51 protein-coding genes (1 of these 51 running past the window's edge) are annotated in these 57,671 nt (G+C 57.2%); 38 read left to right on the plus strand and 13 right to left on the minus strand.

What is annotated here, in order from left to right; genetic code table 11:
• Positions 1-219: 219 nt before the first annotated feature.
• From HNQ59_RS07795 to HNQ59_RS07825, 6 genes are read left to right on the plus strand one after another with little or no spacing between them, the layout of a single operon-like run.
• Positions 220-465, plus strand: a complete 246-nt coding sequence (locus HNQ59_RS07795) for an acyl carrier protein (protein WP_184037417.1) — start codon at positions 220-222, stop codon at positions 463-465.
• A 14-nt stretch (positions 466-479) separates the two neighbouring features.
• Positions 480-2,231 carry a hydrolase 1, exosortase A system-associated gene (locus tag HNQ59_RS19605; RefSeq protein ID WP_343074217.1) on the plus strand — a complete coding sequence of 584 codons (1,752 nt, stop codon included), beginning with the start codon at positions 480-482 and terminating at the stop codon, positions 2,229-2,231.
• Positions 2,228-3,478, plus strand: a complete 1,251-nt coding sequence (locus HNQ59_RS07810; protein WP_184037420.1) for a glycosyltransferase family protein — start codon at positions 2,228-2,230, stop codon at positions 3,476-3,478. Before HNQ59_RS19605 ends, HNQ59_RS07810 begins: the two co-directional genes overlap by 4 nt.
• A 16-nt stretch (positions 3,479-3,494) precedes the next feature.
• A complete protein-coding gene (locus HNQ59_RS07815) occupies positions 3,495-4,289 on the plus strand; it encodes a tetratricopeptide repeat protein (RefSeq protein ID WP_184037423.1) in 795 nt (264 codons plus the stop codon).
• Entirely contained in the window at positions 4,286-5,614 is a 1,329-nt protein-coding gene (locus HNQ59_RS07820; RefSeq protein ID WP_184037425.1) for a right-handed parallel beta-helix repeat-containing protein, read from the plus strand. The genes HNQ59_RS07815 and HNQ59_RS07820 overlap by 4 nt, the downstream gene beginning before the upstream one ends.
• A complete protein-coding gene (locus HNQ59_RS07825) occupies positions 5,611-7,989 on the plus strand; it encodes a hypothetical protein (protein WP_184037428.1) in 2,379 nt (792 codons plus the stop codon). Before HNQ59_RS07820 ends, HNQ59_RS07825 begins: the two co-directional genes overlap by 4 nt.
• On the opposite strand, the gene HNQ59_RS07830 is transcribed toward HNQ59_RS07825, so the two are convergent.
• On the minus strand, positions 7,949-8,734 hold the full coding sequence (locus tag HNQ59_RS07830) for a S1C family serine protease (protein WP_184037431.1): 786 nt from the start codon (positions 8,732-8,734) through the stop codon (positions 7,949-7,951). The genes HNQ59_RS07825 and HNQ59_RS07830 overlap by 41 nt on opposite strands.
• Before the next feature lie 357 nt (positions 8,735-9,091).
• Here HNQ59_RS07830 and HNQ59_RS07835 point away from each other — a divergent pair, with 357 nt between their 5' ends.
• Positions 9,092-9,844 carry a GNAT family N-acetyltransferase gene (locus HNQ59_RS07835; RefSeq protein ID WP_184037434.1) on the plus strand — a complete coding sequence of 251 codons (753 nt, stop codon included), beginning with the start codon at positions 9,092-9,094 and terminating at the stop codon, positions 9,842-9,844.
• A gap of 75 nt (positions 9,845-9,919) precedes the next feature.
• Positions 9,920-10,723, plus strand: a complete 804-nt coding sequence (locus HNQ59_RS07840) for a 1-acyl-sn-glycerol-3-phosphate acyltransferase (RefSeq protein ID WP_184037437.1) — start codon at positions 9,920-9,922, stop codon at positions 10,721-10,723.
• Here HNQ59_RS07840 and HNQ59_RS07845 read toward each other — a convergent pair.
• Complete coding sequence (locus HNQ59_RS07845; RefSeq protein WP_184037439.1) at positions 10,644-11,471, minus strand: symmetrical bis(5'-nucleosyl)-tetraphosphatase; 828 nt, start codon at positions 11,469-11,471, stop codon at positions 10,644-10,646. The genes HNQ59_RS07840 and HNQ59_RS07845 overlap by 80 nt on opposite strands.
• Before the next feature lie 141 nt (positions 11,472-11,612).
• Between HNQ59_RS07845 and HNQ59_RS07850 the strand changes: the two genes are divergently transcribed.
• The 6 genes from HNQ59_RS07850 (at position 11,613) to HNQ59_RS07875 (ending at position 17,709) form a co-directional block, all read left to right on the plus strand.
• Entirely contained in the window at positions 11,613-13,628 is a 2,016-nt protein-coding gene (locus HNQ59_RS07850) for a UvrD-helicase domain-containing protein (protein ID WP_184037441.1), read from the plus strand.
• Positions 13,629-13,763: 135 nt separating this feature from the next.
• Complete coding sequence (locus HNQ59_RS07855) at positions 13,764-15,482, plus strand: proline--tRNA ligase (protein ID WP_184037443.1); 1,719 nt, start codon at positions 13,764-13,766, stop codon at positions 15,480-15,482.
• A gap of 3 nt (positions 15,483-15,485) precedes the next feature.
• A complete protein-coding gene (locus tag HNQ59_RS07860; protein ID WP_184037445.1) occupies positions 15,486-16,001 on the plus strand; it encodes a GNAT family N-acetyltransferase in 516 nt (171 codons plus the stop codon).
• Complete coding sequence (locus tag HNQ59_RS07865; protein ID WP_184037447.1) at positions 15,994-16,485, plus strand: GNAT family N-acetyltransferase; 492 nt, start codon at positions 15,994-15,996, stop codon at positions 16,483-16,485. Before HNQ59_RS07860 ends, HNQ59_RS07865 begins: the two co-directional genes overlap by 8 nt.
• A 6-nt stretch (positions 16,486-16,491) precedes the next feature.
• Positions 16,492-17,130 carry a lytic transglycosylase domain-containing protein gene (locus HNQ59_RS07870; protein WP_184037449.1) on the plus strand — a complete coding sequence of 213 codons (639 nt, stop codon included), beginning with the start codon at positions 16,492-16,494 and terminating at the stop codon, positions 17,128-17,130.
• Between the two features lie 63 nt (positions 17,131-17,193).
• The gene (locus HNQ59_RS07875) at positions 17,194-17,709 is read left to right on the plus strand and encodes a tetratricopeptide repeat protein (protein WP_184037452.1); all 516 of its coding nucleotides are present in this window, start codon (positions 17,194-17,196) and stop codon (positions 17,707-17,709) included.
• A gap of 243 nt (positions 17,710-17,952) precedes the next feature.
• Here the strand turns inward: HNQ59_RS07875 and lptM are convergent, their stop codons facing one another.
• Positions 17,953-18,102: an LPS translocon maturation chaperone LptM gene (gene lptM / locus HNQ59_RS07880; RefSeq protein ID WP_184037454.1), complete on the minus strand. Its 150-nt coding sequence runs from the start codon at positions 18,100-18,102 to the stop codon at positions 17,953-17,955.
• 70 nt (positions 18,103-18,172) lie between these two features.
• Between lptM and cyaY the strand changes: the two genes are divergently transcribed.
• The 4 genes from cyaY (at position 18,173) to rrtA (ending at position 23,580) form a co-directional block, all read left to right on the plus strand.
• Positions 18,173-18,484, plus strand: a complete 312-nt coding sequence (gene cyaY / locus HNQ59_RS07885) for an iron donor protein CyaY (protein ID WP_184037457.1) — start codon at positions 18,173-18,175, stop codon at positions 18,482-18,484.
• 32 nt (positions 18,485-18,516) lie between these two features.
• Positions 18,517-18,909: a YqaA family protein gene (locus HNQ59_RS07890; RefSeq protein WP_184037688.1), complete on the plus strand. Its 393-nt coding sequence runs from the start codon at positions 18,517-18,519 to the stop codon at positions 18,907-18,909.
• A 110-nt stretch (positions 18,910-19,019) separates the two neighbouring features.
• Positions 19,020-22,850 carry a DUF3683 domain-containing protein gene (locus HNQ59_RS07895; RefSeq protein ID WP_184037460.1) on the plus strand — a complete coding sequence of 1,277 codons (3,831 nt, stop codon included), beginning with the start codon at positions 19,020-19,022 and terminating at the stop codon, positions 22,848-22,850.
• 124 nt (positions 22,851-22,974) lie between these two features.
• Positions 22,975-23,580 (plus strand): rhombosortase, encoded by a 606-nt coding sequence (rrtA, locus tag HNQ59_RS07900; RefSeq protein ID WP_184037463.1) that lies wholly within the window; start codon positions 22,975-22,977, stop codon positions 23,578-23,580.
• Here rrtA and HNQ59_RS07905 read toward each other — a convergent pair.
• Positions 23,562-25,397 carry a S8 family peptidase gene (locus HNQ59_RS07905; RefSeq protein WP_184037466.1) on the minus strand — a complete coding sequence of 612 codons (1,836 nt, stop codon included), beginning with the start codon at positions 25,395-25,397 and terminating at the stop codon, positions 23,562-23,564. The genes rrtA and HNQ59_RS07905 overlap by 19 nt on opposite strands.
• Before the next feature lie 284 nt (positions 25,398-25,681).
• Here HNQ59_RS07905 and HNQ59_RS07910 point away from each other — a divergent pair, with 284 nt between their 5' ends.
• From HNQ59_RS07910 to HNQ59_RS07935, 6 genes are all read left to right on the plus strand, one after another.
• Entirely contained in the window at positions 25,682-26,167 is a 486-nt protein-coding gene (locus HNQ59_RS07910; protein WP_184037469.1) for an asparaginase domain-containing protein, read from the plus strand.
• A 3-nt stretch (positions 26,168-26,170) separates the two neighbouring features.
• Positions 26,171-26,554 carry a VOC family protein gene (locus tag HNQ59_RS07915; protein WP_184037472.1) on the plus strand — a complete coding sequence of 128 codons (384 nt, stop codon included), beginning with the start codon at positions 26,171-26,173 and terminating at the stop codon, positions 26,552-26,554.
• Positions 26,551-26,961 carry an HIT family protein gene (locus tag HNQ59_RS07920; RefSeq protein ID WP_425491373.1) on the plus strand — a complete coding sequence of 137 codons (411 nt, stop codon included), beginning with the start codon at positions 26,551-26,553 and terminating at the stop codon, positions 26,959-26,961. The genes HNQ59_RS07915 and HNQ59_RS07920 overlap by 4 nt, the downstream gene beginning before the upstream one ends.
• A gap of 29 nt (positions 26,962-26,990) precedes the next feature.
• On the plus strand, positions 26,991-28,616 hold the full coding sequence (locus tag HNQ59_RS07925; RefSeq protein ID WP_184037473.1) for a hypothetical protein: 1,626 nt from the start codon (positions 26,991-26,993) through the stop codon (positions 28,614-28,616).
• A gap of 166 nt (positions 28,617-28,782) precedes the next feature.
• Positions 28,783-29,760 (plus strand): quinone oxidoreductase family protein, encoded by a 978-nt coding sequence (locus tag HNQ59_RS07930; RefSeq protein ID WP_184037476.1) that lies wholly within the window; start codon positions 28,783-28,785, stop codon positions 29,758-29,760.
• Between the two features lie 241 nt (positions 29,761-30,001).
• The gene (locus HNQ59_RS07935; RefSeq protein WP_184037479.1) at positions 30,002-31,672 is read left to right on the plus strand and encodes a thiamine pyrophosphate-binding protein; all 1,671 of its coding nucleotides are present in this window, start codon (positions 30,002-30,004) and stop codon (positions 31,670-31,672) included.
• Between the two features lie 27 nt (positions 31,673-31,699).
• On the opposite strand, the gene HNQ59_RS07940 is transcribed toward HNQ59_RS07935, so the two are convergent.
• A complete protein-coding gene (locus HNQ59_RS07940; protein WP_184037482.1) occupies positions 31,700-33,235 on the minus strand; it encodes a hypothetical protein in 1,536 nt (511 codons plus the stop codon).
• 171 nt (positions 33,236-33,406) lie between these two features.
• Here HNQ59_RS07940 and blaOXA point away from each other — a divergent pair, with 171 nt between their 5' ends.
• The 4 genes from blaOXA (at position 33,407) to HNQ59_RS07960 (ending at position 36,909) form a co-directional block, all read left to right on the plus strand.
• The gene (blaOXA, locus tag HNQ59_RS07945; RefSeq protein ID WP_184037693.1) at positions 33,407-34,210 is read left to right on the plus strand and encodes a class D beta-lactamase; all 804 of its coding nucleotides are present in this window, start codon (positions 33,407-33,409) and stop codon (positions 34,208-34,210) included.
• Between the two features lie 70 nt (positions 34,211-34,280).
• Positions 34,281-35,429, plus strand: coding sequence for an acyltransferase family protein (locus HNQ59_RS07950; protein WP_184037484.1), 1,149 nt, complete (start codon positions 34,281-34,283; stop codon positions 35,427-35,429).
• Positions 35,430-35,648: 219 nt separating this feature from the next.
• Positions 35,649-36,212 (plus strand): DUF2087 domain-containing protein, encoded by a 564-nt coding sequence (locus tag HNQ59_RS07955; protein WP_184037487.1) that lies wholly within the window; start codon positions 35,649-35,651, stop codon positions 36,210-36,212.
• Positions 36,213-36,390: 178 nt separating this feature from the next.
• The gene (locus tag HNQ59_RS07960) at positions 36,391-36,909 is read left to right on the plus strand and encodes a DinB family protein (protein WP_184037490.1); all 519 of its coding nucleotides are present in this window, start codon (positions 36,391-36,393) and stop codon (positions 36,907-36,909) included.
• On the opposite strand, the gene HNQ59_RS07965 is transcribed toward HNQ59_RS07960, so the two are convergent.
• From HNQ59_RS07965 to hda, 4 genes are all read right to left on the minus strand, one after another.
• Positions 36,904-37,842, minus strand: coding sequence for a DUF2167 domain-containing protein (locus tag HNQ59_RS07965; protein WP_184037493.1), 939 nt, complete (start codon positions 37,840-37,842; stop codon positions 36,904-36,906). The two genes, HNQ59_RS07960 and HNQ59_RS07965, sit on opposite strands and share 6 nt — an antisense overlap.
• An 83-nt stretch (positions 37,843-37,925) precedes the next feature.
• Positions 37,926-38,564, minus strand: a complete 639-nt coding sequence (locus HNQ59_RS07970; protein ID WP_184037496.1) for a hypothetical protein — start codon at positions 38,562-38,564, stop codon at positions 37,926-37,928.
• Complete coding sequence (locus HNQ59_RS07975; RefSeq protein WP_184037499.1) at positions 38,548-39,213, minus strand: histidinol-phosphatase; 666 nt, start codon at positions 39,211-39,213, stop codon at positions 38,548-38,550. The genes HNQ59_RS07970 and HNQ59_RS07975 overlap by 17 nt, the downstream gene beginning before the upstream one ends.
• Before the next feature lie 13 nt (positions 39,214-39,226).
• Complete coding sequence (hda, locus tag HNQ59_RS07980) at positions 39,227-39,934, minus strand: DnaA regulatory inactivator Hda (RefSeq protein WP_184037502.1); 708 nt, start codon at positions 39,932-39,934, stop codon at positions 39,227-39,229.
• A gap of 272 nt (positions 39,935-40,206) precedes the next feature.
• On the opposite strand from hda, the gene purM reads away from it, so the two are divergent.
• From purM to HNQ59_RS08000, 4 genes are all read left to right on the plus strand, one after another.
• On the plus strand, positions 40,207-41,250 hold the full coding sequence (gene purM, locus HNQ59_RS07985) for a phosphoribosylformylglycinamidine cyclo-ligase (RefSeq protein ID WP_184037505.1): 1,044 nt from the start codon (positions 40,207-40,209) through the stop codon (positions 41,248-41,250).
• Positions 41,251-41,324: 74 nt separating this feature from the next.
• Entirely contained in the window at positions 41,325-41,957 is a 633-nt protein-coding gene (gene purN / locus HNQ59_RS07990; protein ID WP_184037508.1) for a phosphoribosylglycinamide formyltransferase, read from the plus strand.
• A gap of 101 nt (positions 41,958-42,058) precedes the next feature.
• Positions 42,059-43,279, plus strand: a complete 1,221-nt coding sequence (locus HNQ59_RS07995) for a DUF3108 domain-containing protein (RefSeq protein ID WP_184037511.1) — start codon at positions 42,059-42,061, stop codon at positions 43,277-43,279.
• 71 nt (positions 43,280-43,350) lie between these two features.
• Positions 43,351-44,643 carry an RsmB/NOP family class I SAM-dependent RNA methyltransferase gene (locus tag HNQ59_RS08000; RefSeq protein WP_184037514.1) on the plus strand — a complete coding sequence of 431 codons (1,293 nt, stop codon included), beginning with the start codon at positions 43,351-43,353 and terminating at the stop codon, positions 44,641-44,643.
• Here HNQ59_RS08000 and fliD read toward each other — a convergent pair whose 3' ends face one another.
• Both fliD and HNQ59_RS08010 read right to left on the minus strand, forming a co-directional pair.
• On the minus strand, positions 44,644-46,071 hold the full coding sequence (gene fliD, locus HNQ59_RS08005; RefSeq protein ID WP_184037517.1) for a flagellar filament capping protein FliD: 1,428 nt from the start codon (positions 46,069-46,071) through the stop codon (positions 44,644-44,646).
• 208 nt (positions 46,072-46,279) lie between these two features.
• Complete coding sequence (locus tag HNQ59_RS08010) at positions 46,280-47,767, minus strand: YdgA family protein (protein WP_184037520.1); 1,488 nt, start codon at positions 47,765-47,767, stop codon at positions 46,280-46,282.
• A gap of 270 nt (positions 47,768-48,037) precedes the next feature.
• Here HNQ59_RS08010 and HNQ59_RS08015 point away from each other — a divergent pair, with 270 nt between their 5' ends.
• The 5 genes from HNQ59_RS08015 (at position 48,038) to HNQ59_RS08035 (ending at position 53,382) form a co-directional block, all read left to right on the plus strand.
• Complete coding sequence (locus HNQ59_RS08015; protein WP_246490902.1) at positions 48,038-49,327, plus strand: mechanosensitive ion channel family protein; 1,290 nt, start codon at positions 48,038-48,040, stop codon at positions 49,325-49,327.
• Between the two features lie 223 nt (positions 49,328-49,550).
• Positions 49,551-50,744 carry a DesA family fatty acid desaturase gene (locus HNQ59_RS08020; protein ID WP_184037523.1) on the plus strand — a complete coding sequence of 398 codons (1,194 nt, stop codon included), beginning with the start codon at positions 49,551-49,553 and terminating at the stop codon, positions 50,742-50,744.
• Between the two features lie 222 nt (positions 50,745-50,966).
• Positions 50,967-51,314, plus strand: coding sequence for a RidA family protein (locus HNQ59_RS08025; RefSeq protein ID WP_184037525.1), 348 nt, complete (start codon positions 50,967-50,969; stop codon positions 51,312-51,314).
• A 112-nt stretch (positions 51,315-51,426) separates the two neighbouring features.
• Positions 51,427-52,035 carry a YceI family protein gene (locus HNQ59_RS08030; RefSeq protein WP_184037528.1) on the plus strand — a complete coding sequence of 203 codons (609 nt, stop codon included), beginning with the start codon at positions 51,427-51,429 and terminating at the stop codon, positions 52,033-52,035.
• A gap of 60 nt (positions 52,036-52,095) precedes the next feature.
• Positions 52,096-53,382, plus strand: coding sequence for a S41 family peptidase (locus HNQ59_RS08035; protein WP_184037531.1), 1,287 nt, complete (start codon positions 52,096-52,098; stop codon positions 53,380-53,382).
• On the opposite strand, the gene HNQ59_RS08040 is transcribed toward HNQ59_RS08035, so the two are convergent.
• The gene (locus HNQ59_RS08040; protein WP_246490903.1) at positions 53,350-54,402 is read right to left on the minus strand and encodes a saccharopine dehydrogenase family protein; all 1,053 of its coding nucleotides are present in this window, start codon (positions 54,400-54,402) and stop codon (positions 53,350-53,352) included. The genes HNQ59_RS08035 and HNQ59_RS08040 overlap by 33 nt on opposite strands.
• Before the next feature lie 411 nt (positions 54,403-54,813).
• On the opposite strand from HNQ59_RS08040, the gene HNQ59_RS08045 reads away from it, so the two are divergent.
• Positions 54,814-57,336, plus strand: a complete 2,523-nt coding sequence (locus tag HNQ59_RS08045) for a penicillin acylase family protein (RefSeq protein WP_184037533.1) — start codon at positions 54,814-54,816, stop codon at positions 57,334-57,336.
• A 159-nt stretch (positions 57,337-57,495) separates the two neighbouring features.
• On the opposite strand, the gene HNQ59_RS08050 is transcribed toward HNQ59_RS08045, so the two are convergent.
• Positions 57,496-57,671, minus strand: the 3' portion of a protein-coding gene (locus tag HNQ59_RS08050; RefSeq protein WP_184037535.1) for a hypothetical protein. The gene runs 370 nt beyond the window's last position; only the last 176 of its 546 coding nucleotides appear in the window; its start codon lies off the right edge, out of view; its stop codon occupies positions 57,496-57,498.

The raw sequence follows: 57,671 nt of genomic DNA on the forward strand, positions 1-57,671 counted from the left end.
ATATGGTATATGCTGGCGGATTTCCATGCTTTCTGGCATCATAAGCATATACGATTACAAGTATGTTGTTGTCATTTTATTGTGTCAATAGGGCGATCTGCTGGTAATGCTAGTGAAGATCTCTCGATGCTGCTGTTACAATCCCCGTTTATTCGTTTTGTAGTTGCACCCACGGCTTGATGCAATTTCAGGCTGTGTCGAAATCGGAGATTACTGAACATGTCGTCGCTTGCTGCCATTAAGGCAATTTTGGCTGATACCCTGCAATTGGGCGGGCGTATCGATGCATTTGATCTTGATACCCCTCTGTTGGGTAGCATCCCGGAGTTGGATTCGATTGCCGTCATCAATTTGATCACCGCCATGGAAGAACAATTCGGTTTCACGGTATCCGATGACGAAATCAGCGCGGACACCTTTTCCTCGGTGGGCAGCTTGGTTGCTTTCGTGGACGCCAAGACCTGAGCCTGATTCCTGTCGTGACACATCCGTTCCAACCCTTCTTCCTTGAGACGCCCTCAGGGCCTCGGTTCTGTGTGCATTATCCGCCACTTGGCACGATAAGGGGCGCCATTTTGTATGTGCACCCTTTTGCTGAGGAGATGCACAAGGCCCGCCGCATGGCAGCCGAGATGGCGCGCCGTTTTGCCAGCAATGGCTGGGCGGTGCTCTGTGTCGATCTTGGGGGGTGTGGCGATAGTGCAGGGGATTTTGGTGATGCCAGTTGGGCCGGGTGGCAGGCGGATATGCAAGCTGCCGCTCAATGGCTGAAGGCGCGCCATGGCGTGCCACTGACGGTATGGGGGCTACGGCTGGGGGCGTTGCTGGCGGCTGATCTCGCCATGCGGGATGAAGCTTGCCAGCGCCTGTTGTTGTGGTCGCCGGCCACCAATGGCGAGCAGTTCCTGATCCAGTTTCTGCGCTTGAAGGTGGCCAACCAGATGCTTGCTGGTAATGGCGATGGTGCAATGAGCACCACCCAACTCCGGCAGCAGCTGGATGCTGGTCAGGCGCTGGAGGTGGCGGGTTATGGGTTGTCACCGCAGCTGGCTTTGCCATTGGCGAGTACCAAGCTGGCTGATGTGCAGCGTGCCGGTCTGGTGGTGGATTGGTTTGAGATGCAGTCCGCACCTGATCGACCAGCCCCGCCTGTGGCCGAAAAGCTGGCCCAGTCCTGGCGAGACAAAGGAGCGGTTGTCCGCCTGCATGGTGTGGTGGGTGAGAGTTTCTGGAATACCCAAGAGATTACCGATGTGCCTGCGCTCTGGGATCAGACACTGCATGCCCTGGAGCAAAGCAAAAATGAGGCCGTTGCGCCAGTGGTCATGAATGACGCTGGGCGTGGCGGTAGTGAGTCCGCCCGGTTGTCCTCACGAGTGGTTGAGCAGGCGCTGACGCTCTCTTGTCAGGGGGAATCATTGCCCGCGCTGCTGGCTGCCTCGGATCAGGCCGGTGAGGTAGGGGTGTTGATCGTCGTGGGCGGGCCGCAGTATCGTGCAGGGAGTCATCGGCAATTTACGCTGCTAGGCCGTGCCCTGGCTGAGTCTGGCATCCCGTCATTGCGTTTTGACTACCGTGGAATGGGTGATGCTACCGGCCCATTGCATATGTTCGAGCAAGTGACTGATGATCTGAGAACAGCCGTGGATGCCCTGTTCGAGCGGCAGCCAGGCTTGCGTAAGGTGGTGATCTGGGGCTTGTGTGATGCGGCAGCGGCAGCCCTGTTCTATGCTTGGCGTGATCGGCGTGTCAGTGGCTTGGTGCTGTTGAACCCTTGGGTGCGGACAGAGGCGGGGTTGGCGCAGGCGATGGTGAAGCATTACTACCGCCAACGCTTGCTGAGCAAGGATTTCTGGCTGAAATTGTTCAAAGGCGGGGTCAATGTGGGTGGCTCGATTCGCGAGCTGCTGCAAAAGATCAGCGCTGCCCGGCAGGTGACAGCCGCAGCACCCACCACTCACCAGCCCGATATCGATGCATCATTACCCCTGCCTGCTCGCATGGCAGAGGGGTTGGCGCGGTTCAAAGGGCGGGTGCTGTTCATTCTATCGGGTGATGATCTGACTGCTGCTGAATTTCGCGAGGCGGTCAATGCTTCGCCTCACTGGCAATCCCTGCTGCGGGCGGCCAATGTGCAGACGAAAGCGTTCGACGAAGCCAACCATACCTTCTCCCGTCGGGCGTGGCGTGAGACGGTCGAGCAATGGACAATAGACTGGATACGTGAATGAGTCGCCGTGTACTGCTGATTGCCTACCATTACCCACCGCTGCGCGGCTCCAGTGGTATTCAACGTGCATTGCGATTCTCACAGTATCTGACGGAGTTTGGTTGGGAACCGATTGTCCTGACCGCCCACCCGCGTGCCTACCCAGACAAATCAGATGACCTGATGGTGGATGTGCCACCGGGCGTCATCGTCGAGCGCGCATTTGCGTTGGATACGTCACGGCATCTGTCGCTGGCTGGTCGCTACCCCCGCGCGTTTGCGCTACCTGACCGCTGGGTGACCTGGTGGCTGGGTGCAGTGCCGGCAGGTATGCGCCTGATCAAGCGCTATCAGCCTGCTGCCATCTGGTCAACCTACCCCATTGCCACTGCGCATAAAATTGGTGCGACATTGCAGGCCAGAACCGGCTTGCCCTGGATTGCTGACTTCCGCGATCCGATGGCGCAAGATGGCTACCCAGAGGACCCAACTGTCTGGAACGCCTTCAAACAGCTGGAGATGCGTGCGTTCAAACAATGCCGCTTCGCCACCTTTACATCGCCAGGGGCGATCCAGACCTATCGGGAAACTTACCCGGATCTGCCCGGTAATAAGCTGGTGCTGCTTGAAAACGGTTACGATGAAGAAGTGTTCGCCCGCGCTGCGGGACAGCCTGTCACGCCCGCAGACAAAGGTGGGCGGCGCATTCTGCTGCATAGCGGGATCGTGTATTCAATGGAGCGCGACCCGACACAGCTGTTCATGGCCTTGGGCCAACTGAAGCGGGCGGGGGAGCCACTGATATCGCAATTGCTGATCCGCCTGCGGGCAACGGGGAACGATGCTCGTCTGCAGGAGATGGCAGCCAGGGAAGGGATCACCGACCTGATCGAGTTGGCCCCACCCATTCCCTATGCGGATGCGCTGAGCGAGATGCTGAATACGGATGGCCTGCTGGTGCTGCAGGGGGCATCCTGCAACGGGCAAATCCCAGCCAAGGCTTATGAATATCTTCGTGCCCGACGACCGATATTGGCATTGACCGACCCCGTCGGGGATACGGCAGATGTCATCCGCCGAGCGGGCATCAATACCATTGCCCCACTCGACAATGTGGATGCCATCAAGGCGGCGTTAAGACAATTCATGTCGTTGTTGGTGGCAGACCAGGCACCCTACGCCTCCGAGGCGGCCATTCAAGCGGCATCACGCAGGGGGCGGACTGAACAATTTGCCCGCTTATTGGATGCGGCAACCCAAGTTTCCTGATTCTGGAGTGCTGTACATGCTGAACCGTCTATGTATGGTGGCTTTGCTGCTTGGATTATCCACTGTGGCACAAGCTGAGATCGATATGACAGACTGCGATCCGGTGCCGCCGCCTGTGCCAGGCTCATTCGGCCCCTTTGATTACACCGACCCCGTCCATCGCGCCAAATCCCCGCTGGTGGAGAATGCCCATTTCACCCCACAGGTTGAAGCCCTGACGCGTGGGCAGACCGGGCAGGCTGTCATGCCTGATATCCAATATACCTTGACCAAGTATCCGAATCACCCACGCGCTTTGCAGTCTTTGATCCGGTTGGGGATGCGTGAAAAGACCGACCGTCCGGCTGGCGCGGCGCGTACCGTCACCTGCTTTCTGAAGCGGGCGGTGGCGTTTGCACCCAAGGATCTGGTGCCGAGAATGCTGCTGGCCAGAAACCTGTCGCTGCGAGGTAAAGATGACGAGGCGATGAAGGTACTGAAAGAGGCGGAAGAATTGGCTCCTGAGGATGCCAATCTGGCGTATAACATGGGTTTGTTGTATACGGACAGAAAGCAATATGACAAAGCCCTGACCTATGCCCACAAAGCTTATCTGGCGGGCTTTCCCTTGCCAGGGTTGCGGGACAGGCTGAAAAAAGCCGGACAATGGACCGAGCCCGTTCCCAAACCTGCCGAACAGACCAAACCTGCGCAAAGCGTGGAGCAGGCCAAGCCAGCCACACCCACCGCTGATGCGGACAAGGTTGAGGCACCGGTGGCACCTGCATCGGCGGACACGGGGCCAACAACCGCAAAGCCCCCTGTCCAGTGAAACATCTCTTTTTGGTTGCATGGTGTGGGCTGGTAATTGCCACCGCGCAAGCGGCCCAGATCAAGGCGGACCCGAATACCTATCTGGATCGTTTACGCCAACTGAAGCCTGGTGATGAATTGCAACTGGCCCCTGGTACCTATACCAAAGGGCTGCCGATCTTGAGTCTGGTGGGTGATGCTCAACGCAGGATCGTGATATCCGGTGCTGGGCCAAACAAAACACGTTTGGTCGCTCAGCCCTTTCGAAATACCGTCAGTATTGTCGATGCTGCCTATGTCACGATCCGCAATCTATTGCTGGATGGTCAGGGCATGCCGGCTGATGGTATTCGGGCAGAGGGCCATGCCCATTGGGCGCATCACATCACCATTGAAAATGTGGCGATTGTGAACCATGGTGCGAATCAGGGCTATGTCGGGATCTCCACCAAATGCCCGGCCTGGGGATGGGTGATCCGCAACAACCGGATCGTGGGGGCGGGTACGGGGATGTACCTGGGTAATTCCGATGGTCGTGCGCCGTTTGTCAACGGGTTGATCGAGGAAAACCTGATTGTCGGTTCATTGGGTTATAACCTGCAGATCAAACACCAGGCACCACGCCCCAGTCTGCCGGACATGCCAACGGGGGACAATGTCACCATCATCCGCCGGAATGTGTTGGTTAAGGCCGTCAACAGCAGCCGAGGGAAGGATGCCCGCCCCAGCATGCTGGTTGGGCACTGGCCGCTACAAGGCCCTGGGCAGTATGATCGCTACGATATCTACGGCAACCTGTTCTATGGCAACCCGAGCGAGGCCCTTTTCCAAGGTGAGGGGAATCTGGCGCTGTATAACAACCTGTTCGTCAACCCAACAGGGGATGCCATCAACATCCAGCCGCACAATGATGTACCCAAGCAGGTGGCGGTATTCCATAACACGGTGCTGGCGATGGGCAATGGCATCAATCTGCGGAATGGGTTGCTTGGAACGGAATACCGGCAATACATTCAACGCAATGCCATTTTCGCGACCTACCCAGTCCGTGGTGGTGAGCAGGCTCATAATGTGATCGGAGATTGGGCGGCGGCGAAGAAATATCTGTCTGCCCCAACAGGCAAGCCTGGCAAGCTCAGGCTCGATCCGCTGCCGGGCATGCTGCTGTTGAACGAGCCCACTCCGGCGTGGATGAGTGGGTTGACCGAGTCGGATATGGACTATGACGCACGCCCGTCGCACCACGACTATGTGGGTGCATATGCGGAAACCGCACGCTGGCCTTTGGGTTTACGTCATCACCAGATTGTCGATGTATCGTCATCAGGAGATAAAAAGCCATGAGCAAGAAGCCCTCCATCTTGTCCATGTTTGGTTATCGAGGCATGGCGGTCTTGTTTGCCCTACTGGCAGCAGGTGGCATGTGGCAGCACCCGTTTGCGGTAATGCTGCTGATATTGATGCTGATCCAGGCGGGGTTGCAATGGCGTTGGCCGATGATCTGGCTGACGTCGGTGCCTGCTCTCATGCCTGTGCTGGATTGGTCGCCCTGGAGCGGGTGGCTGCTTTGGCAAGAGTTTGATCTGTTCATGCTCGCCGTACTGGCGATAGGGTATTGGCAAGCGCCCACACAGCAGCGGGGAGGGCGCTTTTCTTCGCTCTCGGGTGGGCTGGTGGCGATATTCACACTGTCCTGGCTGTCTTCCCTGTCGATGGGGGGAATGGACGCAGGAAAGGAGCTGGCCGGAGAGCTGGGCTCATTGGGTATGGGTAACGTGTTGCGATCAGCCAAGGGCTATGCGCTGGCTTTCTGCCTGCTGCCGCTGATCAGGCGGGCCTGGGCCGAGCGGGATGTCGCGCTGTGGCGGTATTTCCTGCCGGGCGCAACCATCGGGCTGGCCTTGGCATCCTTGGCGGTGGTGGTGGAACGTTGGTTGTTCCCGGGTTTGACCGACTTCGCCAGCGACTATCGGGCAGTCGGCCCCTTCTTCGAGATGTATGCTGGTGGTGCGGCGTTGGATTGTTTCCTTTCCGCCTTGCTCCCCTTGTCTGTCTGGGTGGTGGTGCGACGTAAGCTCGATATGACCGCTGGAGTGGTCGCACTGGTGCTGTTGATTGCTACCTATGCAGCCTTGACCAGCTTCTCGCGTGGTGTATATCTGGCCTACCTCCTCAGCGCCGTGGTGCTGGCGCTGACCATGATCCGGCGCGACAGCACCGGGCCCGGTGTGGGCTGGTCATTGCTATGGGTGTTGCTTGGTGGATATGGCCTATTGTTGGTCTTCCAGAATGGCGGATATCGCACCTTGGCCGCCGCCGTACTGGCGATGATGGCGGCCTTGACCTTGGCGCCGACGCGCTGGGCAGATCGCCGTGGCGTGGTGGCATTACTGGCCGCCTGTGTTGGCATGGTGTTGCTGGTGCCAGCCATGGCACTGCTGTTGCCCAAGGGTGCCTATCTGGCCACGGTATTGGCCGCCGCACTGGCCCTGGTCGGCGCAGGCTTGAGCTGGAGAGCAGGCAAGGAACAGAGCCATCTGTTGCAGTGGGCGGGGCTGGTCGGCCTGTCGTTGGCGGTACCCTTGGTGGCAAGACACTGGCGTCAAGATGATGGCTGGTGGCCAGTCATGGGCTGGGCTGGCTATGTCTGGTTGACCGTGGCCATTGCTCGGTTTGCGGGCTGGTGGCGCCCTGCGCCCATCGGGTTGGCCATGCCGGTCGGGTTACTGCTGATTCTGGCCCTGATCATCCCTGTGATGGGCAACTATTACATGGGCACCCGTTTCAGCCAGGTCGGTAAAGATCTACAAGGCCGCGAACAGCACTGGAGCGATGTGCTGGCATTGGTCAGCACCCCTAGGGGCGTGATGTTTGGCGACGGCAAAGGCCGTTTCATCGATGACTATTATTGGCACAACCGCAAGAGCGAATCCCCTGGGGCATTTGCCATTCGGGATGAGGCGGGGCGCTATCTGAAGCTGGTCGCGCCACGCTACATCGGTGGGTTTGGCGATGTGGTGCGGGTGGGGCAGCGTGTCAGCGTGGGTAGCGGCCAAGGGCTGACCTTATCGGCCATGGCCCGCAGCAGCGAGCCGGGCGGTATTCTGCACGCAACGGTTTGCGACAAATGGTTGCTGTACCCTTTCAATTGCCTGTACGCCCAGGTCAACAGTATCGGTACACAATGGCAACCAATCACGGTCGAGCTGAAAGGCAACCGGGTATTGGACCAATGGTCATGGCTGAGGCCGACGGTGCTCTCCCTGGCGACCAACAATACCAATGACAGCCGTAGCATCGATATCAGCGATATCCGGCTGACCGATGGTCAGGGCCGCTCGTTGCTGAGCAATGGTGATTTCAAGCAGGGGTTGGCGCACTGGTCCTACACCAGCGATCGGCATCACTTGCCCTGGCATGCCAAGAATATGTGGCTGCACGTCTACTTCGAACAAGGGCTGATCGGCGTATTGATATTCAGTACCTTGATTCTGGCCGCGCTGGTGGCCCTGCGTGACAAGATGCGGCGTGGTGACGAACTGGCGCCGTTGTTGATGGCCGCGATTATCGCGGCCTGTGCAGTTGGGCTATTTGACAGCCTGCTGGATTTCACCCGGATCGAGTGCCTGGTCTTCTTATTGCTGTGGCTATCGCTGATGCGGAGCGATACGCGGCCTGTCAAGGCTTCGCCACCTTCTCGCGGATCAGCTCGTCGATGAATTTGGCTGGAATGGCGTAGCTGATCCCTGATGGTGCCGAGAGCGCAGCCTCTTTGGTGCCTTTGACAAACACCATATTGATGATGCCGATGACTTTGCCCGTGTCAGGGTCAAAGACCGGGCTGCCGCTGTTGCCAGGGTAGGCGGTGGCATCCAGCTGCAGAATATTGAAACTGCCTTGTTTCAGTCGATTGACCACGCGCGGGTCGAGCTGTCTGGAGTTCATTGCTGGCAGCACAATGGGCGAAATGGCCGACACATAGCCCAGGTGTGTGGCTGGATGCAGCCCCAGCGCCATGCCGATCGGGTAGCCAGTGAACGCAATCCGTTGTCCTTCTCTGATGCTGTCCGAATCACCCAATGCCAAGGTGGGCAGGCCACTGCCGGCAATTTTGATGACCGCCAGATCATGCGATGGGTCTTGTACCAGCACCGTGCCCTCGCGAAATATCGTGCGATCGTCCTGGCGGATCACGATACCCAGCTTTTCCTGCTGATCACTGGCGACAACCCGTGGGATCACATGGGAATTGGTGATGATCGTGTTGCCATCGGCCACCACAAAGCCGGTGCCCATGATGCTGAGCGGTGGCTGGCGGGTAGGGTTGTGTGTGCCGATCGCGACGATGCTGGGTTTGATCTTATCGATGATGTCTGGCAGACCATTGCCCCACGTCAAGGTTGGCACACACGCGCACAAAGCACCCAAAAGCAGCGTGCGGCGTATATGGCGGTGGCGTGTCATGAACCTTCTCCTGTTTCAGGGTGTCGTACAGGGGCAGTATAAACGAAAGGTCTACATCAAACGCAGTCGAAACCAGGTTCTGTTGACATGGCCGCGTGGTCTGTATTGAATCGAGTCTGGGCGGCGTCCATGTTGGCGCTTGCTGAATTCGCTGATGATACAGTGCTCATGCGGTCTGGTTTTTGCAGAAACCCTGCCAAAGAGCCAGGTGTTACCCTCAAAATGATTCGGTGCCGGATACAAGGCCATGTCAACAAAGCCGGACCGACACGACATAACAAAAACTTAACGCAATGGTCATGTTGCTGGCATGCACCCGCACTACCTTTGCAAAAGTCGAACAAAGTGGAGAAAGCAATGTTACATGCTCGAGCCGACGAACAATTGCATGGCGCTTGCCGCCTGTCCGTAACTTTGGCGACAACCCGTGATGAAGTTCTGGAAGCGCAACGCCTGCGTTATCAGGTGTTTGCCGAGGAATTGGGTGCCCGCCTCGATGGCCAAGAGCCAGGAATCGATCAGGATATGTTCGACCCCTTCTGTGAACACCTGCTGGTGCGTGATGACACCACGGGCGAGGTGGTCGGCACCTATCGGATACTGGCGCCATCTGCCGCTCGGAAGATCGGCAATTACTATTCAGAATCTGAATTTGATCTGGTGCGGTTGGCGAATCTGCGCAATCGGATGGTTGAGGTGGGGCGTTCCTGCGTGCATCGAGACTATCGCTCGGGAGGCGTGATCACGCTGCTGTGGTCGGGGCTGTCCAACTACATGGTGCGCAACGGATATGAATATCTGATGGGCTGCGCCAGCATCAGCATGGCTGATGGTGGACACAATGCCGTAGCCATCTATGATCAGATCAAGGATCAGCATCTCAGTCCGGTCGAATGGCGGGCCTTTCCGCGTTGTCCTTTGCCCATGCAGGCCATCGGTGGGAGCAAGGATATCAGTCTGCCGCCTTTGATCAAAGGCTACCTGCGGGTTGGGGCCATGGTGTGCGGTGAGCCAGCGTGGGACCCGGACTTCAATACCGCTGATCTGCTGATGCTGTTGCCAATGGCGCAAATGAATCGACGTTATTTGCGGCATTTCGTGAATCGTTGATCACTTGCCGATGGCCAAAACGCTACAATTGCGGGTTCCAGCCGGCCAAGCCGGCACCCTGATTGTGGAGTAGCAGTGAGCAAAACCTGGTTTCCTGCCCGCTTGTGGCGTATTGCGCGTCTGACCCTGCATCTATTCAAAGGCGTGTTGATCGTTGCTTCCCGCTTTGCAACGGCAGATCGCGATCTGCGCGTTGCCATCATCCAACGCTGGTCACGGCAGATGATGGCGTTACTGCATTTCGAAGTGCGTGTGGTGGGCACGCCACCCGGTGTATACCCTGGCAATACACTGTTGGTCGCCAATCACGTGTCGTGGATCGATATCTTCGTCCTGAATTCCATCACCGTATCGCGTTTCGTCGCGAAATCCGAAGTACGTGGCTGGCCCATCATCGGCTGGTTATGTGCCCATACCGGTACTTTGTTCATCGAACGGCAAAAGAAGCGGGATACGGCCCGCGTGGGCAATGTGGTATCCGCTTCGCTGGCAGAAGGGGATTGCATTGCCATGTTTCCCGAGGGCACCACTGCCGATGGTACCTTTCTACGGGTATTCAATGCTTCGTTGTTTCAGCCGATACTTGATTCGCAGGGCAAGGTGCAGCCGGTGGGGCTGCGTTATCTGCACGTCGATGGCCAGCACTCCCTTGCCCCAGCATACACCGACAATCTATCGCTGATCGCATCGATCTGGCGCATTGTGTCCGCCAAGCAGACCATTGCCGAGCTGCACTTCTGCCGCCAATTGGATGCGGAGGGCGCTCACCGGCGTCATCTATGCAGAGAGTCGGAAGCCATCATTGCCACTGCGCTAAATCTGCCGCTGCTGCACAAGGGAGCTGAAAAACCTGGCGGTCATCCAGACGAATCGCAGTAAGGCTGCCGCCCCAAAGGCAGCCGGTGTCGATGGCGGCCAGATCGTCCCGCAGGCACAGGCCCAATGCGGACCAGTGCCCACATACGATAGGTTGGCCGGCGCTGCGTCGCCCTGGGGCGTCAAACCACGCGCATAGCGTCGCTGGCGCGTCGGGCAGCTCACCCTTGAATGCCAGATCAATGTCGCCATCCCGTGTGGTCAGGCGCATGCGTGTCATCGCATTGACAATCAGCCGGAGTCGATCCCAGCCCTGCAGATCATCATGCCAGCGCTTGGGCTCGTTACCATACATGTGCCGGAACAGCTCGCTGTGATTCGGCCCCCGCAGCCAGGCCGATACTTCGTCAGACAGCGCCAAGGCTTGCTCGGCAGACCATTGTGGCAACAAGCCGGCATGGACCATCAGCCAGCCTTGTTCCCAATGTACCAGGGGCTGGTGCCGCAGCCAATCGAGCAGGACGGGCGCGTCGGGGGCGGCCAATAGCGGTGCCAATGTGTCTGTCTTGTGCAGCCTGCCATGGCCGGCGGCGACAGCCAACAGATGCAGATCGTGGTTGCCCAGCACCATGCGGATCTGGTCGCGATGTGTGTAAGCCCAGCGCAACATGTCCAGCGAGCCTGGCCCGCGATTCACCAGATCGCCGGTCAGCCAGAGGCGATCGGCTGCCGGGTCGAACCGGATCTGCTCCAACAGGGATTGAAAGGGCTCGAAACAGCCTTGGATGTCGCCTATCGCGTAAAGGGCCATATGTATTCAATCTGCAAACAAGATGCCTCATTATATCGACCCGTCGGTCGCCTGGATGGGGCGTGGTAAAATTGCCACCTGTTTTATCTGTTGGCCATCCTGTTTGGCATGGCTGTGTTTGATGTTGACCGAAGCCACCCCATGCCGCCACCCAGTCTGAATGCCCCTCAACGAGAAGCCATCGAGTATGTGGATGGCCCATTGCTGGTGCTTGCCGGGGCGGGCTCCGGTAAAACCCGCGTCATCACCCACAAGATCGCCTACCTGATCAATGAATATGGCCTGGCTGCCCGACATATCGCCGCCATCACCTTCACCAACAAGGCTGCGCGTGAGATGCAGGAGCGGGTGGAGGGGCTGCTGCATGGCAGTGCTTCGCGTGGGTTGACGGTGTGTACCTTCCACAGCCTGGGCATGCAGATCATGCGCCAGGAATCCAAGCGTATCGGTTATAAGCCGCAGTTCTCGATTCTGGACGCCAACGATGGTTACAAGATCATCAGCGATATCCTGAAAACCACCGACAAAGAGGAAATCCGCCGGGTGCAAAGCACGATCTCGCGCTGGAAGAACGACTTTGTCTCACCTGAAGACGCACTGAGCACCGGCAATCACGAGGGGGAGTTCCACGCTGCCCGCTGCTATCGGGCGTATCAGGATACTTTGTTTGCCTACCAGGCAATGGATTTCGATGACCTGATCCGTTTGCCGGTCGAGCTGTTCAAACAAGACGAAGAAGCCTTGGAAAAGTGGCGTACCAAGCTTAAATATCTGTTGATTGACGAATGCCAGGATACCAACACCTGCCAATACACCTTGGTCAAGCAGCTGACCGGGCGGTGGGGGAAATTCACCGCTGTGGGCGACGATGACCAGTCGATCTATGCCTGGCGGGGTGCCAATATGGAAAACCTGCGTCTCTTGCAGCAGGACTACCCCAACCTGAAACTGATCAAGCTGGAGCAGAACTATCGCTCTACCGCACGCATCCTGCGCGCCGCCAACGCAGTGATCCGCAACAACCCCAAATTGTTTGAAAAGACCTTGTGGAGCGAGCTTGGCGAAGGGGACCCGATCCAGATCCTGGCAGTCAAAGATGATGAACACGAAGCGGAGATGGTGTCCATGCGTCTGCTCGCGCACAAATTCGAGCACGGCAAGCGCTTTCTGGACTACGCGATTCTGTACCGTGGCAACCATCAGGCTCGGGTGATCGAGCAGGCGCTACGCAATCAACGCATTCCCTATGTGATGAGCGGTGGCCAGTCCTTCTTCGATAAGGCCGAGATCAAGGATGTGATTGCCTACCTGCGTCTGCTGGCCAATCAGGACGATGACCCGGCATTCATCCGCGCTGCGACCACGCCCAAGCGCGGCATTGGCAATACAACGCTGGAACGGCTCGGCACCTATTCCGCAGAGCGCCACATCAGCCTGTTTTCAGCTGCCACCGCGCCCGGCATGGAAATGCAGCTGCAAGAGAAGCAGCTCGGCCCATTGCGGATGTTCTGCGACTTCATCAACCGCATGCAGTGGCGGGCCGAGCGTGAGCCTGCTGGTGTAGTGTTGATGGACATCCTTAAAGCCATCGATTATGAAATCTGGTTGTATGACTCAGAAGAAGGCAAGGCTGGCGAAACCAAGTGGAAAAACGTCATGGACTTTGTCGGCTGGGTCACCAAAAAGGGGGAAGAAGACGGCAAGACCCTGATCGAGCTGGCTCAAACCATTGCATTGATCACCATGATGGAAAGCCGTGATCAGGCCGAGATCGACGCGGTACGCATGACCACCTTGCATGCGTCGAAAGGGTTGGAGTACCCGCATGTGTTTCTGGTCGGGTGCGAAGAGGGCATCCTGCCGCACCGCGAGTCGATCGATAACGGCATGGTCGAGGAGGAACGCCGCTTGATGTATGTCGGCATCACCCGTGCGCAGTGGAGCCTGACCATCACCCACGCCATGAAACGCAGGCGGGCCGGGGAGTGGACTGTGTGCGAGCCATCCCGGTTTCTAAGCGAGCTGCCCGCCGATGATATCCGCTGGAATGGCAAGCCTGGTGAGAAACGCGAGCTGAGCGTCGAGGAGAAGAAATCCCGCTCGGCGGCCTTGTTGGCGTCTTTGCGTCAGAAGACCGGCCAATCCTCTAGCCAATGAATATCGGCATGGATAGATTCATCTGTTAGGTCGGCGTGGTTTCTGCCGATGCAAAATGTCATATCGGGCGATGACCCCAGTCGGATAAATCAGTAGAATCGAAACCCTTTCCCCAAAATTGTCAGGAATCGAGCAATGCGTACCTCGCAGTTTTTTCTGTCCACTCTCAAAGAAGCGCCGAATGAAGCGGAGCTGCCCAGCCACAAGCTGATGCTGCGCGCAGGTCTCATCAAACGTCTTGGTAGTGGTCTGTACACCTGGATGCCATTGGGCCTGAAAGTGTTGCGCAAGGTGGAAGCCGTGGTGCGTGACGAAATGAACAAGGCCGGCGCGCTGGAGCTGCTGATGCCTGCTGTCCAGCCTGCCGAGCTGTGGCAGGAGTCAGGCCGTTGGGCGCTGTTTGGGCCGCAGATGCTGAAGATCAAGGATCGCCATGATCGTGACTTTTGCTTTGGCCCAACGCACGAAGAGGTGATCACTGATATTGCCCGTGCCGAAATCAAGAGCTACAAGCAGCTGCCGCTGAATTTCTTCCAGATCCAGACCAAATTCCGTGACGAAATCCGTCCCCGTTTTGGTGTGATGCGCGCACGCGAGTTCGTGATGAAGGATGCTTACTCCTTCCATACCGAGCAGCCCAGCCTGCAAGCCACCTATGACGTGATGTACAAGGCATATTCGAATGTCTTTACCCGACTGGGGTTGAAATTCCGTGCCGTGGCGGCTGACACCGGTGCCATCGGTGGTGATGGTTCACATGAATTTCACGTATTGGCTGACTCTGGCGAAGACGCGCTTGCCTATTGCCCAAGCTCGGAGTACGCAGCCAACTGCGAACTTGCTGCGGCATTGCCGCCGACCGCGCCACGCGCACAGCCTGCCGAAGCGATGCGCGATGTGGACACCCCGAAGCAGACCACCTGCGAACAAGTGGCCGAGCTGCTGGATATCCCGTTGTCCCGCACCGTCAAATCGATCGTGTTGATGTCAACCGACGGACAACTGCAGTTGTTGTTGCTACGCGGCGACCATGCGCTGAACGAAATCAAAGCGGGCAAGCTGCCCGGATTGGCTGATTTCCGCTTTGCCACGGAAGAAGAAATCCGAGGCTTCTTCAACTGCCCACCCGGCTTCCTCGGCCCAGTCGGTGTCGATCGCAGCCGGATTCGCGTCATTGCGGATCATACCGTGGCGGCCATGAGTGATTTCGTAGTCGGTGCCAATAAACCGAAATTCCATATCGCGGGTGTGAACTGGACGCGTGACCTGCCCGAGCCGGATCTGGTGGCGGATATCCGCAACGTGGTTGCAGGGGACCCCAGCCCGGATGGTAAAGGCACACTGGAGATTTGCCGGGGCATTGAAGTCGGTCATATCTTCCAATTGCGCACCAAGTATTCCTCCGCCATGGGTTGCACCTATCTCGACAAAGACGGCAAGACCCAGCCGATGGAGATGGGCTGCTATGGCATTGGCGTGTCACGCATCGTTGGGGCCAGCATCGAGCAGAATTTCGACGAAAAGGGCATTCTCTTTCCTGCGGCCATGGCGCCATTCGTGGTGGCTGTCGTGCCTGTCGGCTATTACCGTAGCGAACAGGTCAAGGAGGCCGCAGATAAGCTGTATGCCGAGTTGCTGGCCGCAGGTGTCGATGCGGTGCTCGATGATCGTGATGAACGCCCTGGTGTGATGTTTGCTGATATGGAGCTGATCGGCATCCCGCACCGCATCACCGTGGGTGAGCGCGGCTTGAAAAACGGTGAAATCGAGTATCAAGCCCGCACCGATGCAGCCGCCAGCACCCTCCCGTTGGCCGAGGCTGTCGCGCAGATCAAGCAAAAACTGGGTATGTAAGGTATGTCTGCGGTCGTCATTCGTCGTGCAACTGTAGAGGATGCACCGGCTGTTGCACGAATCTTCGAAGATCAAGCCGCTGTGGCAGGCACCATGCAGGTGCCTTGGCCGCAGGCCGACAATTGGCGTAAACGCCTGCTAGATCAATCTGTTGATCAGGTTGAGCTGGTGGCCATGGTCGATGGCGGGGTGGTCGGCATAGCGGGTATCCGGTGCGAATCCAAACTACGCAGACGGCACGTGGGATATATCTGGATGGCGATTGCAGACCGCTGGCAGGGTAAAGGGGTGGGCAGTTGCATGATGGCTGAGCTGATTGATCTGGCTGACAGCTGGTTCAACCTGACCCGCCTGGAATTGACCGTCTATACCGACAATGTGGCAGCGGTGGCGTTGTATCGCAAGTTCGGTTTTGTGATTGAGGGGGAGCATGTGCAACATGCTTTCCGCAACGGTGAGTTCGTCAATTCCTATTGCATGGCGCGGCTGCGCCCAGTGGCGGAGATGAGCCATGCTTGAGCTGCTGCATATCCGCCGTGCCGAGATACAAGACGCCAAGGCCTTGACGGCATTGTTCGAACAGCCCGCTGTGCATCGGCACATGCTGCAACAACCATATCCCATCGCCACGGTCTGGCAGGATTTCCTGCAACCCTCACTCCTCCGGCATGTGCTGGTGGCTGAATGCGACAGCCAAGTGGTGGGTGAAATCATGCTGGATGGCTATACCAACCCTGCCCGCAAGCATGTTGCCAGTATCGCCATGGCTGTCCATACCGATTTCCAGGGCCAAGGTGTTGGCAGTCGATTGATGACAAGTGCATTGGATTTGGCGGATAATTGGCTGAATCTTCAACGGCTTGAGCTGCAGGTGTTTTGCCGCAATGAGCCCGCGATTGCACTATATAAGAAGCACGGTTTTGAAATAGAAGGCACACTGCGTCGCCATGCGTTTCGAGCTGGGCAGTTTCTCGATGCGTACTGGATGGCCAGGGTAAGGTAAGGATTCATGCGATTTGATCTGGGGCGGGCTTGGGTGCTGGGGGCAGCATTGGCATGGGCGGGGTATGCCTGTGCGGGGGCTCAACTTGAAGAACAGCTGTCTGCCAGCGTGCAGGCCTCGTTGCAACGTGCAGTGGCTGATAATGCTGCACCGCGTCTGGTGTTCGACAACCCAACCGATGCCAACGCCTGGATTGCCGATATGTCTCGACGCCTGGAAAAACGCATGCCCGATCCCGAAGTCCGCAGACAGTTCCTGACCTCTGTTCATTACGAAGCCACCCGTGCCGGCTTGGACCCACAACTGGTGTTGGGGCTGATCCAAGTGGAATCAGGCTTTCGCAAATATGCAGTATCCAGTGTCGGTGCCAGAGGGTTCATGCAGGTCATGCCATTCTGGGTGCGTTCCATTGGCACCAGTGAGCACAACCTGTTTCACCTGCGCACCAATCTCCGATATGGCTGCACCATTTTGCGGCACTATCTCGACCTCGAAAAAGGCAACCTGTTCCGCGCTCTGGGCCGTTATAACGGCAGCCTTGGCAAGCCGGAATACCCCAATATGGTGCTAGGCGCCTGGAAGCGGTTCTGGAACTACCCAGTGACAACCGCCAGCGCTGAAGCAGCACCGGCCATCAAGGGGTGATCGATTTTTGAAATGGGCAGCTTGGCTGCCCATTTTTCATGATGAAAGCAGTAGGAGACGACAATGGAAAAACGGGTCAAATTAGGTTTTCTGACACTCATGCTTACCTGTTGCATGAGCGTCATGGCATCAGGCGGTGGCGGCGGCGGTAATTGGGGAGACAAAGTGGCAGAGCCACAGCGCGCTGCTCGCAAGCAAGACCCGGACTACGCCGCAGGGCAAGCCGCCATCAAGGCGGAAGATTGGCCGCGTGCGATCGAGGCCATGAATAAAGTTGTGGCACGCAACCCCAGACACGCCGATGCTTACAATTGGCTAGGGTATGCCTACCGTAAACAAGGCGATCTCCCAAACGCCTTCAAACATTATGAGCAAGCACTGGCGATTGACCCCAAGCACCTGGGGGTGCATGAGTATTTGGGCGAGGCCTATTTGATGGCCAATGATCTGCCCAATGCAGAAAAGCAACTGGCCGAGTTGGACAAATTGTGCTGGTTCACCTGCGAGGAGTTTCGCGACCTGAAAGCCCATATCCAGGCATACAAGGCCAAGCAGGCAGCACAACCAGCGCAACAGTAGGCAAGTGTTTGCCTATTTGGCTACGGCGATGCGGGGCAATCAGCGGCGCGAGTCTGTTGCCAGGTCCGGTGTGTGATGAACCATGTGGGCGCGGTGCGAGTTGAATGTCAGACTGGCACATAGGGATGAATCGTTTTCTATCAATCCGGTGCGCCTGGCATCTGGCTCTGCTTCAAACCCGGATCGGCAAGCGCCGCACAACCACACTAACCGCGCTTGGTCCCCATCTCAAAGCATGACCAGTCAGCTTGGTTGCATCCCCTTGGTGCTTGGCTCAGCCTGCTGTGCCGTGGCAGCCGGTTTGGCCGGTTCAGGGGAGGGCAGGTACAAGGGGCCTTTGAAGCCGCAGGCATTCAACAGGGTCAGCAATGTCAGGATGCAGATCAGGCGCATGGCATGGGGTCTTTATGGCAGAATCGAAATCTTAGCAGAATTTGCCCACCCCCTTCCGTGGATTGTATATATGGATGAATCGGATTTTCTGGATGCCGCTGAAGCGGTATTCAATCGTATTGAGACGGCCATTGACGCAAGTGGCCTGGATATCGAGTGCAATCTGAACGAATCGGTCATGGAGTTGGAATTCGACGATGGCACCAAAATCATCGTCAATCGCCACACGCCCAACCGCGAGCTGTGGATTGCGGCCAGAAGTGGCGGATTTCATTATGCCTGGCGTGATGACGCATGGCGCAATACACGCGATGGCAGCGAGTTTTTCGCAAGCCTGGCCCGATTGGTCAGTGATCAGGCTGGTGATGTCTTTCAGTTTTGAATCAGCTCGTTGACGCCACCGGTGCTTTCTTGATGCTGGAATGGCCGCTTGCGGGGTTATTTGCCTCGGCTTTTCTTTCTGCCACGATCCTGCCAGGCAATTCTGAGCTGGCACTGTTCGCCTATCTTAAGCTGGTGCCTGGGCAACCGTGGTTGCCCGTTGCCATCGCTACACTCGGCAATACCTTGGGTGGTCTAAGCTCATATGGTGTCGGTCGTTTGGCGGCCTCGCCATCCGAGAACCGTGCCACCCGCTGGTTGCGACAATATGGCGTGCTGGCGTTGCTGCTATCCTGGGTGCCATTGATCGGTGATGCGTTGTGTATCGGGGCTGGGTGGCTGCGTCTGAAATGGTGGTGGGTGACGCTGGTATTGTTGATCGGCAAGGCACTGCGCTATGTTGCAATTGCATATGCGATGATGTGAAAACCCTATCAACTATATTGTTTTTCTGAAATTTTTTGCAAAAAAACTAGCTTATTCCGGTAAAATCAACCTATCTTCTTGTGCTTTGCAGCAATTACCTGAACCGGCCCATGAACGCTAGACTGCGCGAAATTCCGTATAACTACACATCGTTTTCCGATCGAGAAATCGTGATCCGATTGCTGGGCGAGCCCGCTTGGCAGCAGCTTGATCATTTGCGCGCCGAACGCAAGACCGGGCGATCTGCCCGGATGCTGTTCGAGGTGCTGGGCGATATCTGGGTGGTACAACGCAATCCATATCTACAAGACGATCTGCTGGAGAACCCGAAGCGGCTGGTGGCGCTGGTGGATGCCATGCGCCACCGGATCGGTGAGATCGAGCGCCGTCGGCTGGGCAACCCGCAGGTAGGCACATTGCTGCGGGCGGCGGATGAGGCGGTGGGCCGTTTCCACATGTGGTTTGCTGAAATCAAGGCGCTACGGGCCAAGATCCTCAAGCGCATGGATCACCTCACCCGGCGCGACAATATCCTGTTTGATGGCTTGGCTCGGGTGTCGCATGTAACCGATGCGACAGACTGGCGGGTTGAATACCCTTTTGTCGTCTTGTCGCCGGATTCTGAGGCGGAGATAGCCGCACTGGTGAAGGCCTGTATTGAACTGGGCCTGACTATCATCCCGCGTGGGGGCGGCACTGGTTACACGGGTGGCGCCGTACCATTGACGCCCTTTTCAGCGGTGATCAATACCGAAAAGCTCGACCGACACCAAGGGGTGGAGTATCTGGAGTTGCCGGGCCTGACAGGCAAGCGGGCGACCATTCAATGTGGAGCGGGGGTGGTCACGGCCCGGGTCAGTGAGGCGGCGTCTGCCAGCGGGCTGGTATTCGCGGTGGACCCAACGTCGGCAGAGGCATCCTGTATCGGTGGTAATGTCGCCATGAATGCCGGCGGCAAAAAGGCGGTGCTGTGGGGCACAGCGCTGGATAACCTGGCCTCATGGCGCATGGTGGATCCGAGCGGCAATTGGGTGCTGGTCGAACGCCTGGAGCACAACTTCGGAAAAATCCACGATGTGGAGCTGGCCCGATTTCGTGTGACCCGTCTCAAAGAGGATGGCCAGACTAAACTGTCGGAGACAATACTGGAGATCCCTGGCCGCCAGTTCCGTAAGGTGGGGCTGGGGAAGGATGTGACGGATAAATTCCTGGCGGGCTTGCCTGGGGTGCAGAAGGAGGGGACTGACGGCATCATCACATCAGCCCGGTTCGTGTTGCACAAAATGCCAGCCCATACCCGGACGGTCTGTCTCGAATTCTTTGGCGAAGTGTCGCGTGCGACACCTGCCATCGTTGAGATCAAAAACTACCTGGATGCCCACCCGCTGGTTCAGCTGGCTGGGCTGGAGCATCTGGATTGGCGCTATGTCCGAGCGGTGGGTTACGCCACCAAGGCCAAGTCCCGTGGCCGACCCAAGATGGTATTGATTGCCGATATTGTCTCGGATGACGAAGCCGCAGTCGGTGAAGCAGCCTCACAAGTCGTCAGATTGGCCAATGCGCGGTCGGGCGAGGGTTTCATCGCGGTCAGCCCGGAGGCTCGCAAGAAGTTCTGGCTGGATCGGGCGCGCACTGCAGCCATTGCCAAACACACCAATGCCTTCAAGATCAATGAGGACGTGGTGATCCCACTGGAGCGGCTGGGCGACTATTCCGATGGTATCGAGCGCATCAATATCGAGCTGTCGATCGCCAACAAGCTGAAGCTGTTGGATCAATTGTCGGCATTTTTCAGCGGCGATCTGCCGATGGACGATGGTGATGCCGGTGCGGTGGGGCATGATGAATTGATCGGTGATCGCCGTGCCGTGGCGCTCAAGCGGATTGCGGATGTCCGTGAGCGCTGGCAATGGATTGCCGACAATCTCGACTCGGCATTCGAGATGTATGTTACCGGCTTCCCTGGCGCCCCGCTGGAGCGCGAGATATCGGCAGAGGAAACACCGCAGAGCGTTTTCCATGCCATGCGTGACACCATGTTGCGCATGTCTTGGAAGCGGGAGGTGCTGGTTGATCTCGAAGCGTTGTTCACTGGTAAGGTTGATGAACCGATTCGCAACAAGCTGCATAAGATCCACGGCAAAGTGCTGCGGGGCCGGGTGTTTGTTGCTTTGCACATGCATGCGGGCGATGGAAACGTCCATACCAACATCCCGGTGAACTCTGATGACTACGTGATGTTGCAGACTGCCCATCAGGCCGTGGCGCGTATCATGGTGCTGGCACGTAGCCTGAATGGGGTGATCTCGGGCGAGCACGGTATTGGCATCACTAAGCTGGAGTTCCTCACCGAGGACGAGTTGCGCCCCTTTGTCGAATACAAACAACGTATCGATCCGGAAGGCCGATTCAACAAGGGCAAGCTGTTGCCTGGCGCAGATCTGCGCAATGCCTATACTCCGTCTTTCGAGTTGCTGGGGGTCGAATCCTTGATCCTGGAGCAATCCGACATCGGCAAGATTGCGGATTCGGTCAAGGACTGCTTGCGTTGCGGCAAATGCAAACCCGTCTGTAATACCCACATTCCACGCGCCAATTTGCTGTACAGCCCACGTAACAAGATCCTGGGTGTCGGCTTGCTGACTGAAGCATTCTTGTATGAAGAACAGACCCGGCGCGGCGTGTCGCTCAAGCATTTTGATGAGCTGTCTGATGTGGCTGACCATTGCACCGTCTGCCATAAATGCGTGAACCCTTGTCCAGTCAAGATTGACTTTGGTGATGTATCCGTCGCCATGCGTAATTTCCTGCGGCGGACAGGCAACAAGAAATTCAATCCTGGCGCGGCGGCGGCCATGGCGTTTTTGAATGCCAAAGACCCGGCCACCATCAAATTCATCCGCAAGGGGATGATCGAGTGGGGCTTCAAGGCACAACGTGCCGGACACAAGCTGTTGGGCCACTTGGCCAAACCACAGCTGGCGGCGCCACCCTCGACGGTGGGTAAGGCTGAAATCAAGTCGCAGGTCATCCACTTCATCAATAAACCGATGCCCGGCAAGCTGCCCAAGAAAACCTCGCGTGCCTTGCTGGATATCGAAGACCCGACCATGGTGCCTGTCATTCGAGACCCGCAAAAGACCAGCGAGGACACCGAGGCAGTGTTCTATTTCCCCGGCTGTGGCTCCGAGCGCCTGTTCAGCCAAGTGGGGCTGGCCACTCAGGCCATGCTCTACCATGTCGGGGCAACCACGGTTCTGCCGCCAGGGTACCTGTGCTGCGGTTATCCACAAGCAGCCAGTGGCAATGAGGACAAAGGCCAAGCCATTACCACCGAGAATCGGGTGTTGTTCCATCGTGTTGCCAATACCCTGAACTATCTCGACATCAAAACGGTGATCGTGTCCTGTGGCACTTGTATGGATCAGCTTACCAAGTATCAATTCGAGCAGATCTTCCCCGGCTGTCGTTTGCTCGATATCCATGAGTACCTGCTGGAGAAGGGCGTCAAGCTGGATGGGGTGGCGGGGATGAAGTACATGTATCACGACCCCTGCCATTCACCGATGAAGACGCATCAGCCGCTGAAGGTGGTCAATGAATTGATGGGGGATAAGGTGGCGCTGACCGAGCGTTGCTGCGGGGAATCTGGCACCTTAGCGGCCACCCGGCCAGACATCTCGACCCAGGTTCGTTTCCGTAAACAGGAGGAGCTGGAAAAAGGCGCACAACAGATTCGTGATGCCGACCCGCAAGCCCAGGTGAAGGTGTTGACCTCCTGTCCGGCTTGCTTGCAGGGTTTGAGTCGTTATCAAGGGGATATCGCGGCAGAGGCCGACTATATCGTGGTCGAAATGGCCAAAGCCATCTTGGGTGAGGACTGGCTGCCCGATTACATCGCCAAAGCTCGCCAGGGCGGGGTTGAGCGCGTCTTGTTGTAATCCACCGGATTGATTGAGTAGACCAAGCCAGCGACCTACTGACCCAGGCGCTGGCTTTTTTCATGGCAACGGGTAAAAACATATCACTGGAACTGCCAGGGGTTGAGGGACGGAGAACAGCGAGATGGGTGGTTTGAATGGGCTGGATGATGCTCGTTGGCGTAACAGCGTGATTGCGGCCACTGTCTGTGTAGCGGGTTTGCTATGCGTCTTGTTCAGCAGTTGCCAGCCCAATGTGCAATCTGGGTTATTGCAGACCGGCCAATGGAGGCAGGCGTCCCCATGGCAGTGGTGGACAGCCAGTTGGACACATCTGAATGCCAGACATCTATTGGCCAATCTGCTGGGGTTGCTGGTATGTGCCTGGGTGGCAGCACGATTCAGGCAAGGGCTCTGGTTGCCAGGCGTGCTGTCGGGGAGCGGGGTGGCCACCTTGTTGGGGTTGGCCCATGGGCCGGTTGGTGTGGCCTACTATGGTGGCCTGTCAGGTGCGCTATATGGCGTCTACGCTTGGCTTGCCCTGGTGCTGATACAGGAAGCAACCCAGCGGCGGCAGCGACTCATTGGGCTGCTGCTGCTGATCGGAGAGCTGGCCAAAGTAGGCTGGGATTGGTTGCAACCAGCCCAAGGAACGGGCTGGTTGCAGATTGTGGTGGTACCGGCAGCCCACCTGTGGGGGATGGTGGGCGGGCTGTCGCTGGCCGTGTTGATTTATCTGTTACGCCGATAAGCGCCTGCCAGCAAGCCCAGTAGACCGATGGCAGCGAGCCAATCCACCGCGCCACCGCCACTTGAGCCGCCGCCACTGCCGTTGCCGGTGGCAGCGGTGATGTTGATGGATGTGCTGGTAGAGCTGGTCGCGCCAGCGCTGTCGGTAATGGTCACGGAGATCTTGACCGTCCCGGTGCCGGTCGCACGGAACGAGGTCGATAGGTTGTCATCGCTGTCGAGACGGGTAATGGCCGCCCCATCAACCAATGTCCACTTCACCGATCGGATGGTGCGTCCCTCTGCCAGCGCACTCTTTGAGATATCCAACGTCACGCGAACGCCTGCCTCGGCTGTGGTCGGGCCCGTGATGATGGCCTGGGAAGAGGTGGCAGCCTCGATTGCCGCTTTCGCATCCAGAATGCCTGCACCACAGGTAGCGGTGGTGCAATTGCATTGCTCGGTATCATCCGCCCCTTTGGCGGTGGTCGGGCATGCGGGCAAGCTGGAATTGGTCGGGAAAGGCCGTGCCGACGACTTGATGCGCTGGATGACATCGTTGGGTGTCAACAAGGGCTGGGTTCCCATCATCATCGCAGCGACCCCTGCCACGATGGGGGCGGCAAAACTGGTGCCTTTGTCGGCGACCTGATTGATGGCGTAGCTGTTGGCCTCCGGGCCAAACAAACCCGTGTTGCTGGTGGTGGAGATGCCATAGACACATGGTGTAGTCTTGCACTGGCCGCCCGGCGCAGAGATCGCGGTTTCCGGCCCGGTATTGGCATAGTAGGGTTTCAAGCCATCATTGCGGACGGCGCTCACGGTCAGCACGCCGTTGCAATTACCTGGGCTGGTGACACTGGTCGCACTCTCATTGCCGCTGACGGTGACAACCAGCACACCCTTGGCAGCCAGCTGTGTAATGGCATCCTGATAAGGGGCTGTGCAAGAGCCGGTGCCGCCGATACTCATGTTCAGCACTCGTGCAGGGTTGGGATTGTCCGGCACACCCGGTACCGAAATCCCGCCCGCCCACAGCATGCCTGCAATGATGTCATCATCAAACCCGCCGCATTTGCCCAATACCCGCACAGGCAGTATCTTCGCCCCCCAATTGACCCCCGCGATGCCCAGCGCATTGTCACCGATTGCGGCTGCAATGCCGGCCACCTTGGTGCCATGCCAGGAGCTGTTGGTGGGGCTCTTGATTGGGCAGGTGGCAAAATAGGGATTGTTGATATCTTCGGTACTCATGAATGTACCGGTGTCGGACGGGTCGCTGTCACGGCCATCGCCATCATTGGAATCCAATGCAACAGAAATGAAGTCGTAACCCGGCAGCAGTTTGTTGGAAAAATCGGGGTGATCGAGCCGGATACCCGTATCCAGCACCGCAATTGCAACTTTACTGCTTCCCCTGGTCAAATCCCAGGCGCCGATCGCGTTGATTGCTCCGGGCTCGGTCGATTGCAGGTACCATTGCGTGTTGAAGTGGGGGTCACTGGGAATTGCCTTGGCAAACTTGCGTTCGCTGGGTACGGCGTATTCCACATCATTTTGCTTGGCAAATCGGGCAACAAGCTCGGCAGAGGAGACATCGGCGGCATGGATGACCTGCAGCTGAGATGTCAGATGGCTGGATGTGATCTGTTGGCTGCCCGCGATCTGAGCAAACCGGGAACGTCGCTCTTCAGCGGATTGCGCCAACTTGACGGATGGTGAATTGGCTTTGAACTTGACGATGACCCTGCCAGCGCTGGCAGGTACATCGCTGGCATAGGTGGGCATGGCGCTGGGTACAATCAGGAGCCCCGCCAGCAGAGAAAAAACGGATTTCATAAAAGTTGTGTTCCGCATTAAGACCACCAAATGACGGATCAGGTGTCAAAGTCCGCACATCAAGATGGGTTGATTGGCTTCATTTTCCTGGCTGTAACAATCACTTGCGACAGCACATTGGTTCGCATTCTAACGATTGGATGCCCATTTGCGAATGGTCGGTTGAGGCCGCCAAGTGGGACGGATATGGAAAATGCCCGCAAGTCGGTGATTTCTCGGTTAAAATATTCACATGTAATAATTCCCTGCAGGGGAATATGTAACCAAATCAATAAGGATCAGGTATGTCACTACGTATTATCACCACAGGCGGAACCATCGATAAAATCTATTTCGATGCCAAAAGCAACTATGAGATTGGCGAGCCCATGGTGACATCGATTTTGGAAGAAGGCTTGGCCACTGTGCCACACGTGGTGCAGCCCATCCTCAGAAAAGACAGCCTGGAATTGACCGATGATGATCGACAACTGATCTACGATACGGTGGCTGCAGCACCAGAGCAGCATATCGTCATCACGCATGGCACCGACACCATGCCGGTGACCGCAGCCAAATTGAAATCAATCCAGGGCAAGACCATTGTGCTGACTGGCGCCATGGCACCTGCACGTTTCCGCATCACCGACTCCATTTTTAACATCGGGTGCGCAGTCGCTGCTGCCCAGGCTTTACCCGCAGGTGTGTACATCACGATGAATGGCCGTATCTTCGAAGCGGGTAAGGTGCGCAAAAATCTGGAGCTGGGCCGTTTTGAAGCAACGGAATGACACATGCAGTTGAACCAGGTCACGATTGGCACCGGACAGCTGCCCATATTGTTGCAGTTCTATCAGAAGCTGGGTTTTCGCCTGATCGTGGACAGCCTGCCCAGCTATGTGCGGCTGCAATGCCCTGGTGGTGACGCTACTTTGTCTCTGGAGCATGAAACAGGCGTCAGGCCTGGTGGTATCACCTTGTATTTCGAGTGCCCAGCACTGGATGAGCTGGTTGGCCAGCTACAACAAGCACACATCGCATTTGATCATGGGCCGGTTGACCAGCCCTGGCTATGGCGCGAGGCAAGATTGCGCGACCCGGATGGGAACCGGCTATGCTTGTATCATGCGGGTGACAATCGTATCAATCCACCTTGGCGAATCAAGGAGTCATCGTGACCTGCGAATTATGTGAACAGCCTGGCGGCGAAGTGGTCTGGCAAGATGCAGACTGCCGGGTGGTGAGTGTGGCAGACGAGCACTACCCGGGCTTTTGCCGGGTGATCTGGGCGTGTCATGTCAAAGAGATGACGGATCTGTCGGTGGCGCAGCAGCAGCACTTGATGCGTGTGGTGTTGGCCACGGAGCGGGCTGTTCGCGATCTCCTGCAACCAGACAAGGTCAATCTGGCCAGCCTGGGCAACATGACCCCGCATCTGCATTGGCATGTGATCCCTCGTTTTGCCGATGACCGCCACTTCCCCGGTGCCATCTGGGCGCCGCCAGTCAGGGAGAACATGCCGCGCAGTTTGCCAATTGATTGGCAGTCCAAGCTGCGTGATGCACTATTGCAGCATGTGAATTGAATTGTTGTTTTGTTTGCCAGGGCATCATTATGGAAGATTTCATCAATCTCCCCACCATCAGCACCAGCATGACACCGGACTTTGTCGATTCGAAAACGTGCCGACAATGGCTGGCCTTGCTACCCATGATCAATGTGCCACAAGCACATTTCGAACTTCTGGAAGCCCTGGTCAAATTCAACCGGGCCGAGATCCCGGCGTTGGATCGCTTGAAGGCGTTGGAGATGCTGCGCGAACCGGCTTCCTACCTGAATGATGCGAATGCAAAGCGGTACATTGGGCGATCCCTGCCGATGACCAGTGGTGAGCGTGATATCTGGCAGGCCAATGTGCAGCTTTGGCGGGTGATGGCCAATGGCTACAAGCATTGCCTCAAGGCCGCCGTGGATGGTGATGAGACAGTGACCGAATACACAGCACTGTCCAACCAGCGTAGCCTGCGATACCTGGGTTTGGCATTGCGCGAATACGCAATGGCTTGCCAGGAAATACCGCAAGAGCTGTGGGAAGACCTGCACGGCATGTACAGAGTGGCTGAGCGTGGCCATTCATTGCGCGCGGTGAAGGATTCGATGAATAACCAAGCGCAGGCATCCAGCTGCACTGCGGTGTATGTCCAGGCTTTGTTGCTGGATGTGGCCAAGCCCTCAGGCAGCTCGGCCAAGCACCTGTTGTGGATTGAAAAACTGCTGGATCGCTGGTCGAGCTATGTCACGGTTCACAACGAGCCTCCTGCCTCCACGCCGACCAAGATCATGGTCGATACCGGCGGGAGCGGCATCCTCTATCAGGAAAAGGAGCTGAAGGGCGCTGCCCGTTACCTCGACACCAGTCAGTTGGCCAAGAGCCTGAGCAAACGGATCAAGCTGCTGCGCATGGGCGAGACCCCGACTCAGCTGGGCCTGGGGGATGAGTTCCCCGGTGAGGTCTGTGAGCCATTGCTGCTGACCTGCTTTCAACAGTGGTGCAAAGGTGGTGAAGAGCGTAACTATCAGCGCCGCCCAATCAAGGGCTCCGTGGAAATGGCCTTGACGATGCCCGCCATCCACTATTTCATCAGCGGTGTGCCGTTTGATCAGCCGGCCAAGCCACATGAGATCAAAGGGCAGTCGATCGAGGCTTTCCAGATTTTTGGACATTCGGTCGAAAGCGCTGTCAAGACTGTTGCAACCGGTGTCGGCTTTCCCGCTGAGCGTTGGGAGGTTTTCGATCAGAGCGCAATGGGATATGGCTTGTCCAAGACAGCAGGGACTGGGGAGCGCGTTCAACAGAACCAGCTGGTCGGCATCCGCACCGAGGATGGCGGTGATATGCTGGTCGGGATGTTCCGCTGGTTGATCCAGACGCTCGATGGCCGCCTGCTGGTGGGTATCCGCATGATGCCTGGTATCCCTAAGGCGGTGTCAGTGCGTGCGACGGGCCTCAGCCCTTCTGGTGCGAACATGTTCGTACAGGCATTGCTGTTGCCGGGCTTGGCGGCGTTGCGTTCCGAAATGAGTCTATTGTTGCCGCCTGGCTGGTTCAGACAGAGCCGTATTCTTGAAATGAATCAGGACGATAAGTTGAGACGGGTCAAGCTGCTGTCGCTGCTGGACAGAGGGTCCGATTTTGAACGTATTTCGTTCGAAACCTTGCCGGATCGCTCCGCACCCTGATCTGGGCGCCCGCAGCATGGCGGCAAACTCCTGAGGGCTGATCTGTTGATGACAGATCAGCCTTTGTTTTTACCGGGTGCGAGCCGTGCCTTGCCAACCTATACGCCTCGCGCCATGATGCGGCATCCGGGCTACCGCCCCCATTCAACCTGATCGGTGATCGAATATGTCCAAGACCATTCAAATGACCACAATCGGTGGGCCAGAAGTGATGCAGTTGATCGAGCAACCTCTTGGAGAGCCGGGGCCAGGCGAGGTCAGGGTCCGACATCATGCGATTGGCCTGAATTTCATCGATGTGTATTTCCGATCCGGCGTCTATCCCTTACCCAGTTTGCCAAGCGGGCTGGGTAAGGAGGGGGCGGGTGTGGTGGAGGCCGTCGGCCCAGGCGTGACGGGGTGGCAGGTGGGCGATCGGGTCGCCTATGCAGGCGGAGACAACGGGGCCTATTCGGAGAGCAGGCTGATCCCAGCTGCGCAGTTGGTGCGCCTACCCGACTCGGTCAGCTTTGAACTGGCGGCGGCTGCCATGTTGAAAGGGCTTACCGCCCAATACTTGCTGCGCCGCACCTACCGTGTCAAGCCGGGCGATACGATCCTGATTCATGCGGCGGCAGGCGGGGTGGGGCTGATGGTCTGCCAGTGGGCCAAAGCCTTGGGGGCGACGGTGATCGGCACAGTCAGCACGCCTGAAAAAGCAGCGTTGGCTCAGGCCCATGGCTGCGATCACCCCCTCATTCATTCCGCTGGGCATTTCCCGACCCAGGTGCGTGAATTGACCGGGGGCCAAGGGGTCAACGTGGTGTATGACTCGATCGGCAAAGACACCTTTCTGGATTCGCTGGATTGCCTGCGACCGCTAGGCATGATGGTCAGCTTTGGCAATGCATCTGGCGTGGTGGAGTCTTTCTCCCCACAGTTGCTGTCGCAAAAAGGCTCGCTGTTCCTCACCCGCCCTGTGCTGTTCCACTATACCGCTCAGCGTAGCGATCTGGAGCAGATGGCCGCTGAATTGTTCGAGGTGCTGGCCGATGGCACGGTGAAGGTCGAGATCCACCAACGCTATGCCCTGGCGGATGTCGCACAGGCACATCGCGATCTGGAAGCGCGCCGCACAACGGGGTCAACCATACTGATTCCATGACTCTGTTGAGGCGGGTTCAGAGCTACACAGATCACGCCAACCGTGTGGTGTTTCGGCATGCGGAATGAATTAGGTGGGACCACACATCGCCACATGCCAATCTGGCCACCTTGGGGTATGTTTCGGCAGTCATTGCCCACCTCGCCATGCGCTTGTTGTCCTTGATGGCGCTTTCCTGAACCGCATGGCGGAACAACGGGCCATGTCGCTAACCTGACCGATCTTGATGAGGAGGCTTGCCATGACTGCTGTCCCACCCATTCGAAACGGCGCCCAGGCGCTGGTGGATGCGTTGTTGGTGCATGGCGCTGATACTGGCTTTTGCGTGCCGGGCGAAAGCTATCTGCCTGTGCTGGATGCGTTGTATGACGTGCGCGACCGTTTCAATCTGGTGGTTTGCAGGCAAGAGGGTGGCGCTGCCTATATGGCCGATGCCTATGGCAAGCTCCATGGCAAGCCTGGCATCTGTTTTGTGACACGCGGCCCGGGTGCGACCAACGCCAGTGTCGGTTTGCATACCGCTTTTCAGGATTCGAGCCCGATGATCCTGTTCATCGGCCAGGTCGGGCGCGATGCCATCGAGCGCGAAGCCTTTCAGGAGCTGGATTACCGCCGTATGTTCGGGCAGCTGGCCAAATGGGTGGCTCAGATCGATGATGCGCGGCGCATTCCTGAATTCATCTCGCGCGCCTTCCACACCGCGACCAGTGGCCGCCCTGGCCCCGTGGTGCTGGCTCTGCCCGAAGACATGCTGCACGACCTGTGTGATACGGCACAGCCACAAACCTACCGACGCATTGCCGCTGCACCCAGTCCCGCCGCCATGGTCGAATTGCAAAGCCGCCTCAGTCAAGCACAACGCCCAGTGTTGATTGTCGGTGGTCGGGGCTGGACGGCAGCTGCCTGTCGGGATCTACAGACTTTTTCAGAGCGCTGGCAGCTGCCAGTGGCATGCGCATTCCGCTATCAGGACCTGTTCGACCACACCCACCCCCATTACATCGGTGATGTGGGTTTGGGTATCAACCCCAAGCTGAGGGCTCGTTTGCAAGAGGCTGACCTGGTGCTGACCATTGGTGCGCGACTGGGTGAATCGACCACCAACGGCTATGCCCTGTTTGATATCCCCCGGCCCGCCCAGACCTTGATCCATGTGCACGCTGGGGCGGAAGAGCTGGGCCGGGTGTATGCGGCAGATCTACCGATCAACAGTGGCTACCCCGAGTTCCTGTCCGCAGCGCTGGCCATGGCCGTGCCCACGCAATTGCCCTGGGCCGAGGGCGTGGCTGGCAGCCGTCAGGTGTATCTGGACTGGAGCACGCCGGGCTCGGTGCCCGGGCAGGTGCAGATGGGTGAGATCATGTGCTGGTTGCGTGAGCGGCTCCCAGCGGATGCCATCGTGACCAACGGTGCCGGCAACTACGCGATCTGGCTGCATCGGTTTTATCGTTACCGCCAGTTTGGCACGCAGCTGGCCCCCACCAATGGCTCGATGGGCTATGGTGTGCCTGCAGCCATTGCTGCCAAGATCACTCAACCGGAACGCATTGTCGTGGCCTTTGCTGGGGATGGCTGCTACATGATGAATGGCCAGGAGTTGGCCACCGCTGTCAAATACGGTGCCAACGTGGTCTTTATCGTGGTCAACAATGGCATGTACGGCACGATTCGCATGCATCAGGAGCGCGAGTACCCTGAGCGCGTCATGGCCACCTCATTGGTCAACCCGGATTTCGCGGCACTGGCCGTGGCCTACGGCGCACATGGCGAGCGGGTGACGGACACCGCTCAATTTGCGTCGGCCTTCGAGCGGGCGCTGGCGGCGGGCAAGCCGGCGTTGATCGAGCTTCAGGTCGATCCCGAGGCCATCACCCCCGCAACTACCATCACGCAGCTGCGAGCCCAACGCTGAGCCTCTGACGAAGGCAGGGGGAGCGGGTCAACCTGCCTGTTGTAGCTCTGTGGGCAATTGCCGCAGCATGGTGCGGTAGTATTCCCGGTCTGACCGCGACAGCTCGGGCAGCAGCCCGTGCAGCCTGGCCAGTGCATCACTGGCCGGTGCGAGCTGCCCAGCATGGCCTCTGAACCACACTAACTCGAACAGCAAGCCGCAGACCTGGCTGACCGGATAGCGATGCCGGTTGCTGTCGTGCTCCAGCAGGTGACACGCCGCAATGTCATGCCAGCCACCCTGATCAGGCAAGGCATCTGCAAAGGGGTTTGCCCATTGGCGGAGTGCGTTGGGCGTGATCGGCGTCAGCTGCCGGAATGCCGCCAGCGTGGGTGATTCGCCGCCCTGGCAATGCCCACGCGCAATGCGCATCAGGTAGAGCGGATTCCAGGCAGAGTGGTGCACCTGATCGCTCTGCCGACAAAGCCATTCACTGAACGCGATGTATTGAACTGCCTGTGGGGTCGGGTCTTCGCCGGACAGCAGGCCGCACTGGTGCAGCAGCCACATGGCCATGCCGAGATTGGCGGCACCTTGTTGCGCCGCATCCATGGATGCGGATTCAAAAGCGGCAGCCAACGCTTGCTCAAAATGTTGCAGCGAAGCCTGCGCCCAGCCGATTGCCTCGGTGGCAGTGGTCTGCCCCAGCGCTTTTGACCGCAAGACCAACGCAAACAGGTTGTGCCATTCGAAGCGGATGGTCGGGTGATATCGCAGCAGGCCAACCAGCTGGTGATGGTTTTGCAACTGGGTGAGCAAACTGCTGGCCAGGCCCAGATCCCGCTGATCATAGGCACACCACGCGGCCAGAATCTGCTCCATCGCATCCAGAAAGTCATTGCCGTCCACCTGCTGATGGTGCCGCTGTTGCTTGAGCTGTTTCAGCAGGCGTCGGGCTTGCACGCCATCGCCCAGGCGTCGCCAGACAATGGCCTGTGCAAGCAATACCTGTGCGGCCTGGCCTGTGGTGTGGGCGTGTTGCCCGGCTTGTTTGAGCGCGCTGAGCGCAGTTTGCTCACCGGCACCTTGCACGGGTGAGACCAATCGACCAAGGCGGATCGCCTGCCGTGCCAAGATCATCTGCTGCCAGAACGCCAGATCATGCGTGGTGTTCAGCTGCTGGGGCGGCAGCTTGGCCTGTTGTTCCGGCAAGCCCAGAAAGGCTGCGGTGTCTGCCGCTGTGGCAGGCTGCCCAGCCACCAGCAGGACGAGCTTCGCGGCTTCACCATCTGACAGCCAAAACGGCCCCTGGCTACGTCGATCCACATTCAGAAAGCGTGGATCACGGCCTGGGTCTTCTCCCCAGCCTATGTGGACCCCCCAGCCATGGAAGTCCTTGAACGCCCGACTGATCGCCATGCGTAAGGTGCGGGCATCGCTCAGAAAGCCTTTCAGGTCATCCAGCCTGACTTTGTTCTGCTGGACGTGATGCGCAAAATAGATGCGCACCAGCATCCACAGCGATTGAAATGCTGCGCGTTGGCCATTCACGGTTTGTGGTGCGGTGAGCTCGATGACAATCATTTTGATCTGCGAGGTTCGGTTGACTGATATGACAAGCCACGGTCGATGACGCCGTGACGGTGGTTACAGCGCAGACGCCTGCGCCAGCCCTGGCTTTGCTTGGATTTCATACGGCTTGCTACGCTGTGTCCATGTTCCATTTGAAGAAAGCCCACAATGAAGACATCTGTCATGCGGCGTGCGCGCCGATTTTCGCTGCTTTTGACGGCTTTGGCTGGCATGTTACTGTCACAACTGTCACAAGCGGAACAAATAGAAGCACATCCGGAGCTGGGTGCTGTGTTTAAAACCATGGGGGTGACGGGTACATTCGTACTGTTCGATGTCGCCAACGATGTGCAGCGGGTGTATTCGCCCAGCCGAGCGCAGGTTCGTTATTTTCCTGCTTCGACCTTCAAAATCCCTAATAGCCTGATTGGCCTGGAAACCGGTGCTGTCAAAGATCTGAATGAGGTATTTCGATACGATGGCAAGCCACGCATGTTGAAAGCCTGGGAGCAGGACATGACCCTGGCCGAGGCCATCCGTGCCTCCAATGTGCCGGTCTATCAGGAGATTGCCCGACGCGTGGGGCTGCACAGCATGGCGTCCTGGGTGGACAAATTGGACTATGGCAACCGGCAGATCGGCAAGATGGTGGATCAGTTCTGGCTGGGTGGCCCGCTGAAGATCTCCGCATTGGAACAAACCCGCTTCCTGGCCAAGTTGGCCCAGAAAAAGCTGCCATTCAGCGAACAGACGATCGATGCGGTGCATGCCATCACCTTGCATGAGCAGACCGAAACCTACCAAATACACGCCAAAACCGGGTGGAGCAACGCAACCAAGCCGGGTATCGGTTGGTGGGTGGGGTGGGTCAAGCGGGGCGATCAACTCTACCCATTTGCCTTGAATATCGATATTCGACGGGATGAAGACGCAGCATTGAGGGTCCCGTTGGCACGCCAGTTGTTGAGCAGGCTGGGCGTGATTTGAATGAACTACTCAGGCACGTGTGACGAGTCGTCGCCGGATGCCTGGGTTCTGGAAAATAGTGGAGTAAAGCATGCAACGTCTACCAGGGCTCGACTTGATGCGAGCCATCGCCATCATCTGGGTCATGTTGTTCCATGCCTTGATGGCTGGCTTGCAGCTGCCGGGCGAAACCATCGCCCGCTTTGGTTGGATGGGGGTTGATCTGTTCTTTGCGCTCAGTGGTTTTCTGATCGGCGGGCAGTTGTTCGAGCAGATCAAAGACCATGGGCGCGTCGATTTCCAGCAGTTCTATATCCGACGGGCGTATCGCATCCTGCCCGCATTTGGTGTCGTGGTCGCATGCTATTTTGCATTGCCGATGATTCGAGAGTACCCGACGATCCAGCCATGGTGGCAGTTTCTGACCTTTACCGAAAACCTGCTGATCGATTATTCGCAGCCCCGTGCGTTTTCCCACGTCTGGTCATTGTGTGTGGAAGAGCATTTCTACCTGATCATGCCTGCCCTGGCATGGCTGTTGGCACCGCGTGCCACGATCAGCCGCATCACCAGTCTGGCCGTGGCCCTGGCGGCGGCGGGCATGTTGTGGCGTTGGCATGTCTGGCAACATGATCTGCTGCCTATCCAATCGATCGAAGAGGGGCCGGGCAACTTTTATCAACGCTATATCGAGCAGATCTATTACCCGACCTATACCCGGCTCGATGGTTTGCTGGCAGGGGTGATGTTCGCCGCCTTGCGGGTGTTTCGACCTGTGTGGTGGCAACGCATCATGGCTCGGGCCAACTGGGTGTTGGGTGCCGGTTTGTTGTTGGTCAGTGGGGCAATCTGGATCTTTCAAAATCGATTTGCTCTCCCTGCTGCAGTCTTGGGCTACCCGCTGTTGTCATTGGGCATGGGGGTGTTGGTGGTCGCAGCGGCCAGCAGGCAAAGCCTGATTGGTGCGCGCGGCATACCAGGCGTGGCGTGGGTTGCTGCCCTATCGTACAGCTTGTACCTGACCCATAAAGTGGTTTTCCACTTGGTCAAGCAGGCATGGGGGGCTCAGCTGGTGGGGCAGCCAGCGCTGGCTTATCTAGTGTATGGCGGTGCGGCGATGTTGGGTGGGTTGATCCTCTATTGGGCCGTCGAGCGCCCTGCCTTGCAATGGCGGGAGCGTTGGCTGCATCCAGCCAAGCCATCGCCTGATTTGGCTGAGATGGGGGCGGTGACACGTTGATTTCCATGCTGGGCTGGGTGAATGCTTGCCGATCCGGACACAAACTTGCTAGACTTGCAGTCCGGGTCGGCAGTTCACCCAGGCGTCGCCACTCTTGATCGCAAGAGCGCTAAACCTGTTTCCAATCTGATACATGGCCGTGATTTCCAGTGCCGTGCTGCAAGGGCGACCACCAGCAACCCATTTCGGGTGGGCACGTTTCAATCAAAGGAAACCACCGTGTCCAAATTATTAATTCCTTTTCAAACCGATGATCTGTCCGCCTTGGCTCGGGCGCTGTGCCGCCAACTGGCCACGCACACATCAGTGCCATCGCATCTTGAGATGCTGAACATGCTGGCCAAGGCCGCTGGGTTCCAGAATTTCCAGAGTTACCGCGCTCAGGTATTGCATCAGCCCGAGGTGATTGCAGCGAATGACCATGCAGTCGTCTTGTCCGCGAATGCAAAAAAGCTGATCAGTTATCTGGATGAGTCCGGTCGTCTGGTGCGCTGGCCCAATAAATACTCGATCCAGCAACTGGGTATCTGGTATCTATGGACGCATTTCATCCCCAGGCGCCGTTACACTGAGCGGGAAGTGAACGAAGTGTTGAAACGCTTCAATACCTTTGGTGACCATGTGTTGCTGCGCCGTGAGTTGGTGAACACCAAATTGTTATGGCGCACCGACAATGGCGCGGAATATCGCAAATTGCCCGCTAGGCCAAGTGATGAGGTCATGGCGATGATTCGCGAAATCCGGCGCCTGCGGAAGCAACCGAAGGCTCGCCAGGCAGCGTGACAGTCAGTGGGGCCAGAAGGCCCCGGCCTGTCAGCTGGGTTGACATGGTTTTCATGGTAGCCTCAAAACCGTGTCAACCAAGCCAGTTCCCAGCTATTTCGCCCTATGCCTGTATCTGGATGTAATACCGTGTGCACAGTATGATGGCAGCTGTCCTTTACCCTCAAGGGTGTCTGCCATGAGCCAGCCTTTGCTGTATACCTTGTTCCGTTATAAAACCTGGGCCAATGTCGAGCTGTTTGCAGAGATGCGGAAATTGGACCCGGAAGCGCATCAGACCGAGCGGCATACCGCCATTCGATTGATGAACCATATCTATGTGGTGGATCGTATTTTTGAAGCCCACTTGACCGGTCGCACGCACCCTTATACAGCGACCAACACGCCTGAGACACCCACGCTCGAAGCGCTGCAGGCAGAGGTTGCGGCCTTGGATCAATGGTTCGAAGACTATGTCCAGACGCGCTCAGCAGCCGATCTGGCCGAGTCGGTTGCCTTTACCTTCACCGACGGCACGACAGGCTGTATGACCCGCGAAGAAATGCTTGCCCACATCGTGACGCATGGCGGTTATCACCGTGGGGCGGTGGGGCGGATCATGGCGCAGGTGGCAGTGCCGCCACCCCGTGACATCTTGACAGCCTACCTGCACCGTACCCAGCCTGCCAGACGCGAGGGCATCATTCAACACTCATAGTTTGGACTTGAAGTGGCGCATGGCGGCAAAAACGCCGATGATCAACATGACCCCCAGCGCCACGGTCAATTTGCCGTGCCCGCTCACCCCTGCGGGCTCGGCGTCTGCCGAATCGACGGGTTCGTCTTTGAAAGCAGCCAATGCACTTTTGCCACTGGCTTTCTTATCGAACAGGAAGCTGTAATCTTCATAACGTTTTTTGGGTAGAAACGCCCAGCTATCGACAATCTTCCGGTAAGCCGCTTGTGCCACGGGGGCGTCGGTCTGCTCGGTGTGCAGGGACACGGCTCCGAAGCCTTCCCGACCCATCATCAACGATGCACTGAGCAAAACCGGCTCATTTTCCAGATAACTGGCCATGCCTTTGAACGCAAACTCGAAGCAGTGTGCGCTCATGGAATAGGTGGGTTGTGAAATCCATTCGGTAAAGGTGATCCGCGTAGCGCTGGACTGCTTGGCGCTGGCTTGGAGCAAGGCATTCTTCAGGTCATCTGCAAATCTGGGTGATTTGATCTCTTCGATACCTGATTCAGGGATGTAGCCACTGGGGACATAGCGGATTTCCATAGCCCAACTCTGGCTTTCGTCCGCAGAGAGAATTGCACCGACCGTTTTATCATTGGTGGGCATTTTCATGGCCTGCAGCATCTGCTGAACTTCTTTCTTCGGAATGAAAACAGCACCTGCTGGCAGGGCGAACCTGGCCTGGTTCAAGATGGTGATTTGATTGGGCCCGGCAATGGAGGCCATACGCGCCACCTTGTAGGCCGCCAGTTTCAATTTGATCGACTCAAGCAGTGCTTCACGTGAGGTGTCGGCCTGGGCCGGGACGGCTCCCGACAACAGTGTTACCAGCAGGATGAGTCGCCGCCAGGGTGAAGCGGTTGGGGGAGTGCCAGTACCATGCCGCCATGTTTCAAGATCAGATTTCATCAACGCTCCCATACTTATCTATGAACCCGTCGATGCCGGTAGATAATCATGCCGGGCAGCCAATGGTTCTGTTTTGTTATGTGTTATTTCAATGGGGCTGTCGGTGCAATGAGGGTAGCGGTCAAGGCCTGATGCAACCCGACCCAGAACAGAAAGCTGGCGACCAGCCCTGCCGCAAACCCGGCCCACACCTCGGTGGCGGAATGCCGCCCCAGTTCCACTCTAGACCATCCAATCAGTGCGAGGAGGGCCAGCCCGACCGCCAAGCCGGGCAGATACGGCCCTTGCAGTACACAAGCCAATGTCGCAAACGCCATGTGGTGCGAGATCTTGAGCCATGACAAGGCCAGCTTGGCTTGCAGTACAACTGAAGCGGCGGCAGCCATGCCCAGTGCGATGACCCATTGCTGGCAACCCAGGGCAGCGGTTGTGCTACCGATCAGCAATATCGGGAACATGAAGCGATGCAGCTCACGACGCTCAACGGGCAGGCTGGCGTCAGCATGCCGCCATTGCCCGCTGTGGACGCGCAATACGCTGAACAGCGTGACCAGGCCGCCCACCATGATAAAGGCCAGCAACGTGGGCCACCATTCGGGCCGTTGGTGGCGCGCCATGGTGCTCAAGGTGGATAACGGCAGCACAATCAAAGGATGCCCGATGATCGAGCATCCACGGGCGAACAGGCGACGAGGGTTTGAATCCTCAGTAGGTGTGGACAATTGGCCAGCCTTGCTCTTCCGCCACGGCTTTCAACAAACTGTCCGGGTTGACGGCAACTGGGTGGGTGACGCGCTCCAATAATGGCAGATCATTGCGTGAGTCGCTGTAGAACCAGGTTTCACCGAAATCTGACCACCGCTGTTTACGATCAGCCAGCCATAGCTCCAGGCGGGTGATCTTGCCTGCCTGAAAACTCGGGATGCCGGTCGGTTTGCCGGTATAGCGTCCATCGACGATTTCCGGCTCGGTCGCGATCAGGTGAGAGACACCCAGCTCTGCCGCAATCGGGGCGGTGACAAATCGGTTGGTGGCGGTGATGATGACTACAAGATCCCCTTGTGCCTGGTGCCCAACCACTAACTGCCTGGCCTTGTCAGTGATCAAGGGCAGGATGTGCTCTTGCATGTAGTCAGCATGCAGAGCATGCAATTCCTCCATGGTAAAGCGCGCCAGCGGTGCCAGCTGAAAGGCCAGAAACTCGTTCATATCCAACGTGCCAGCTTTGTACTGCTCATAAAAGGCATCGTTACGCCGATTGGTTTCCTCTGCATCCAACAGCCCCCTGCGGATCAGGAAGCGAGGCCATTCCACATCGCTGTCGCCAGCCAACAGGGTGTGATCCAGGTCGAAAAGCACCAATCGGTTCATCAATCATCTCCGGTTAAAATAGAGTCTGCTGGCCCGTCGCATCAAAGCGATGTGCGCTCAATACTTCACGTAACAGTGGCAGGGTGATTTGGCGTTGCTGCTCCAACGAGGCACGGTCGAGTTCGTCGATGATGCCGACCAGCGAAGTCAGGTCGCGCCGCCAGCGCAGCAACAGATATTCGCAGACATCGTCGGTCAACATGAAACCGCGTGCCTGGGCATGCAGTTTCAGCGCCTGGACTTTATCCTGATCGGATAAAGGCTGCATCTGGAACACCAAACCCCAGCCAAAGCGCGTGGTCAGATCCGCCCTTAGCGGCAATTGGCTGGGCGCAAGCGGGCCGGCTGCCACGAAGATACCACGTGATTCTTTCAATCGATTGAATACACTGAATGCAACCACTTGGGCATCGGCACCCAGATGGTGGACATTGTCGAGCGCGACACAATCCAACTCGCCCAGACTGTCGTCCGGTGCGAACAACTGGGCGCAATCGACATAGGCGGCCTTTGCGCCCAGCTCGATTGCGGCCCGGACGGTGGCTTGCAGCAGATGGGTTCGGCCTGCGCCGTGTTCGCCCCAGAGGTAGAGCATGCGTTCATCACTACGACCATGGACAGCGTCCCGAAGCGCCTGCAATGCCTGCAGGTTGGCCTGGCCGACAAAATTGTCGAATGAGGCCGGGGGCGAAGGGGTCAGATCAAGCAGCAGTTGTTTCACAGGGCGAGAGAAGCGTGCAATCGGAACGTTCTGGCATGTCGAGCAATCGGTTTGATGGACTGAAGTGCGCTTATCGTTTCAATTGCAAACTGGAATACGTTAAAATGTTGTTTTTTATCGCGGCCCATGTCGGTCGCGATGTTGCATCCTGTGCAATATGGATTGCCTGATATTGCATAGGATGCAGAATTTGTTGCGTGTGACGCAACATTATAGTTTTGTTTTACCCGCTGTGCGCGGGAAACGTTCACTTTATCAAAGCGAGAATCCACTTGAGCGCCAACCAAACCTCCCTCAGCTATCGTGATGCCGGTGTAGATATCGATGCCGGTGATCAACTGGTCGAGAACATCAAGCCCTATGCCAAGCGTACCATGCGCCCTGAAGTGCTCGGTGGTATCGGCGGCTTCGGCGCGCTGGTGGAAATTTCAAAGAAATACAAAGAGCCCGTACTGGTGTCCGGCACCGATGGCGTCGGCACCAAGCTGAAGCTCGCATTTGAACTGGATCGCCATGATACGGTCGGCATCGATCTGGTGGCGATGAGTGTCAATGACATTCTGGTGCAAGGTGCCGAGCCGCTGTTCTTTCTGGACTATTTTGCCTGTGGCAAGCTGGACGTGCCCCGCGCGACAGATGTGATCAAAGGCATTGCTGCTGGGTGTGAGCAATCCGGTTGTGCATTGATCGGCGGCGAAACGGCTGAAATGCCCGGTATGTATCCGGTTGGTGAGTACGATCTGGCAGGGTTTGCCGTGGGGGTGGTCGAAAAGGCCAATATCATCACCGGCAAGACGATTCAGCCCGGTGACGTGGTGCTGGGTCTGAAGTCGAACGGCGCGCATTCCAACGGCTATAGCCTGGTGCGTAAGATCATCGAGCGTAGCCAGCCCGATCTGAATGCCACTTTTGATGAAGGCCGATCACTGGCGGATTGCATCATGGCCCCCACCCGCATCTATGTGAAACCATTGCTGAAGCTGATGGCCGAGTTGCCCGTCAAAGGCATGGCGCATATCACTGGTGGCGGCATTACCGAGAACGTCCCTCGTGTCTTGCCAGACAATACCGTGGCGCAAATCGACAAGCAAAGCTGGGCCTTACCCAAGCTGTTCCAATGGCTGCAAGCCGAGGGCAATGTCGCCGCTGATGAGATGTATCGCACGTTCAATTGCGGTATCGGCATGGTGGTGATCGTCGCCGCCGAGCACGCGGAGGCAGCGATGGCTACACTCACTGCAGAGGGCGAAACGGTTTACCGTCTGGGCGCGATCCGCGCTCGCCAAGGTGACGAGCATCAGACTCAAGTCGCCTGAGCGGATCATCCAGCTTATACGGGCCGCCGGCCATGCTGGCGGCTTTTGCTTTTTCCGGTATGCAGCATACTCATATGAAACGAATCGTTATTTTGATTTCTGGCCGTGGCAGCAATATGCAGGCCATTCTGGAGGCCAAGCTGCCGGTTGAATTCGCCGCAGTGATTTCCAACAAGGCTGAGGCTGACGGGCTGGCGATTGCGCAGCAGCATGGCATCCCAACAGCGGTGTTGTCGCACAAAGGATTCGACAGCCGGGAATCGTTTGATACGGCATTGGCCGCGCTGATTGATACCTATCAACCTGATCTGGTGGTGCTCGCAGGGTTCATGCGTATTTTGTCGGCGGGGTTTGTCCGTCACTATGAAGGGAGGATGATCAATATCCACCCTTCGCTACTGCCTGCATTCACGGGGCTGAATACCCACGCCCGGGCGCTGGCGGAAGGATGCAAGTTGCATGGTTGCACCGTGCATTTCGTGACACCAGAGCTTGACCATGGCCCGATCATCGCCCAGGCGGCGGTACCGGTTTTCGATGATGACACCCCGGAAAGCCTGGCTGGCCGTGTGCTGGTGCAGGAACATCTTCTCTATCCCGCTGTCGTACACTGGATTGCTGAGGGCCGTGTTTCATTGGAAAACGGGTTGGTTCGCGTTCGCCAAGACAGGATCGACCCTGCTACTGCATTGCGTAGCCCTTGTTGATCGGATGATCAGGCGACGGTGTCGCCCGCCTGCCGTCATGTTTTATTCACACCTTTCCGAGTAGACTCAAGCGTGATTGACAACGTAACAGGATGGCATGGATGGGTGATCAAGCTGGTATGAAGCCCTGGGTGACCCGCACGTTGATCATTGCTTTTGTCTTATCGGTTCTGGTGCATCTGTTGACCTTGTTCGGAGAGCAGATCTACGCGGTGGTACTGGGTCTGATGGGTGAAAAGATCGAGGTGCATGAAACCCAACAGTCCTTGGCCGAACAGGAAATCGCGTTGGAGGAGCAAGTCGAAGCAGGGGTGCCGACCAAGCCCTTGATCGATACCTTGAATGTCTATCTGGTGCCAGCGGCCCAGCTGAAGCCGCCTGCTGCCAAACCCAAGGTGACTAAACCGGCCCGAAAAAAGCCCGCGCAGCCAGTTGTTGTAGATCAGCCGGTCAAGCCCGCGCAGCCGTCGGTGGCGGAATCATCACCTGAGGTGGTGGCTGTTACTGAGCCTGCCAAGGTCGATTCACCGGTCATCGCGCCATCCGAAGCACCTAACGTAGCGCCGGTGGCGGAAGCCACGCCATTGGCAGATGCCACGCCCAAGGCCACCCCCTCTGAAGCGGCACCCGCGCTGGAAGACGGCGCTGCTTCTGGCAAGGCTTTCCCGCAGGATATGCGTGTGTACTACACTGCATTGGGTATCGGTGAGGCTGTGCTGAGCTGGAAGCAGGACGGCAATGCCTATACCATTGAGCTGAAAGCGGCTGGGCTTGGGCGAAGTATACTGGGCCGCGCCAAAGGTGCGGTGACCAAAGCGGGCCTGAAGCCGGACGAATATCGTGAGTTCCGCGATGGCAAGCTTGATTCGCCCAAGTACGTGGTGACATTTGACTGGGCGGGCAATACCGTCAGTTATGGGGACCCCAATGCGCTGAAGCATGAGCCGATCAATGCCGGGGCGCTGGACATCCTTTCCATGTATTTCCAGGTCGCCTTGCGAGGGAGCAAGACCATGGATCGCGAACTGCAGATCATCACGGGCAAAAAGCTGTATACCCAGCGCTACCATATTGAAGGCGAGTCGATGATTCATGTGCCAGGCGCGGGTGATGTGAATGCCATACTGGTCAAAGGGGAAAACGAGCGCGGGCGCGGCGATTTCTGGCTGGCACCCGAATGGTACAACCTGCCGATCAAGGTCAATCTGGACTTGGCCGGAAAGATGATCGTGCCGCTGGATGTCACCAAGGTCGAGGTGGCAGGCAAGGTCTTGCTCAGCCGGCCCAAACCCCCGCCGCCACGCCCCAAGCGTGACCGATAAATCTGATGACCCGTTACGTGTGTCGTGTCGGGTCGTTCCCTTTACAAGTTTCAAGAACAAGTGATTTCGTGATGAATGCCAACCAATTTGACATGACCCTGACAGCTTTGCGTCAGATTTTACCGATGACTCAACCGGCAGATGCGGTGATGTCCCGTTTCTTCCGTGAGCACCCCAAGCTGGGCGCGCAAGACCGTCACGTCATCGCAGAAACGGTGTTTGGCATTCTCCGGCGGCGGATGATGCTGGAGGCCGTGGTCGATAAACCGACCGCGCGGGGGCTGTTGCTAGGCTATCTGGTCAAGGTGCAAGGTCTGCCCGCCAAAGCAGTGGCCTCGTTTGCGCCAGAGGCCGAATTGAAAATGGCCACTCATGCCAAAGCGGTGAAGGCAGATACCTTGCCGATTGCGGTGCAGGCTGAGTTCCCCGACTGGCTATATGAAAAACTCAGACAATTCATGGACGATGAGGCGATATTGGCCCTTGGACGTGGTTTCCAGCAACCTGCACCACTCGATGTCCGGGTCAATACGTTGCGCATGAGCCGTGAAGCCGTCATGCAGGCATTGATCGCGAGCGGCCTGCCTTGCGAGCCGACCCCTTATTCGCCATTGGGCTTGCGCCTACAAGGAAAGCCAGCGGTAAACAAACACGCTTTGTTCAACGAAGGCGCGGTGGAGGTGCAAGACGAGGGCAGTCAGCTGCTGGGCCTGCTGCTGTCGCCCCGGCGTGGTGAAATGGTGGTGGACTTCTGCGCGGGTGCGGGTGGCAAGACCTTGCTGCTGGGGGCATTGATGCAATCGTCCGGGCGTGTCTATGCGCTGGATGTCTCCGAAAAACGCTTGAACAACCTGAAGCCACGTCTTAAGCGCTCTGGCCTGTCCAACGTCCATCCGCAATTGATCGCTCACGAAAATGACACCAAGATCAAACGCCTGGCGGGCAAAATTGATCGTGTATTGGTCGATGCCCCCTGCTCGGGCTTGGGGACGTTGCGCCGCAATCCTGATCTGCGGTTCCGCCAGTCTGCCCAGAGCGTGGCTGAATTGACCCAGAAACAAGCGTCCATTCTTGCTGCTGCCGCCTCATTGGTGAAGCAAGGAGGGCGTCTGGTCTATGCGACGTGTTCGATTCTGCCTGAGGAAAATCAACAGATCGTGGAGGCTTTTCTGGCGGCGCACCCAGATTTCAAACTGGTATCGGTGGGCGAGCTGCTGACACAGCAGAAAATTGCTCTGGAAATGGGCGATTACCTGCAGCTCTACCCCCAGGTGCATGGAACAGATGGCTTTTTCGCCGCTGTGCTGACGCGTGAGGTCGGTTTGGCTGCGGAGGCGGTGGAAACTGCAGAAGCGGTGGATTGATCAGCTGCTGGCGACACTCAGATAACGGGCGGCCCCCACTGGGCTGCCTTGTCGTGGCACATAGTTGAACAATGAACTGGCCTGCTGGGCTGGCAGACCATAAAAGACCTGGCTGTTGGCCAGCTGCCGTGCGGTGCGCCGTGTTTCCAGGCTGGTCAGCGCCCGTTCCAACGATTGCCCTGTCTGGTTGAGCTCGCTCTGTGGCGCCAGCGAGCCGCTGACCTGATCACGTAAACCCGCTGCTGTCTGGCTCAGTAACCGGCTTGCCGAATCTGGGTCGCGGACAAAGGCGGTGCCGACTTTGCCCTCATCCACCACCAGCTTGCCGGTTTCATCACGTGTAATGCCAATATCAGACAGCGTCTGCCTATTCAGCCCGAAGCCGGACGCTGCCTCAGTCAGCTGGCTACGAACCTGTGACAGCGATCTGTTGGTCAGGCGATCAGCCTGTTGGTCTGCCAGCCCTTGCTCAAGTGTATTGATGCTACTGACGAATTGCTTGGCTGCTTCTTTGAAGCGGTCCAGATCGCGCCCGATCGTGATGGAAGCGGTTCCGACATTCTGAATGTCCAACCGGATACCACTGACAATATCTTGAATGCCAGTGTTGGCACTGCTCAGCCGCCGCTCGTTGAGGGTGACCTCGGTATTGCCCGGTGTAACGGTCTGCAACAGATTCTGCCCTGCGGCAGCGGCAGCAGCCGGGTCAAAAGCCAGCCGTGATAGACCATTGGTATCAGAATCGTTGCCATCATTGTCCTGCGTGGTGATTTGCAGACTGTTACTGGTGCCTGGGCTGGCGGTAATCTGCAGTCGGAAGCCATCGTCACCCCGGATGACTTCGGCAGATACGCCCGCCTGCGCCGTATTGATGCGGCGTGCGACTTCCTCCAAGGTGCCGGTGTTGGCGGTGATATTGACCGTGGTGGCAGGCGTTTGAGTGGGGGTGAATGTACCGTTTGCATCACTGAAGCTGCCAGCCTGGATTGTCAGCGAGCCGGTTCCCACTATGGTGCTGTCTTTGTCGTTGAAGGCCTGGCTCTGTAACACCTGCGCGGTAGCGACCTGGCTGACGACCACTTCGACCCTAGGGTCATCCCTCACGCGCTGTGGCAGTGGTGTGCCTGTCTTGGCAACGGATTCATCACTGGATTGAGCCCTGAGTGGGGCGACTTTGTCCTGGCTGGACAAAGCGTTGAGATCAGAGCGGAACGTGTCGAGAGCTGATCGTAATTTCCCAACATTGGAGAGTCGAACCTGCGTACTTTCGACGGCGCGGTTTAAATCGTTACCGGCCGCAGACAGACTGACTCCTCGGCCGCCGATGCGGCTGATTTCGCTGTCGCGTAGATAATCACTTGGCTGGAGCAATCCTCTAGAGGTGTATAGCCCCACCAGACCACTACTGTTGTAGATCGAACCGATCATAAGCGATCGCTCTTAACACGTTACCGCACTACCAAGTGTAGACCGCTCAATCGTAACAAGTGATTGATTTGGAAAATGGAAATGAGGTGGGCGATTGTTTGTCTGATGTGCGGCCCATTTGGGGGTGCAAGGGCAGACGTGGCAAGGATATCGATTGGGTTGGGCCTGCCAGAGGGGAGGCAGGCCCAACCGATTGCTTGCGATGAAGTTACGGCTGAGTGACCGGCTTGGCCTGTGCCTGCCAAGGTAACGGAAAGTCATTGCCATTGATGCTGAGCTTGCCTGTCTTCCAGCGCAGGCTGACGGCCAGGTTCTGGCCTTCCTCGCGAATCATCTTCTGTTCGATCAAATTGGCAACTTGGCCCTGCACCAATTGCTTGGCCAGTTCATCCATCTGCTCGATCTGCTCCGGAGTGATGTCTTCACCGCTGCCGCTGCGGCTGATCAAGGTGTTCCTGATCAATAGCCGCACGTAGGTGTCAACAACAGGCTTGGGCAGCTTCAGGTCGGCTTGGGCCTGAATACGCTCCAGAAACTGGACAGGGTTGTCCAGGTCCTTTTCGCGGAACCCAACCAGTCTGATGCCGCCGTTGGCATCGACCCGGCCTTCTGGCAGCTGAATCGACAATTTATTCAAGGCCAGCTCCGGGTCATGCTCCAGTAAGGGTAGGCCGGTCTTCTTGAGGGTTTCGAAGGCTTCCAGGGTTTGATGTGTGTCCGCAGCATCATTCAATGCCTGCTTTTGCAGGCTGATGATGGCTTGATCCAACTTGGCCAGCGTGGGGGCGTGCAGATGTTTGGCCGAGGCATCCAGCTTGGCTGGGCCGTAACGCTTGCCTGCCAGGAGCAACGAGCCGACATCGAAATGACCATCGGCATGGACATAATCCCCTACGGCATCTGACTGGGTGGTGTAGCGAAGGTTTTCCAGTGTGGCGGCGAATGGGGTGCCTTCCTTGATATCTACAGCAATCGAGGCCAGGTTGGCATTCGATTCGCCCAGCATCAAGCCGGCCACACCACTGCGGGTTTTGCCGTCGAAATGGAGTGATTTGATATCGACGGTCGCTTTCTCGGCGGCCTCCAGCTTTAGCCCTGGGATGGCACCTTTCAGCTGGAACCGATCATATTGGCCATTGTAGTTGAATTGGCTTTTCAGCCCTTGCCAGTGGATTTTGACGCCGCTGATGGCTTCTTGGTAATCAAAGCTCGGCACATCGATTGCGATCACACCATCATTGTTGAAACCGATGCGGTTTTCCAGGCTGACTGGTGGCTTGTCTCCAAAGAAGGGTTTCAGCTTGGCCTTGACATCATCTGGCAGCAACAGCTCGGTGCTGACGACGGCCTTGTATGGGTGGAAGTCGCCATTCGAGAACAGCGGAAAGGGGCCATGTTTGATGTGTTGGCGGTATGTCAGGGAAATCGGCTGATAGGGTTTGCCGGCATAGCGCAGATACATCTGATACGGCCAAGTGACGGCATCAGACAGCTCCAAAGTCACTTCCTGCTGTGAGGAAAAGAAACCACGCTCATAGGCGGCGGCTTTCAGCTTGAAGTAAGGAAGTTTCGAGAGTTTTTGCTGTTGCTCGGTCAGCGCCTGCTCAGCTGACATGCCAGCCCACCAGGTTCCACCAAGCCATATTGCCAATGCACCTGTGCCTGCCAGCGCGAGGCCGCGCCCAATCTTGTTCATAGCCAAATGACCAGTCCAGTCTGTTGAAGTGAGTGGCTATTCTAGGCGCTGTTGCGTTGGTTTCATAGCCTGGCTTCCGATTTGACCAATAGGCGTCGGGCCGAAGTAAATGTCGATCGGGCATGCCATGGTGGATGCCGTGGTGAAACCCTGGGTGGATTGAATGGTCTGTATGGAAGGGAGGGACTGGGGCTACTCCCTGTTGGTTATTCAAATGTCATTCATTTGAAGCGTGCTAGACTGGGGTAGACCGATAAATTAGGAGTAGTAATGACTGTTGAGCGTGAAATTCACAATCTGATCATGGAGGCAGCCAAGGATGTCGGGCACATCGATCTCCTCTGGCAATCGGGCGTGCTGGCGCTCAGTCTGTTATTGGCGTGGCTGGTGACCCGCCTCATGCGCGGCACGGTCAACGCGGAGAGCGCTAATTGGGAAGCAGGGGTGGGGAGTTTCAAGCGAGCTTTCTTTCCGCTCTCTGCCTTGTTGTTCATCTGGATCGGCAAGACGCTGTTGAGTGGCTTCTATTCTGTCCGGCTGTTGAAAGTGGTCATTCCGTTGTTGGCGACCTGGGCTGCGATCCGGGTGGCGGTTTACATGTTGCGTTACATTTTTCCCAACCGGAACTGGCTGAAACGCTTTGAGCGGTGGATTGCCGTGTTGGTGTGGTGTTCTGTGGCATTGCACATGGTCGGCTGGCTGCCGGACGTGATGGATATGCTGGATGATCTGAGCTTCACCTTCGGCAAGCATCGCATTTCTGCATTGATCGTCTTATCGAGTCTGCTGTGGTTCAGCGTGACCATGCTGGCTGCCATGTGGCTGGGCAGCTTCATTGAGCAGCGCATCATGAAGGCAGATGACCTCAACATGAACATGCGCGTGGTCATGACCAAGGTGGCTCGCGCCCTGCTGATGGTGTTGGGTGTGCTGGTGGCCCTGCCCATGATCGGGATCGACATCACCATGCTGTCGGTATTCGGCGGTGCTTTTGGCGTGGGGCTGGGCTTGGGGCTGCAGAAGATCGCCAGTAACTATGTCAGCGGCTTTGTCATCTTATTGGATCGCTCCATCCGGCCTGGTGATTTTGTAATCATCGATAACCGTGTCGGCAATATCACCCGCCTGACAGCCCGCTATGTGGTAGTGCGTAGCCTGGACGGGTCCGAGGCCATCATTCCAAACGAGACACTGATCACTTCGACAGTGGTCAACCGATCTTATACTGACAAGAATCTGCTGATTGAGCTGCCTATACAGGTCGCCTATCAGAGCGACTTAGACCAGGTACGCGAGATCATGCTCGAAGCAGTGCAAAGCGAGCCCAGGGTCTTGGTGGCACCAGAGCCTTCCGTGGCATTGGAATCCTTTGGTGAAAGCGGCATCAATATGAAAGCAACGTTTTGGATCCGTGACCCGGAAAATGGCCAACTTGGCCTAAAATCTGCAATCAACTTCAAGATCTGGCACGCTTTCAAGGCAGCAGGCATTGAGATTCCCTATACTCGACGGGAAGTGACCATTCTGAATAAACCAACCATGGATATACCGGGTGCTTGAGCTGAGCCTTGGTGGAAGCCGATACGCAGACTTAGCGCAGACATGGCGTCTGTTCACCCTGCCTAGGGAGATACCCTGATTGCTGGGGTGGCAATCAGGGATACAATCCGTCGATTGCATCAAGCATAAACATAAGAAAATACTAATATAATCTTGCGACAATCCTGGCTACACTGAAATAGCTTGGTTTCACTCCCGCAACAATCAAGAAGGAAAACTGAAGATGGAATACCTGAATGGCCTCATCGACCTGCCGTGGTGGGGCTATATAGTCGCTGCACTTGCGTTGACCCATGTGACCATTGCCTCGGTGACGATTTTTCTGCACCGTCATCAAGCCCATCGTGCATTGGACCTGCATCCGATTCCCAGTCATTTCTTCCGTTTCTGGCTATGGTTGACCACCGGGATGGTCACCAAGGAGTGGGCGGCGATCCATCGCAAGCACCATGCCTTTTGCGAGACGCCCGACGATCCGCACAGCCCGCAGGTGTTGGGCATCAAGAAGGTGCTGGGTGAAGGCGCTGAGCTGTATCGTGCAGCCTCCAAGGACAAGCGCATCATGGAGAAATATGGCCATGGCACGCCGGATGACTGGCTGGAGCGCAATGTCTACACCCGTCACAGTGCCAAGGGCATTATGTTGATGGCCATCATCGACATTCTGCTGTTCGGGCCTGCAGGTATTTCCATCTGGGCCGTGCAAATGATGTGGATTCCGCTATTCGCAGCGGGCGTCATCAACGGGATCGGGCACTACTGGGGCTATCGCAACTTTGAATGCGAAGATGCATCCACCAACATCTTCCCATGGGGCATTCTGATCGGTGGTGAAGAGCTGCACAATAACCACCACACTTTTGGCAGCTCGGCCAAGTTGTCGAACAAGTGGTTTGAGTTCGACATCGGTTGGATGTACATCCGTATCCTGGAGACGTTCGGTCTGGCCAAAGTCCGCCGTGTCGCACCCAGTGTCAAGGAGATCGCAGCCAAACCTGTTTGCGATGATGAGAGCCTTCAGGCCATCATTGCCAATCGCTATGAGATCGCCTCGAAATACGCGAAGGAGCTGCGCGAAACGGTGACCGCAGAGATCGAGAAACTCCGCCAGAGCGCCAAGCTGCCGCAATTGGAGGGTTTCAACCCGGTGAAGAAGATGCGGGTCTGGTTGAAACAGGATGCGAAAGATACGCCAGTGCACGAGCGGGAGAAGCTGCAGGCATTGCTTCAACATAGTAACGTGCTGGAAACGATCTATCAGATGCGCCAGGAGCTGACCCAGCTGTGGGAGCGGTCTTCTGCCTCCAAGGAGCAATTGGTCAAGCAGTTGCAGGACTGGTGCCACCGGGCGGAAACCTCAGGCATTGAGCCGCTCCGCGAATTTGCCCAGCGCTTGCGTTGTTACGCCATGGCGTGACCCACCCAACATGAGTGGTCGGCCAATGCTGATCTTGGCTGGTTGCAATGTGTGGCAGGGGGATGAGACAGTATTTTGCTGATTGTCATCAGTCCCCCGTAGAATGAGGGCCGGCTACATGCCGGCTCTTTTTTTGCCTGCCAGGATTGGCTGACAGGTGGAAATGAACAAATAGATCCCTCCTGGTTTGCCAGGGAAATGACAGATTGAGAAAGAGGTAATATGGAAATCGAACGTTTTGATGTAGGCCCGCGTTTGTCTGACATGGTCAAATACAATAACACCCTGTATCTGGCAGGCCAGGTGCCGGAGGACACTACGCAGGATGCCAAAGGCCAGATGACACAGGTGCTGGGCTATGTAGACGCGCTGCTGGCCCGTGCCGGGAGTGATAAGACCCGTATTCTGTCGGTACAGATCTATTTGCCGGACATGGCTGATTTCGAGGGCATGAATGCCGCATGGGATGCCTGGGTGCCAGCTGGACATACCCCAGCGCGGGCGACGGTGCAGGCAAAGCTGGCGAATCCGGCCTGGAAGGTCGAGATCGTGGTTGTCGCAGCGGCATAAGCCATGAGGTGCTCATGCCTGTGGTCATGAGCTGCCAACGGAAGCGGGGCTGGCATCTGCTGATCACTGATCTGAAAGCAGCTTGCTGGCCCACGACATGGAGTACCAGGCGATGAGGCGATTTGTCTCGCTGTTGTCAGGACTATTGTGGCTGAGCACCACTGCGGCAGAACCGCTACGCTATCAACTTGACCCTGACCATAGCTACCCACATTTCTCGATACGGCACTTGGGTATATCCGCCTTGCAGGGGCGATTCAACAAGATGGCAGGGTGGGTGGAGCTTGATCAGGAAGCCAAAACAGGCCGTCTGGAGATTACAGTCGAGGTAGGTTCGCTCGATACCGGCATGCCCGCCCGAGACAGGAATCTACTGAAAGGCGTATTCGGCACCACCTTTTTTGAACCTGACAAATACCCCCATATGCAATTCAGGGCCAGTGAGATGGGGTTTGATGGAGAGCTACCTGCATCCATCAGCGGCGAATTGACCATACAGGGCATCACCCGCACGGCAGCTTTTCAGATTCGGCAATTCAATTGTGCATTCAACCCCTTGCGCCTGGCAAAAGGCTGTGGTGCGCAGGCAGTGGGCAAGATCAAACGTAGCGATTTCGGCATGGGTGGGATGCTGAGCCTGATTGGTGATGAAGTCGAGCTGATCATTGACTTGGAAGCCTATCCGGAGCATGCGGGACATGATCGGCCAAACACAAAATGACCAGCATTCACCTGTGCTGTCATCAGAAAGCGAAAAGAACAGATGTGCAAAGATGAGAGCATGCGGCGAGGCAGGCTGTGCCTGATCGTGGGCGTGACCATGTGGGGGGGGATGGCGTGGGCTGTGGGGCAGACATCGGACTCCGAACCCAAGTCGGTTGCATTTGTACAGGATTTTGAGTTGTTCTGGCAGACCTTGGATCAAGGTTACGCCTATTTCGACAAAAAGCAGGTGGATTGGGCGCAGGTGAAAGCCCGATATCTGCCTGAAGCCACAGCTGCCCCTGATGAGCGAGCCTTCATCGGTGTGTTGGAACGCGCAATCGATGAACTCTATGACCCGCACACACATTTGAAAGTCAATACACGCCAATCCAGCCGTCTGGTGCCGACCGGGGCGGACATCTGGGCTGAATGGCAGGATGGTAAAGCGGTGATCACCCAGCTTCGGCCAGGTTTCAGTGCTGAGCAGGCAGGCTTGCGCATAGGGATGCAGATCGTTGCCCTGAATGGGCAGCCCATTGGTGATGCGATTGCTGGCAAGCAAGGCCGATCGTTGAAGGCTGATGATCCGGCTGCCGCCAACTGGGCCCTGTTGGCTGTGTTGGCGGGCACGCGTGAGCGTGCCAGGGAAATCGATGTCATGATGCCAGACGGTCGATTGCAGCGATTCCTGCTTGATCAACCCCAGCATCAGCAGGTGGACAAACCCAGCTTGGCACGCCGGGTCACCTGGCAGCGTCTGCCGGATGGCATGGGACTGATACGCATCAATAATGCATTGGGTGACAACAGAACAGTGCAGGAATTCGATCAAGCCCTTGCGCAGCTGAAGACCAGCAAAGCACTGGTGCTGGATCTACGCAATACGCCCAGCGGCGGCAATACCGATGTTGCAGAGCCTATCCTGGGGCGCTTCATTACCCGAGCGCAGCCTTATCAGCGTGGCAAACCGGTCAAGGGCGATGCCTGGACGCGTGTGGTATCGCCGCGTGGTGTGGCATATCGACAACCCATGGCAGTGCTGGTGGGGCGGTGGACTGCAAGCATTGGTGAGGCGATAGCAATCGGATTGGACGGCATGGGGCGTGCAACGGTGTTTGGCACGCCCATGGCGCGGCTGAATGGGGCGGTGTTCGACCTGACCTTGCCCAACACCCGGATTGGAGTGACCTACTCAGCAGAGCAGCTCTTCCATCTCAACGGAACGCCGCGTGAGGCGTTCGTGCCTAACGCCGTGCTGGAAGACCCTACCGGTCAAGAGCCGGACTCCGCATTGTATACAGCCGTCCGGTACTTGGCAGGCAGACCGGCCTCAGCTGATGGTCAGCTTGCCCGAGCCCGGTAGTGCCTCGACCAGACCTGGGCCGAGCAATAGCGAAGGGGTGTAATAGCCCCCAGGCACCGTCAGGTCGGTCAGCAGCTTCTGTACGATGTACAAGGCGCTATCCACCGTCAATTGATAACCGTTTGTGGTGCGGATTCGCGCGGTGCGGATCTCACCCTTGGCGTTACGGGCCTCTCCCCACACCCAGGTTGGGGACTGCTCACGGCTTTGCTGCGAAGGGCCTTGTATACGGCGACCCACCCATGCCTTCAGCAGCCGTTGCACAAAGCCGAGGCCCAGCAACGGTTTGAGCCAGTTCAGGTGTTTGATATGGTTTGCCATCTTCGGCGCCATGCTGACATATACCTCGATATTAGGGATGCCTGTCGAGTAGTAGGCTGTGACGATATCCCCCCAAAGAATCGTCAATGCTTGCTTTTCACCATCACCGAAATCGATGGCGCGTCGGCGGTAAGCAAAGGGCACGTTCTTCAGCTGCCCGTTTTCACGGATCTTTGCGCCCAGCGCAAAGCCTTCGATGGTTGTCTTGGCGGTTCCAGGGCTGATCCCGCTGTTGGATGAGAACCCCAGCGCCAATGTCGTGGCATCCGGCAGAGCGGCCTTCAGCGCGGCAGCCAGGCAGTCTGTCGGAACGACATCAAAGCCGACGCCAGGGCACAGCACGATACCAGCCGCGTGGGCTGCGGTGTGCTTGCTGTGCGCCCATTCAAATGCCGCGATCTCGCCGGTGATATCCAGATAATGACATCGCTGATGCAGACAAGCAGAGATCAGGGGCTGGCAGGTGGCCGAAAAAGGGCCTGCGCAATTCAACAGCAGACTGACGCCTTTCAGCTGCTCAGCCAGGTCAGGCTGATCCAACCCGAAAATGCGGCACTCTAGACCCAGCTGCCGCGCCAACTCCCCAATCGCCCCCTGTTGCCGACCCGCCAGGATCGGCTTGAGCCCAAGCTGTACGGCCTGTCTGGCGATGAGCTGCCCTGTGTAGCCATTTGCTCCGTAAATCATCCAGTCTGTCATGTTTTCTCCTCGATTTTTTATTGGTGTAGACGCCACATTGCATGTGCAGAAGCCGTATTTGACCCTGGTGGGCTGGCTTTAAATGGCCAGCGGCGTGTTGTGTGCTGCCACATTATGGATTGCAAAGTGCGTCATTCAGCGAACAACCAGCTGCGGGTGATGAGCATGGCTTGTTACCGTAAGCCTTGCACACCTGATCCAGACTGATTCTGCAGGGCATTGTTGTTCAAATCGGTTTTTTAGGGAAGACCATTGTATAACATCGTTATTTATGTGCTGCTGGCTCGCAGAAGCCTGCCATCCAAGGCGGGTTTCGGTGAGTTCCATGTGAATATATGGAGGTGCGATTTTGTTGGTGCTGCAACTGGCTGGCGCATAACATGATTCTCATAACGGGAAGAGGGGGCGTATATGTGGCTCGCAACAATGCGCAGGAGCTTGGGCTCGTTACTGGTGGCCTTTGGTTTGGTAGGAGGGCTGGGCGGGTGCAAGCGCATTCTGCAGAATCAGCTGGCTGAAGCACCCCACCCGCAGCATGTGCAGCTGGCCGGATTGGATGCGCCTGTCAGCATCCGTCGCGACGAGCTGGGGGTGCCACTGATCGAGGCGCAATCCATTGGGGATCTGATGTTCGCCCAGGGATATGTGGCGGCGGAAGACCGGTATTCGCAGATGGTCGGCTTCAAGATGCTCGCGCAGGGCCGATTGAGTGAGATGATTGGGCGCCCAGCCTTGGATGTAGACCGTTATGTGCGCACGCTGAATCTGCGTGCGACCGCCCAGATGCTCTGGTCGCATGCTGCGCCCGAGGTGAAGCAAGTGCTGACCCGCTATGCCGATGGCGTCAATGCGTGGCGTGCGCAACGCGCCCTGCCTGCAGACATGCGCCTGACAGGTATGGAGCCGGAGCCATGGCAGCCGCAAGATGCCATGCTGGTCATGGTGCTGTTGAATTTCAGCCTGGCGCAGAATCTGCAGGAAGAAGTCGGTTTTCTACGCTTGGCCCAGCAGGTCGGTATTGAAAATGCAGCCTGGCTGATGCCGGTCTATCCCGACGAGTCGCTTCCGTTTGATGAAGCCCATAAGCTCGCTGGCCTGGATCTCAAGACGATGGGGCCGGATGTCAAGCAGCTGCTGCAGACGTTGGCCGTACTGGATGATTTGACCGGGCACAATCTGGCGGCCTCGAACAACTGGGCGGTAGCGCCTGCGCGTACGTTGGGCGGGGCCAGTATCGTCGCGAATGATACCCACCTGCTGCTGACCCAGCCCGCCACCTGGCATTACGTCCATACTCGGGCACCTGGGCTGGATGTCGCCGGGGTAGCGGCGGCAGGCTTGCCGGGCGTGGTTGCGGGCTACAACGGCAAGCTGGCCTGGGGGATGACCATGGTGATGGCGGACAATCAGGATCTATTTCTGGAGCAGCTCAAAACCATCCAGGGCAAGCTGCATTACCGCTTCAAAGAGGAATGGCTGCCTTGTCGTGAGCGTATTGAAATCTATCGCTTGCCGAATGGGGAATCGATTCAGGAAACCGTCTACGAAACCCATCATGGCCCCTTGCTGAACATGGCATTGCAGCACCCGCCCAAGAGCGACCTATTGCCCAGGCAGTTGCAGATAGGGTTCGGCTTGGCCGTCAAGACCACTGCATTTGAGCCTGACGACACGCTGACGGCATTTCTGGCAGTGAATCGTGCGCAAATCATGGAACAAGCCAAAGCGGCGTTATTGCAGCTCAGGTCGATCGAGCTGAATGTTGTGTATGGCACACGGGAACAGATCGGCTGGCAGGTGACGGGGCGCTATCCGATACGGGGGAAAGGCCGGGGGCAACTACCCTCACCAGGCTGGACGGGAGAGTATGACTGGCGGGGGTATGTGCCTGTTTCCGCTCACCCCGCCACCATTGACCCGAAACAAGGCTTTCTGGCCACGGCCAATCACCGGTCGGTGGATGCGCGGTATCCCTATCATTTGACAGCCAGCTGGTACGCGCCCTGGCGCATGGATCGTATCAATCAGCGTCTGCAAGACACCCCTAAACATACCTTGCAAGACAGCCAATCGATGCAGTTGGACCGGGTGTCGCGACAGGCCATAGCCTTCGGGCAATGGCTGACAGATACGCCGCTGGATCAAGCCCTGCAAGGGTTGCCTCAAGCACAGGCAGAGCGGGCTGAGTGGGCGATAGCACGTCTGCGGGCATTCGATGGCAATCTGTTACCCACTTCTGCCGATGCGGCCCTGTATGGCATGTTCTTGCACCACCTCGCCCGCGAGACATTTGGCGATGAGCTGGGGCTGGGGACAGAGGCCTGGTATGCGATGGTCAGGGCGAACGATGCCAACTACGGCTCGGTGGATGATCATCTGCTCAAGCGCAGCGACAGCCCGTTTTGGGATGACAACCGGACCAGGGTGAAAGAGAGCAAAGCCGACATCATAGTGCGGGCACTGGCATTGGCGGTCACATCATTGCGCCAAGCGCAGGGAGCAGACCCGACCCAATGGCAGTGGGGAAGGGTGCATACCTACACCTGGCAGACCGAGACGACCAAGATGGCGCCGCACCTCAGTTGGTTTGAACAAATGGCCATCTCCATGATTGGCGATTACCTGGACCGTGGGCCATATGCTGCGGGTGGTGATCACGCGACGTTGAATGTTGCCGCTTACTCAGTCGGTGAGGGCTTCGGCACATGGATGGTGCCGGCGATGCGGATCATCGTCGATTTCAGCCAAGCCGAGCCGATGCGCTTTGTGAATCTGTCCGGGCAGTCGTCCAACCCTGGCAGCCCACACTACGATGACGGGATCGAATGGTGGCTGCAAGGGCGCTATCAAATCATGCCGTTCCAGCAAGCCGCCATCGACCAGCTGTACGGCCCACCGATCTCACTGATCCCAAAGTGCGTGAAACAATGTTGAGAGGGCGCACAGCCTATTGAATCAAGCGCTCTGGGGCATGGTGAGAGGCCAGGGGACGCGATCTGCTTGGTTCGATCAAGCCAAGGCATTCCACTCTGGCTGCATGACACATGGGGGCACCACCGCTGCGGTACCCATCCTTGAGTGAATTGGCCGTTTTCAGGTAGGGTTGGCTGAGGTGGGCTCCTCTTGTGGGGCATCTTTAGGTGGAGCTTCTTCCTTGATCACATAGTTAGGGTCGCGGGCCCATCTGCCCAAGTCCTTCGCCAAGGCAACTGAGCAGCGATCGATAATAGTGCAGGTGCCTTTGAAGCCCGCCCACATTCCGCCAATAG

The organism is Chitinivorax tropicus, assembly GCF_014202905.1.
Classification (GTDB): domain Bacteria; phylum Pseudomonadota; class Gammaproteobacteria; order Burkholderiales; family SCOH01; genus Chitinivorax; species Chitinivorax tropicus.

Excerpts from the sequence above, each read along its gene's own strand:
- HNQ59_RS07795 (WP_184037417.1), top strand. The coding sequence starts at position 220 with ATGTCGTCGCTTGCTGCCATTAAGGCAATTTTGGCTGATACCCTGCAA.
- HNQ59_RS07810 (WP_184037420.1), top strand. The coding sequence starts at position 2,228 with ATGAGTCGCCGTGTACTGCTGATTGCCTACCATTACCCACCGCTGCGC.
- HNQ59_RS07815 (WP_184037423.1), top strand. The coding sequence starts at position 3,495 with ATGCTGAACCGTCTATGTATGGTGGCTTTGCTGCTTGGATTATCCACT.
- HNQ59_RS07825 (WP_184037428.1), top strand. The coding sequence starts at position 5,611 with ATGAGCAAGAAGCCCTCCATCTTGTCCATGTTTGGTTATCGAGGCATG.
- HNQ59_RS07830 (WP_184037431.1), bottom strand. The coding sequence starts at position 8,734 with ATGACACGCCACCGCCATATACGCCGCACGCTGCTTTTGGGTGCTTTG.
- HNQ59_RS07835 (WP_184037434.1), top strand. The coding sequence starts at position 9,092 with ATGTTACATGCTCGAGCCGACGAACAATTGCATGGCGCTTGCCGCCTG.
- HNQ59_RS07845 (WP_184037439.1), bottom strand. The coding sequence starts at position 11,471 with ATGGCCCTTTACGCGATAGGCGACATCCAAGGCTGTTTCGAGCCCTTT.
- HNQ59_RS07850 (WP_184037441.1), top strand. The coding sequence starts at position 11,613 with ATGCCGCCACCCAGTCTGAATGCCCCTCAACGAGAAGCCATCGAGTAT.
- HNQ59_RS07855 (WP_184037443.1), top strand. The coding sequence starts at position 13,764 with ATGCGTACCTCGCAGTTTTTTCTGTCCACTCTCAAAGAAGCGCCGAAT.
- HNQ59_RS07860 (WP_184037445.1), top strand. The coding sequence starts at position 15,486 with ATGTCTGCGGTCGTCATTCGTCGTGCAACTGTAGAGGATGCACCGGCT.
- HNQ59_RS07865 (WP_184037447.1), top strand. The coding sequence starts at position 15,994 with ATGCTTGAGCTGCTGCATATCCGCCGTGCCGAGATACAAGACGCCAAG.
- HNQ59_RS07870 (WP_184037449.1), top strand. The coding sequence starts at position 16,492 with ATGCGATTTGATCTGGGGCGGGCTTGGGTGCTGGGGGCAGCATTGGCA.
- HNQ59_RS07875 (WP_184037452.1), top strand. The coding sequence starts at position 17,194 with ATGGAAAAACGGGTCAAATTAGGTTTTCTGACACTCATGCTTACCTGT.
- lptM (WP_184037454.1), bottom strand. The coding sequence starts at position 18,102 with ATGCGCCTGATCTGCATCCTGACATTGCTGACCCTGTTGAATGCCTGC.
- cyaY (WP_184037457.1), top strand. The coding sequence starts at position 18,173 with ATGGATGAATCGGATTTTCTGGATGCCGCTGAAGCGGTATTCAATCGT.
- HNQ59_RS07890 (WP_184037688.1), top strand. The coding sequence starts at position 18,517 with ATGCTGGAATGGCCGCTTGCGGGGTTATTTGCCTCGGCTTTTCTTTCT.
- HNQ59_RS07895 (WP_184037460.1), top strand. The coding sequence starts at position 19,020 with ATGAACGCTAGACTGCGCGAAATTCCGTATAACTACACATCGTTTTCC.
- rrtA (WP_184037463.1), top strand. The coding sequence starts at position 22,975 with ATGGGTGGTTTGAATGGGCTGGATGATGCTCGTTGGCGTAACAGCGTG.
- HNQ59_RS07905 (WP_184037466.1), bottom strand. The coding sequence starts at position 25,397 with ATGAAATCCGTTTTTTCTCTGCTGGCGGGGCTCCTGATTGTACCCAGC.
- HNQ59_RS07910 (WP_184037469.1), top strand. The coding sequence starts at position 25,682 with ATGTCACTACGTATTATCACCACAGGCGGAACCATCGATAAAATCTAT.
- HNQ59_RS07915 (WP_184037472.1), top strand. The coding sequence starts at position 26,171 with ATGCAGTTGAACCAGGTCACGATTGGCACCGGACAGCTGCCCATATTG.
- HNQ59_RS07925 (WP_184037473.1), top strand. The coding sequence starts at position 26,991 with ATGGAAGATTTCATCAATCTCCCCACCATCAGCACCAGCATGACACCG.
- HNQ59_RS07930 (WP_184037476.1), top strand. The coding sequence starts at position 28,783 with ATGTCCAAGACCATTCAAATGACCACAATCGGTGGGCCAGAAGTGATG.
- HNQ59_RS07935 (WP_184037479.1), top strand. The coding sequence starts at position 30,002 with ATGACTGCTGTCCCACCCATTCGAAACGGCGCCCAGGCGCTGGTGGAT.
- HNQ59_RS07940 (WP_184037482.1), bottom strand. The coding sequence starts at position 33,235 with ATGATTGTCATCGAGCTCACCGCACCACAAACCGTGAATGGCCAACGC.
- blaOXA (WP_184037693.1), top strand. The coding sequence starts at position 33,407 with ATGCGGCGTGCGCGCCGATTTTCGCTGCTTTTGACGGCTTTGGCTGGC.
- HNQ59_RS07950 (WP_184037484.1), top strand. The coding sequence starts at position 34,281 with ATGCAACGTCTACCAGGGCTCGACTTGATGCGAGCCATCGCCATCATC.
- HNQ59_RS07960 (WP_184037490.1), top strand. The coding sequence starts at position 36,391 with ATGAGCCAGCCTTTGCTGTATACCTTGTTCCGTTATAAAACCTGGGCC.
- HNQ59_RS07965 (WP_184037493.1), bottom strand. The coding sequence starts at position 37,842 with ATGAAATCTGATCTTGAAACATGGCGGCATGGTACTGGCACTCCCCCA.
- HNQ59_RS07975 (WP_184037499.1), bottom strand. The coding sequence starts at position 39,213 with ATGAACCGATTGGTGCTTTTCGACCTGGATCACACCCTGTTGGCTGGC.
- purN (WP_184037508.1), top strand. The coding sequence starts at position 41,325 with ATGAAACGAATCGTTATTTTGATTTCTGGCCGTGGCAGCAATATGCAG.
- HNQ59_RS07995 (WP_184037511.1), top strand. The coding sequence starts at position 42,059 with ATGGGTGATCAAGCTGGTATGAAGCCCTGGGTGACCCGCACGTTGATC.
- HNQ59_RS08000 (WP_184037514.1), top strand. The coding sequence starts at position 43,351 with ATGAATGCCAACCAATTTGACATGACCCTGACAGCTTTGCGTCAGATT.
- fliD (WP_184037517.1), bottom strand. The coding sequence starts at position 46,071 with ATGATCGGTTCGATCTACAACAGTAGTGGTCTGGTGGGGCTATACACC.
- HNQ59_RS08010 (WP_184037520.1), bottom strand. The coding sequence starts at position 47,767 with ATGAACAAGATTGGGCGCGGCCTCGCGCTGGCAGGCACAGGTGCATTG.
- HNQ59_RS08015 (WP_246490902.1), top strand. The coding sequence starts at position 48,038 with ATGACTGTTGAGCGTGAAATTCACAATCTGATCATGGAGGCAGCCAAG.
- HNQ59_RS08020 (WP_184037523.1), top strand. The coding sequence starts at position 49,551 with ATGGAATACCTGAATGGCCTCATCGACCTGCCGTGGTGGGGCTATATA.
- HNQ59_RS08025 (WP_184037525.1), top strand. The coding sequence starts at position 50,967 with ATGGAAATCGAACGTTTTGATGTAGGCCCGCGTTTGTCTGACATGGTC.
- HNQ59_RS08030 (WP_184037528.1), top strand. The coding sequence starts at position 51,427 with ATGAGGCGATTTGTCTCGCTGTTGTCAGGACTATTGTGGCTGAGCACC.
- HNQ59_RS08035 (WP_184037531.1), top strand. The coding sequence starts at position 52,096 with ATGCGGCGAGGCAGGCTGTGCCTGATCGTGGGCGTGACCATGTGGGGG.
- HNQ59_RS08040 (WP_246490903.1), bottom strand. The coding sequence starts at position 54,402 with ATGACAGACTGGATGATTTACGGAGCAAATGGCTACACAGGGCAGCTC.
- HNQ59_RS08045 (WP_184037533.1), top strand. The coding sequence starts at position 54,814 with ATGTGGCTCGCAACAATGCGCAGGAGCTTGGGCTCGTTACTGGTGGCC.